At 72.1% G+C, this 57,671-nt stretch carries 43 protein-coding genes, 2 tRNA genes and 11 pseudogenes (2 of these 56 running past the window's edge); 39 read left to right on the forward strand and 17 right to left on the reverse strand.

Annotated elements, in window-relative coordinates; genetic code table 11:
- A pseudogene (gene ppdK, locus KIF24_RS06590) lies at window positions 1-519 on the forward strand (pyruvate, phosphate dikinase) (it extends 2,216 nt beyond the left edge of the window).
- A gap of 132 nt (window positions 520-651) precedes the next feature.
- Here ppdK and KIF24_RS06595 read toward each other — a convergent pair.
- Window positions 652-1,161: a roadblock/LC7 domain-containing protein gene (locus tag KIF24_RS06595; RefSeq protein WP_221083275.1), complete on the reverse strand. Its 510-nt coding sequence runs from the start codon at window positions 1,159-1,161 to the stop codon at window positions 652-654.
- A gap of 279 nt (window positions 1,162-1,440) precedes the next feature.
- On the opposite strand from KIF24_RS06595, the gene KIF24_RS06600 reads away from it, so the two are divergent.
- The 9 genes and pseudogenes from KIF24_RS06600 to KIF24_RS06640 all read left to right on the forward strand — a co-directional run bounded on the left by KIF24_RS06600 (window position 1,441) and on the right by KIF24_RS06640 (window position 11,129).
- Window positions 1,441-1,794: a VOC family protein gene (locus tag KIF24_RS06600; protein ID WP_221083276.1), complete on the forward strand. Its 354-nt coding sequence runs from the start codon at window positions 1,441-1,443 to the stop codon at window positions 1,792-1,794.
- Window positions 1,791-3,026, forward strand: coding sequence for a deoxyguanosinetriphosphate triphosphohydrolase (locus KIF24_RS06605; RefSeq protein ID WP_221083277.1), 1,236 nt, complete (start codon window positions 1,791-1,793; stop codon window positions 3,024-3,026). The genes KIF24_RS06600 and KIF24_RS06605 overlap by 4 nt, the downstream gene beginning before the upstream one ends.
- A gap of 181 nt (window positions 3,027-3,207) precedes the next feature.
- A pseudogene (locus KIF24_RS06610) lies at window positions 3,208-4,051 on the forward strand (siderophore-interacting protein).
- A gap of 131 nt (window positions 4,052-4,182) precedes the next feature.
- Window positions 4,183-5,829: a BCCT family transporter gene (locus KIF24_RS06615; protein ID WP_221083278.1), complete on the forward strand. Its 1,647-nt coding sequence runs from the start codon at window positions 4,183-4,185 to the stop codon at window positions 5,827-5,829.
- Between the two features lie 158 nt (window positions 5,830-5,987).
- Complete coding sequence (dnaG, locus tag KIF24_RS06620) at window positions 5,988-7,850, forward strand: DNA primase (protein WP_221083279.1); 1,863 nt, start codon at window positions 5,988-5,990, stop codon at window positions 7,848-7,850.
- A 2-nt stretch (window positions 7,851-7,852) separates the two neighbouring features.
- The gene (locus KIF24_RS06625) at window positions 7,853-8,392 is read left to right on the forward strand and encodes a hypothetical protein (RefSeq protein WP_221083280.1); all 540 of its coding nucleotides are present in this window, start codon (window positions 7,853-7,855) and stop codon (window positions 8,390-8,392) included.
- Between the two features lie 161 nt (window positions 8,393-8,553).
- On the forward strand, window positions 8,554-9,486 hold the full coding sequence (locus KIF24_RS06630) for an ABC transporter ATP-binding protein (protein WP_221083281.1): 933 nt from the start codon (window positions 8,554-8,556) through the stop codon (window positions 9,484-9,486).
- 29 nt (window positions 9,487-9,515) lie between these two features.
- On the forward strand, window positions 9,516-10,310 hold the full coding sequence (locus KIF24_RS06635; RefSeq protein ID WP_221083282.1) for an ABC transporter permease: 795 nt from the start codon (window positions 9,516-9,518) through the stop codon (window positions 10,308-10,310).
- A 9-nt stretch (window positions 10,311-10,319) separates the two neighbouring features.
- Window positions 10,320-11,129 carry an ABC transporter permease gene (locus KIF24_RS06640; protein WP_221083283.1) on the forward strand — a complete coding sequence of 270 codons (810 nt, stop codon included), beginning with the start codon at window positions 10,320-10,322 and terminating at the stop codon, window positions 11,127-11,129.
- A 174-nt stretch (window positions 11,130-11,303) separates the two neighbouring features.
- Here KIF24_RS06640 and KIF24_RS06645 read toward each other — a convergent pair whose 3' ends face one another.
- On the reverse strand, window positions 11,304-11,642 hold the full coding sequence (locus KIF24_RS06645) for a flavin reductase (RefSeq protein WP_230415330.1): 339 nt from the start codon (window positions 11,640-11,642) through the stop codon (window positions 11,304-11,306).
- A 515-nt stretch (window positions 11,643-12,157) separates the two neighbouring features.
- Here KIF24_RS06645 and KIF24_RS06650 point away from each other — a divergent pair.
- The 3 genes from KIF24_RS06650 (at window position 12,158) to KIF24_RS06660 (ending at window position 14,454) form a co-directional block, all read left to right on the forward strand.
- Complete coding sequence (locus KIF24_RS06650; RefSeq protein ID WP_331461023.1) at window positions 12,158-12,961, forward strand: helix-turn-helix domain-containing protein; 804 nt, start codon at window positions 12,158-12,160, stop codon at window positions 12,959-12,961.
- Window positions 12,952-13,143, forward strand: a complete 192-nt coding sequence (locus tag KIF24_RS06655; RefSeq protein WP_221083284.1) for a DUF397 domain-containing protein — start codon at window positions 12,952-12,954, stop codon at window positions 13,141-13,143. The genes KIF24_RS06650 and KIF24_RS06655 overlap by 10 nt, the downstream gene beginning before the upstream one ends.
- A gap of 351 nt (window positions 13,144-13,494) precedes the next feature.
- Window positions 13,495-14,454: an endonuclease domain-containing protein gene (locus tag KIF24_RS06660; protein WP_221083285.1), complete on the forward strand. Its 960-nt coding sequence runs from the start codon at window positions 13,495-13,497 to the stop codon at window positions 14,452-14,454.
- A gap of 161 nt (window positions 14,455-14,615) precedes the next feature.
- On the opposite strand, the gene KIF24_RS06665 is transcribed toward KIF24_RS06660, so the two are convergent.
- The 5 genes and pseudogenes from KIF24_RS06665 to KIF24_RS34950 form a co-directional block, all read right to left on the reverse strand.
- Window positions 14,616-15,566, reverse strand: coding sequence for a TAXI family TRAP transporter solute-binding subunit (locus KIF24_RS06665; protein ID WP_230415332.1), 951 nt, complete (start codon window positions 15,564-15,566; stop codon window positions 14,616-14,618).
- A 200-nt stretch (window positions 15,567-15,766) separates the two neighbouring features.
- Entirely contained in the window at window positions 15,767-16,189 is a 423-nt protein-coding gene (locus tag KIF24_RS06670) for a roadblock/LC7 domain-containing protein (RefSeq protein ID WP_230415334.1), read from the reverse strand.
- Entirely contained in the window at window positions 16,186-18,714 is a 2,529-nt protein-coding gene (locus tag KIF24_RS06675) for a sensor histidine kinase (protein ID WP_221083287.1), read from the reverse strand. The genes KIF24_RS06670 and KIF24_RS06675 overlap by 4 nt, the downstream gene beginning before the upstream one ends.
- 59 nt (window positions 18,715-18,773) lie before the next feature.
- Window positions 18,774-19,793 (reverse strand): TAXI family TRAP transporter solute-binding subunit, encoded by a 1,020-nt coding sequence (locus KIF24_RS06680; protein ID WP_221083288.1) that lies wholly within the window; start codon window positions 19,791-19,793, stop codon window positions 18,774-18,776.
- Between the two features lie 18 nt (window positions 19,794-19,811).
- Window positions 19,812-22,165 (reverse strand): annotated as a pseudogene (locus KIF24_RS34950) (TRAP transporter permease).
- A gap of 487 nt (window positions 22,166-22,652) precedes the next feature.
- On the opposite strand from KIF24_RS34950, the pseudogene KIF24_RS06695 reads away from it, so the two are divergent.
- The 15 genes and pseudogenes from KIF24_RS06695 to KIF24_RS06765 all read left to right on the forward strand — a co-directional run bounded on the left by KIF24_RS06695 (window position 22,653) and on the right by KIF24_RS06765 (window position 39,475).
- Window positions 22,653-23,698: pseudogene (locus KIF24_RS06695) on the forward strand (YihY/virulence factor BrkB family protein).
- A gap of 179 nt (window positions 23,699-23,877) precedes the next feature.
- Window positions 23,878-25,056 (forward strand): ROK family protein, encoded by a 1,179-nt coding sequence (locus KIF24_RS06700; RefSeq protein WP_221087216.1) that lies wholly within the window; start codon window positions 23,878-23,880, stop codon window positions 25,054-25,056.
- Between the two features lie 17 nt (window positions 25,057-25,073).
- On the forward strand, window positions 25,074-26,642 hold the full coding sequence (locus KIF24_RS06705) for a sugar ABC transporter ATP-binding protein (RefSeq protein ID WP_221087217.1): 1,569 nt from the start codon (window positions 25,074-25,076) through the stop codon (window positions 26,640-26,642).
- A complete protein-coding gene (locus KIF24_RS06710) occupies window positions 26,639-27,748 on the forward strand; it encodes an ABC transporter permease (RefSeq protein WP_221083289.1) in 1,110 nt (369 codons plus the stop codon). Before KIF24_RS06705 ends, KIF24_RS06710 begins: the two co-directional genes overlap by 4 nt.
- Before the next feature lie 95 nt (window positions 27,749-27,843).
- Window positions 27,844-28,896, forward strand: coding sequence for a substrate-binding domain-containing protein (locus tag KIF24_RS06715; RefSeq protein WP_221083290.1), 1,053 nt, complete (start codon window positions 27,844-27,846; stop codon window positions 28,894-28,896).
- A 53-nt stretch (window positions 28,897-28,949) separates the two neighbouring features.
- A pseudogene (locus KIF24_RS06720) lies at window positions 28,950-30,121 on the forward strand (Gfo/Idh/MocA family protein).
- A gap of 447 nt (window positions 30,122-30,568) precedes the next feature.
- Window positions 30,569-31,728: pseudogene (locus KIF24_RS06725) on the forward strand (inositol-3-phosphate synthase).
- Window positions 31,712-32,637: pseudogene (locus tag KIF24_RS34955) on the forward strand (SCO3242 family prenyltransferase). Before KIF24_RS06725 ends, KIF24_RS34955 begins: the two co-directional pseudogenes overlap by 17 nt.
- The gene (locus KIF24_RS06735) at window positions 32,634-33,659 is read left to right on the forward strand and encodes a sugar phosphate isomerase/epimerase family protein (RefSeq protein ID WP_221083291.1); all 1,026 of its coding nucleotides are present in this window, start codon (window positions 32,634-32,636) and stop codon (window positions 33,657-33,659) included. The pseudogene KIF24_RS34955 and the gene KIF24_RS06735 overlap by 4 nt, the downstream one beginning before the upstream one ends.
- Before the next feature lie 69 nt (window positions 33,660-33,728).
- Window positions 33,729-34,352 carry an EboA domain-containing protein gene (locus KIF24_RS06740; RefSeq protein ID WP_221083292.1) on the forward strand — a complete coding sequence of 208 codons (624 nt, stop codon included), beginning with the start codon at window positions 33,729-33,731 and terminating at the stop codon, window positions 34,350-34,352.
- Window positions 34,352-35,203, forward strand: coding sequence for a TatD family hydrolase (locus KIF24_RS06745; protein WP_221083293.1), 852 nt, complete (start codon window positions 34,352-34,354; stop codon window positions 35,201-35,203). Before KIF24_RS06740 ends, KIF24_RS06745 begins: the two co-directional genes overlap by 1 nt.
- Window positions 35,203-36,392: pseudogene (eboE, locus tag KIF24_RS06750) on the forward strand (metabolite traffic protein EboE). The gene KIF24_RS06745 and the pseudogene eboE overlap by 1 nt, the downstream one beginning before the upstream one ends.
- Window positions 36,389-37,780: an alkaline phosphatase family protein gene (locus tag KIF24_RS06755; protein WP_221083294.1), complete on the forward strand. Its 1,392-nt coding sequence runs from the start codon at window positions 36,389-36,391 to the stop codon at window positions 37,778-37,780. Before eboE ends, KIF24_RS06755 begins: the two are co-directional and overlap by 4 nt.
- Window positions 37,777-38,844, forward strand: a complete 1,068-nt coding sequence (locus KIF24_RS06760; protein ID WP_221083295.1) for a polyprenyl synthetase family protein — start codon at window positions 37,777-37,779, stop codon at window positions 38,842-38,844. Before KIF24_RS06755 ends, KIF24_RS06760 begins: the two co-directional genes overlap by 4 nt.
- 136 nt (window positions 38,845-38,980) lie before the next feature.
- On the forward strand, window positions 38,981-39,475 hold the full coding sequence (locus KIF24_RS06765) for a hypothetical protein (protein WP_221083296.1): 495 nt from the start codon (window positions 38,981-38,983) through the stop codon (window positions 39,473-39,475).
- Between the two features lie 77 nt (window positions 39,476-39,552).
- Here KIF24_RS06765 and KIF24_RS06770 read toward each other — a convergent pair whose 3' ends face one another.
- From KIF24_RS06770 to KIF24_RS06780, 3 genes are all read right to left on the reverse strand, one after another.
- Window positions 39,553-42,684 (reverse strand): SGNH/GDSL hydrolase family protein, encoded by a 3,132-nt coding sequence (locus KIF24_RS06770; protein WP_221083297.1) that lies wholly within the window; start codon window positions 42,682-42,684, stop codon window positions 39,553-39,555.
- Window positions 42,666-43,358 (reverse strand): hypothetical protein, encoded by a 693-nt coding sequence (locus KIF24_RS06775; protein ID WP_221083298.1) that lies wholly within the window; start codon window positions 43,356-43,358, stop codon window positions 42,666-42,668. The genes KIF24_RS06770 and KIF24_RS06775 overlap by 19 nt, the downstream gene beginning before the upstream one ends.
- Before the next feature lie 429 nt (window positions 43,359-43,787).
- Entirely contained in the window at window positions 43,788-44,411 is a 624-nt protein-coding gene (locus KIF24_RS06780) for a hypothetical protein (protein ID WP_221083299.1), read from the reverse strand.
- A 144-nt stretch (window positions 44,412-44,555) separates the two neighbouring features.
- Here KIF24_RS06780 and KIF24_RS06785 point away from each other — a divergent pair.
- Both KIF24_RS06785 and KIF24_RS06790 read left to right on the forward strand, forming a co-directional pair.
- A pseudogene (locus tag KIF24_RS06785) lies at window positions 44,556-44,777 on the forward strand (3-keto-disaccharide hydrolase); the annotation flags it as partial.
- A gap of 204 nt (window positions 44,778-44,981) precedes the next feature.
- Entirely contained in the window at window positions 44,982-45,989 is a 1,008-nt protein-coding gene (locus tag KIF24_RS06790; protein WP_221083300.1) for a sugar phosphate isomerase/epimerase family protein, read from the forward strand.
- Between the two features lie 72 nt (window positions 45,990-46,061).
- On the opposite strand, the gene KIF24_RS06795 is transcribed toward KIF24_RS06790, so the two are convergent.
- The 3 genes from KIF24_RS06795 to KIF24_RS06800 form a co-directional block, all read right to left on the reverse strand.
- Complete coding sequence (locus KIF24_RS06795) at window positions 46,062-47,000, reverse strand: ROK family protein (RefSeq protein ID WP_407939894.1); 939 nt, start codon at window positions 46,998-47,000, stop codon at window positions 46,062-46,064.
- Window positions 46,964-47,269, reverse strand: coding sequence for a MarR family transcriptional regulator (locus KIF24_RS34960; protein ID WP_407939895.1), 306 nt, complete (start codon window positions 47,267-47,269; stop codon window positions 46,964-46,966). Before KIF24_RS34960 ends, KIF24_RS06795 begins: the two co-directional genes overlap by 37 nt.
- Before the next feature lie 159 nt (window positions 47,270-47,428).
- The gene (locus KIF24_RS06800; RefSeq protein WP_221083301.1) at window positions 47,429-47,818 is read right to left on the reverse strand and encodes a hypothetical protein; all 390 of its coding nucleotides are present in this window, start codon (window positions 47,816-47,818) and stop codon (window positions 47,429-47,431) included.
- Between the two features lie 274 nt (window positions 47,819-48,092).
- On the opposite strand from KIF24_RS06800, the gene KIF24_RS06805 reads away from it, so the two are divergent.
- The 4 genes from KIF24_RS06805 (at window position 48,093) to KIF24_RS06820 (ending at window position 51,199) form a co-directional block, all read left to right on the forward strand.
- Window positions 48,093-48,165: transfer RNA gene (locus tag KIF24_RS06805), tRNA-Asn, on the forward strand.
- A gap of 162 nt (window positions 48,166-48,327) precedes the next feature.
- Window positions 48,328-49,278 (forward strand): tetratricopeptide repeat protein, encoded by a 951-nt coding sequence (locus tag KIF24_RS06810; protein WP_221083302.1) that lies wholly within the window; start codon window positions 48,328-48,330, stop codon window positions 49,276-49,278.
- Window positions 49,275-50,972, forward strand: coding sequence for an insulinase family protein (locus tag KIF24_RS06815; RefSeq protein WP_221083303.1), 1,698 nt, complete (start codon window positions 49,275-49,277; stop codon window positions 50,970-50,972). The genes KIF24_RS06810 and KIF24_RS06815 overlap by 4 nt, the downstream gene beginning before the upstream one ends.
- Before the next feature lie 150 nt (window positions 50,973-51,122).
- Window positions 51,123-51,199 (forward strand) — tRNA-Ile (locus KIF24_RS06820).
- Between the two features lie 2 nt (window positions 51,200-51,201).
- Here the strand turns inward: KIF24_RS06820 and KIF24_RS35295 are convergent.
- Window positions 51,202-51,285 (reverse strand): annotated as a pseudogene (locus KIF24_RS35295) (tyrosine-type recombinase/integrase); the annotation flags it as partial.
- Here KIF24_RS35295 and KIF24_RS34335 point away from each other — a divergent pair.
- Both KIF24_RS34335 and KIF24_RS06830 read left to right on the forward strand, forming a co-directional pair.
- Window positions 51,253-51,465 (forward strand): annotated as a pseudogene (locus tag KIF24_RS34335) (Mur ligase domain-containing protein); the annotation flags it as partial. The pseudogenes KIF24_RS35295 and KIF24_RS34335 sit on opposite strands and share 33 nt — an antisense overlap.
- 173 nt (window positions 51,466-51,638) lie before the next feature.
- On the forward strand, window positions 51,639-52,367 hold the full coding sequence (locus tag KIF24_RS06830) for a hypothetical protein (RefSeq protein WP_221083305.1): 729 nt from the start codon (window positions 51,639-51,641) through the stop codon (window positions 52,365-52,367).
- Window positions 52,368-52,392: 25 nt separating this feature from the next.
- On the opposite strand, the gene KIF24_RS06835 is transcribed toward KIF24_RS06830, so the two are convergent.
- The 3 genes from KIF24_RS06835 to KIF24_RS06845 form a co-directional block, all read right to left on the reverse strand.
- Window positions 52,393-52,980, reverse strand: a complete 588-nt coding sequence (locus KIF24_RS06835; protein WP_221083306.1) for an adenine phosphoribosyltransferase — start codon at window positions 52,978-52,980, stop codon at window positions 52,393-52,395.
- A gap of 91 nt (window positions 52,981-53,071) precedes the next feature.
- Complete coding sequence (locus tag KIF24_RS06840) at window positions 53,072-53,917, reverse strand: cyclase family protein (RefSeq protein ID WP_221083307.1); 846 nt, start codon at window positions 53,915-53,917, stop codon at window positions 53,072-53,074.
- Complete coding sequence (locus tag KIF24_RS06845) at window positions 53,914-54,699, reverse strand: YmdB family metallophosphoesterase (protein ID WP_221083308.1); 786 nt, start codon at window positions 54,697-54,699, stop codon at window positions 53,914-53,916. Before KIF24_RS06845 ends, KIF24_RS06840 begins: the two co-directional genes overlap by 4 nt.
- Before the next feature lie 299 nt (window positions 54,700-54,998).
- On the opposite strand from KIF24_RS06845, the gene KIF24_RS06850 reads away from it, so the two are divergent.
- The 3 genes from KIF24_RS06850 to ilvD all read left to right on the forward strand — a co-directional run.
- On the forward strand, window positions 54,999-55,862 hold the full coding sequence (locus KIF24_RS06850; protein ID WP_221083309.1) for an adenosyl-fluoride synthase: 864 nt from the start codon (window positions 54,999-55,001) through the stop codon (window positions 55,860-55,862).
- Window positions 55,863-55,937: 75 nt separating this feature from the next.
- Window positions 55,938-57,332, forward strand: a complete 1,395-nt coding sequence (locus tag KIF24_RS06855) for a cation:proton antiporter (protein ID WP_221083310.1) — start codon at window positions 55,938-55,940, stop codon at window positions 57,330-57,332.
- A 57-nt stretch (window positions 57,333-57,389) separates the two neighbouring features.
- Window positions 57,390-57,671, forward strand: the 5' end (the start) of a protein-coding gene (ilvD, locus tag KIF24_RS06860; protein ID WP_221083311.1) for a dihydroxy-acid dehydratase. 1,419 nt of this gene lie beyond the right edge of the window; only the first 282 of its 1,701 coding nucleotides appear in the window; the start codon lies at window positions 57,390-57,392; its stop codon lies beyond the right edge, outside the window.

Raw genomic sequence — 57,671 nt, forward strand, 5'->3', positions numbered from 1 at the left:
CTGGTCGGTGCCGTGCAGGAACTGGAGACGGTACGCGCCGAGGCCGAGAAGATCATCGCCGAGGTGGTCGGTGGCAGTGACGTCGAGGTGCTGATCGGCACGATGATCGAGGTGCCCCGGGCGGCGCTGACGGCCGGTCAGATCGCCGAGGCGGCGGAGTTCTTCTCCTTCGGCACCAACGACCTGACCCAGATGGGCTGGGGCTTCTCCCGCGACGACGTGGAGGGGGCGTTCTTCTGGCGCTATCTGGAGCTGGGCATCTTCGGTATCTCACCGTTCGAGTCCATCGACGCCGACGGGATCGGCCGGCTGGTGCGCATCGCCACCGAGGAGGGACGGGCGGCCCGTCCCGGGCTGAAGATCGGCGTCTGTGGCGAGCACGGTGGTGACCCCGACTCGGTGCACTTCTTCCACTCCGTCGGGCTGGACTACGTCTCCTGCTCGCCGTTCCGGGTGCCGGTGGCGCGGCTGGAGGCCGGCCGGGCCGCGGTGCTGACGACCGGCTCGGACAGCCGCTGAGCCTCAGATCGGTGGCCGGCATGCTGACGCGGGGCAGCAATATCGGGGATGTTGCTCGGTCAAGCCACCGGCAAGGCAGCAACATCCCCGATGTTGTCGCACGGTGCACCCCGCGCGCCCAGAGTCGGGCGATCAGATCGGGGGGCGGCGCCAGGTGGTCGACGGATCGCGGCGTGGCCGCTGGTTCGGCATCGTGGGCATCGTGGCCATCGGGGTGCGCACCGCCAGTGGCGCGTGCGGATCCGCCTGCTGGGGCAGCAGCGTGGGGCGGCGGCAGGCGGCAAGGGCCGGACCGGCGCGGCGCACGACCCCGCGAGCCTCCTCCCGCAGTGCCGTCAGATCCGCTCCCGGGTCGGCGACCAGGGTCAGCAGGGCGTCCCGGCCGGCGGGGTAGGTGACCACGCAGCCGGCCGCGGTGCGGATCACGGACTCGTGGAACTCGCCCTGCCGGACGGTGGCCGCCATCCGGTGCCCGAGACCGAAGCTGGCGGCGGCCAGGGCCGCCAGGTGGGTGGCGTCGGTCGTGGGTAGGTCGCTGGAGATCAGCAGGCCGTCCGTGCCGGCGACGACCGTGCCGGCGATCTCGGGGCGGCGTCGCCGCAACCCGCGCAACTCGGTGCCCATCATCGTTTCCGCGTTCACGAGCGTCTCTCTCTCACCGGTCGTTCGCCGCCGCAACAGGTGACGTTCCGCGATGGCGACGCTACCGGTGGGCGTCGACATGCGCGATCCCGTGACCGTCGGCGATCGGGCGACAACTCTCGTCTGATCGGGGGATGTGGACCGCCGCGCGCACATCGTCGGCGCGCCGTGCGGGGTGGCCGGGCGTAACCTGGGCTCGCCCGAGGACCGTCTTCGAAGGGGTGGCCGGATGAGATCGCGGACCGAGCTGTCGATGGAGACAGCGGCGGCGGTGCCCGCATGACAAGCGTCTGGGAGAGCCTGACCGTGGACGCCCGGGATCCCGGGCGGTTGGCCCGCTGGTGGGCGGAGGCCCTCGGCTACCAGGTGGTCGTCGAGGGACCGGACGAGGTGGAGATCCGGCAGCGCCCGGACCGGCTGCCCGGCATCGTCTTCGTGCCGGTCACCGGCACCAAGGAGGGCAAGAACCGGCTGCACCTGGACCTGCGCCCGGCCGACCGGGAGGCCGAGGTGGAACGGCTGGTCGACATGGGTGCCCGGCACGTCGACGTGGGGCAGGACGGCGACGACTGGACGGTGCTGGCCGACCCGGAGGGCAACGAGTTCTGCGTGCTGCGGCAGCGTGGCGATTGAGCGCTGCACCGCCTGAGCCGGACGCGGCCCGCCGGGTGGACGAGCCGGCCAAGGACGCCGGCCACGGCCGGTCGCCGTTCGAGCGGGATCGGGCGCGGGTGCTGCACTCGGCGGCGTTCCGCCGGCTCGCTGCGAAGACCCAGGTGCACACGGCGGGCACGGACGACTTCCTGCGTACCCGGTTGACCCACTCGCTGGAGGTGGCCCAGATCGCCCGGGAGATGGGCGCCCGGCTGGGCTGCGACCCGGACGTGGTGGACACCGCGGGGCTGGCGCACGACCTGGGGCACCCGCCGTTCGGGCACAACGGCGAGGCCGCGCTCGACGAGGTCGCCGCCGGCTGCGGCGGATTCGAGGGCAACGCGCAGACGCTGCGCGTGCTGACCCGGCTGGAGGCCAAGGTGTACGGCCCCGACGGCGCGTCCGTCGGGCTGAACCTCACCCGCGCCTCGCTCGACGCGGTCGGCAAGTATCCGTGGACCCGCCGGCCGGGCCGGCGCAAGTTCGGGGTGTACCCCGACGACCTGCCCGTCTTCGCCTGGCTGCGGCAGGGCGCCCCACCCGGCGAGCGGTGCTGCCTGGAGGCGCAGGTGATGGACTGGGCCGACGACGTGGCGTACTCGGTGCACGACGTGGAGGACGGCATCCACGGCGGGTACCTCACGCTGGAGCCGCTGCTCGCCGACGCCGACGAGCGGGCGGCGCTCTGTGCCGACGTCGCCGCCACCTACTCCACCGAGCCGCCCGGCTACCTCGGCGCGGCGTTGCGGGAGCTGCTCGCCGACCCGGTGCTCGCCCCGCTGGCCGGCTACGACGGCAGCCACCGTGCGCAGGCCGCGCTCAAGGCCACCACGAGCGTGCTGACCGGCCGGTTCGTGGCGACCGCGGTGGCCGCCACCACCGCCCGGTTCGGTCCCGGGCCGCACCGCCGGTACGCGGCCGACCTCGTCGTGCCCCGGCCGCTGCGCGCCCGCTGCGCGCTGCTCAAGGGCATCGCGTTGCGGTACGTGATGCGCCGTCCCGACGCGCAGGCACGGTACCAGCGGCAGCGGGAGATCCTCACCGAGTTGGTGAACACCCTGGCGGTACGGGCACCGGAGGCACTGGACCCGGTATTCGCCCCCCTGTGGCGGGCCGCGCCGGACGACGTCGCCCGGCAGCGGGTGGTGGTCGACCAGGTGGCCTCGCTGACCGACCCGGCGGCGCTGACCTGGCACGGCCGCCTGGTCTGAGCCGGCCCGGCCACCTGGGTCGAAGCCGGCGGCCCGCCAGGTCGAAGCCGGCGGCCCGGGTCGGAGCTGGCTCGGCCGCGTGGTCGGAGCTGGCCCGGCCGCCTGATCGCAGGCTCGCGTCGGGACCGGTGGGCGACGGGTGGGCGGGCGGCCCGCCGGCCGGTGAGGTTAGCCTAACCAAATGACGGAGCGCTCGAAGAAGGTCACCTCCGCCCGCGTGCTGCGCACCGGGCGGCCCACCGCGCACGTGATCCGGCTGGTGCTCGGCGGGGAGGAACTGGCCGGCCTGCCGGTCGGCGAGTTCACCGACCACTACATAAAGATCGTGTTTCCGGTCGCCGGGGTCGACCACCCGCGCCCGATCGACCTCGCCGCGATCCGTCGGGAACTGCCGCGCGAGCAGTGGCCCCGGCTGCGCGCGTACACGGTGCGCGCCTGGGACGCGGCGGTCGGTGAGTTGACCGTCGACGTGGTGCACCACGGCGACGAGGGGTTGGCCGGCCCGTGGGCCGCCGCGCTGCGGCCCGGCGACGAGGTGCTGTTCGTCGGCCCGGGCGGGGCGTACGCGCCGAGCCCGGCGGCCGACTGGCATCTGCTGGTCGGCGACGAGCGCCCTGCCGGCGATCGCCGCCTCGCTGACCCGGCTGCCGGCCGACGCGCCCGCGTACGTGTTCGTCGAGGTCGACGGCCCGGCCGACGAGCAACCGCTGCCCAGTCCCGGCGCGGTCCAGCTGACCTGGCTGCACCGGGGCACCGGGCCGGTGGGCACGGCGCTGGTGGCCGCGGTGCGCGGGTGGGACTTCCCGCCCGGCCGGGTGCACGCCTTCGTGCACGGCGAGGCGTCCTTCGTCCGCCAGTTGCGTCGGTTGCTGCGGGTGGAGCGGGGGGTGTCCCGGGAGTGGCTGTCCATCTCCGGCTACTGGCGCCAGGGGCTGGACGACGAGGGTTGGCGGGCCGCCAAGCCCGACTGGAACCTCCAGGTCGAGGCCGACGAACAGGCCCGGACCCCGGTGCCGCTCGGTTGACCATCGCATCGATAACCGGCAAGGTGGCACACCAACGTGCCTGCCAGCGGTCAAAAGTCGACTGGTGGGCGTGATTTGTCGGAACCTCGGGTGACGATGGCAACGGAACAGGAGGATGGTCAGGCGTGACCATGAGCGAGCAGCTTGACGAGAAACCCGGGAACGCCGGCACCGCCGGCAGGATCGACCGAGTGGTGCTCGGTCTGGGCGTCGGCGGGGTGCTCGCCGTGGTGGTCTGGGGCGTGCTGGCGCGCGGCTCGCTGGCCAGCGTCGGCGAGTCGGGCCTCGCCTGGGTGATCGACACGTTCGGCTGGTTCTTCGTGGTGGCGGCCAACGCCTTCCTGGTGCTGGCGGTGGTGCTGGCGCTGTCGCGCTTCGGCCGCATCCGGCTGGGCAGGGACGACGACGAGCCGGAGTTCACGAACCTGGCCTGGATCGCCATGATGTTCAGCGCCGGCATGGGCATCGGCCTGGTCTTCTTCGCCGTCGCCGAGCCCATCCAGCACTACGCCACGCCGCCACCGGCGACCGGCGTCGAGCCGCAGACCGGCGAGGCGGCCTCGGCGGCGATGCAGTACACCCTCTTCCACTGGACCCTGCACCCGTGGGCGATCTACGCGGTGGTGGCGCTGGCGCTGGCGTACTCGACGTTCCGCCGGGGCCGGCAGAACCGCATCTCGGCGGCGTTCCGGCCGCTCATCGGCGACCGGGCCGACGGGGCCGTCGGCCGGATCATCGACCTGCTGGCCGTCTTCGCCACCGTCTTCGGCACCGCCACCAGCCTCGGTCTCGGCGCCCTCCAGGTCGCCGCCGGGCTGGACCTGGTCGCCGGCGTACCGGACAGCACCGCGGTGGAACTGGTGGTGATCGGGGCGCTCACGCTGGCCTTCGTGATCTCCGCCTTCACCGGGCTGCACCGCGGCATCAAGTGGCTCTCCACCACCAACGTGGTGCTGGCCGTCGCTCTGATGTTCTTCGTATTCGTGATCGGGCCGACCATCTACACCCTTGAGGTGCTGCCCGCCTCGATCGGCGACTACCTGAGCAACCTGGTCAACATGTCCACCCGGACCGGAGCGTTCTCCGACCCCGCCTGGCTCGGCGGCTGGACCATCTTCTACTGGGCGTGGTGGATCTCCTGGGCGCCGTTCGTCGGCACCTTCATCGCCCGCATCTCCCGGGGGCGTACGGTCCGGCAGTTCCTGATCGGCGTGCTGCTGGTGCCCAGCGGTGCCAGCGCCGTGTGGTTCGCGATCATGGGCGGCAGCGCGCTGCGGGCGCAGGACACCGGGGTTCGTGACCTGGTCGCGGACGCCACGACCAGCAGCGAGCAGGCCCTGTTCGGATTGCTCGACACGTTGCCGCTGGCGGCGTTGACCAGCGTGCTGGCCATGGTGCTCATCGCGCTCTACTTCGTCACGAGCGCCGACTCCGCCTCGCTGGTGCTCGGCTCGCTGACCTCCCGGGGCGCGCTGCGACCGCACCGGGTCCTCGTGGTCACCTGGGGGATCCTGATCGGCGCGGTCGCCGCGGTGCTGCTGCTCGCCGGTGGACTCGGCGCGCTCCAGCAGGCCACCATCATGATCGCGTTGCCGTTCGTGGTGGTGATGCTCGGTCTGGCCGCCGCCCTGATCAAGGACATGGCCCGGGATCCACTGCTGGCCGCGCCGACGCGCAGCCGCCCGCACGGCCTGGCCGAGGCGGTGCGCGCCGCCCGGTCGTACGAGGAGGAGGAGCCGCCGCCGGTCCGGCGCTACCTGCGTCGCCGCCCTCGCTGACCGGTGCTGCCCGTACCGCGCCGGCTGCCGTGCCGGCGCGGTACGGGCAGCACCGTCCGACGACCCTCGGCGCGTCGCGGTCGCCGCCACCACCGGCCCCTCCCGGGCGCGGGCCGTCGGGCCGGCAGGGCAGGATGTAGGTGCGAGGGGGTGGCGGCATGGCGGGGCGGATTCGGGACGAGGACATCGCGCTGGTCCGCGAGCGCACGTCCATCGCCGAGGTTATCTCCGACACGGTGACGCTGAAGTCGGCCGGCGGCGGCAACCTCAAGGGGCTCTGCCCGTTCCACGACGAGAAGAGCCCGTCGTTCAACGTGTCGCCCGCCCGCAACGTCTGGTACTGCTTCGGCTGCGGTGCCGGCGGCGACGCCATCAAGTTCCTGATGGACGCCGAGCACCTCAGCTTCGTCGAGGCCGTGGAACGGCTCGCCGCCCGGGCCGGGCTGCAACTGCGGTACGTGGCGGACGACCGGTCCGCGCCGCGGGTGAACCGCCCGCAGCAGGGGCAGCGGCAGCGGCTCGTCGCCGCGCACGCCGCCGCCGTCGAGTTCTACACCGCCCAGCTGACCACGGCCGGCGCGCGTACCGCCCGGGAGTTCCTGGCCGAGCGCGGTTTCGACCGGGCCGCCGCGCAGCGGTACGACTGCGGGTTCGCCCCCGACGGCTGGGACCCGCTCACCCGGCACCTGCGCCAGCGCGGCTTCAGTCACGACGAGCTGGTCACCGCGGGGCTGTCCCGGCCGGCCCGTTCGGGCAGCCTGATCGACCGGTTCCGGCGCCGGCTGCTCTGGCCGATCCGCGACCTCGCCGGCGACGTGATCGGCTTCGGCGCGCGCAAGCTCTTCGCCGACGACGACGGCCCGAAGTACCTGAACACCCCCGAGACGCCGATCTACAAGAAGTCCCACGTGCTCTACGGCATCGACCAGGCCAAGCGCGAGATCGCCAAGCAGGGCCGGGTGGTGGTGGTCGAGGGTTACACCGACGTGATGGCCTGTCACCTGGCCGGCGTACCGACCGCCGTGGCGACCTGCGGCACCGCGTTCGGTGGCGATCACATCGGCGTGCTGCGCCGGCTGCTGCTCGACACCGACGCGGTCGCCGGTGAGATCATCTTCACCTTCGACGGCGACGCCGCCGGGCAGAAGGCCGCGCTGCGGGCCTTCGAGGACGACCAGCGTTTCGTCGGGCGTACCTTCATCGCGGTCAGCCCCGACAACATGGACCCCTGCGAGCTGCGCCTGGCAAAGGGTGACCTGGCGGTCCGTGACCTGGTCGCCCGCCGCGAGCCGTTGGTCGACTTCGCGCTGCGCCACGTGATCAGCCGGTACGACCTGGAAACCGTCGACGGCCGGGTCGAGGCGATGCGCCGCGCCGCCCCGCTGGTGGCCAAGCTCAAGGATCGGGAGAAACGCCCGGAGTACGTCCGCAAGCTCGCCGGTGACCTCGGCATGGAGATCGAGCCGGTGCAGCGGGCGGTGCTGGCCGCCGCGTCGGGCCGACCGGCGGACGGGCCGGCGCGTCCCGCCCGCGGCGAACCGGCGGTGGACAGCCCGCAGTCGATGGTCGAGCGGGAGGCGCTCAAGCTGGCGTTGCAGGAGCCGGTGCTGGCCGGGCCGATGTTCGACGCGGTCGAGGAGGCCGACTACCGGCACCCCGTGCACGCGGCCGTCCGCGCCGCGCTCGCGGCGGCCGGCGGTGCCGCCACGGCGGCCGGTGGCGCGGTGTGGATCGAGTCGGTCCGGGACGCCTGTGCGGATCTCGCGGCCCGGGCGCTGGTCGGCGAGCTGGCCGTGGAACCATTGCGGATCGACGGCGAGCCCGACCCGAGGTACGTCTCGGTCACCATGGCCCAGTTGCAGTGGGGGTCGGTCACCGCGCGGGTCCGGGAGTTGAAGTCGCGGATCCAGCGGATCAACCCGGTCAGCAACAAGGACGAGTACTTCGCCGCCTTCGGTGAGCTGCTCTCGCTGGAGCAGCACGCCCGCGCGTTGCGCGAGCAGGCGGCGGGAGGGCTGTAGAGATGAACCTTTTCCGCCGCCGGCCGAAGCTGCCACCGGCAGACCGGCCGCCGATGGCGCCCGACGAACGGGTGCTGGCCTGGGCCGCCGCCGGCAACGGCGAGGGCGACGGGGTGGTGGTCGCCACCAGCCTCGGGCTCTGGCTGCCGGGCCGGGGCCACCGGATCGGCTGGCACGACATCGTCAAGGCCGTCTGGTCGGGCCGGGAGCTGACCGTGACCCCGGGCGAGCAGGTCGCCGAGCGGGACGGCTACCTGGTGGTGGCCGACCTGCCGGCCGAGCGGTACCTCCTGCTGGACCCGGCCGACCTGCCGCACCAGGTACGCACCCGGGTCACCCGCTCCGTCGCGTACACCCAGCACCACGCGCTGCCCGGCGGATCCGGCCGGATCGTCGGCCGCCGGGTGCCCGGTCGCGACGGTCTGACCTGGACGGTCCACTACACCCCCGGCACCCCCACCGACACCCCCGACGTCCTCACCGAGACCAACCGCCTAGTCGCCACAGCCCGCACCACCACCACCACCCCTCAGAACCTCTGACCTCCCCCATTCGCCCGCCCATTCGCCCGCCCATTCGCCGGCGATCATGGAGTTGTGGCGCCGGAAATCAGGCGTATTGCCCTCTTTGTCAGGCGCCACAACTCCATGATCGGCGCGGTAATCCGGTGGGAAGTGTCGGGGCGGGTGTTTAGGGTCCGGGGGTGACTACGGGGCGATCGCTCATTCGGGCACGGGGGTTGGTGAAGCGGTTCGGCGACTTCATTGCCGTCGACGGCATCGACGTGGAGGTCTGCGCGGGTGAGGCGTTCGGTTTCCTGGGGCCCAACGGTGCCGGCAAGTCGTCCACCATGCGGATGGTCGGCTGCACCTCGCCGCCCAGCGGCGGAGAGCTGCGCATCCTGGGCATGGATCCGGTGCGGGACGGGCCCGCCATCCGGGCCCGTCTCGGCGTGTGTCCGCAGCTCGACAACCTCGACCCGGAGCTGACCGTCCGGGACAACCTGACGACGTACGCCCGCTACTTCGGCATCCCACGCCGGGTGGCCCGGGCGCGGGCCGCCGAGTTGCTCGACTTCGTGCAGCTCAGCGACCGGGCGGACAGCAAGGTCGAGCCGCTCTCCGGTGGCATGAAGCGCCGGCTCACCATCGCCCGCGCACTGGTCAACGAGCCGGACATCGTGCTGCTCGACGAGCCGACCACCGGCCTCGACCCGCAGGCCCGGCACCTGGTTTGGGAACGGTTGTTCCGGCTCAAGCAGCAGGGCGTCACGCTGGTGCTCACCACGCACTACATGGACGAGGCCGAGCAGCTCTGCGACCGGTTGGTCGTGATGGACGGCGGCCGGATCGTCGCCGAGGGGTCACCGCGCGCGCTCATCGAGCGGCATGCCACCCGCGAGGTGGTCGAACTGCGGTTCGCCGCCGAGTCGCAGGAGGCGTTCGCCGGCAAGCTGGACGCCCTGGGGGAGCGCATCGAGGTGCTGCCCGACCGGATCCTGGTCTACGTCCCCGACGGTGACGCGACGGTGGCCGAGGTCGCCGCGCTCGGCCTGCACCCGACAAACGTGCTGGTCCGGCGCAGCAGCCTGGAGGACGTCTTCCTGCACCTCACCGGCCGCACCCTGGTCGACTGAGCCACGCAGCGCAACGGGGGAAGATCACGATGACACAACCGACGCGGGACCGACCCGCCCTGCCGCGGGTGCCGGCGCTGGCGGTGCTCGAATACCGCCTGGTGGGCTATCGGCGCACCTGGCGGGCCGGCGCCTTCTCGTCCTTCCTGCTGCCCACGTTGACCGTGCTCGGGTTCGGGGTGGGCGTCGGGGCGTACATCGGCGAGGGTGTCGGTGGCGTCTCCTACCTGGAGTGGGTCGTCGGAGGGCTGCTCGCCTCGACGGCGTTGCAGGTGGCGATCGGCGAGTCGACGTGGCCGGTCTTCGGCAACCTCCAGTGGAGCAAGATCTACTTCGGGCAGCGCTCGGCTCCGCTGCGGGTGGGCGACATCCTCGCCGGCCACCTGGCGTTCGTGCTGTTCCGGGTGCTGACCTCCATCATCGCGTTCCTTCTGGTGACCGGCGTGCTGGGGGCGCTGCGGTCGCCGTGGGCGGTGCTGGCGGTGCCGGTGGTCGCGCTGCTCGCGCTGGCCGTCGCCGCACCGACCTTCGCGTACGCGGCGTCGGTCGACTCGGACAGTTGGCTCGCCATGCTGTTCCGCTTCGCGGTGATCCCGATGACCCTGTTCGCCGGGGTGTTCTTCCCGGTCGAGTCGCTGCCGCTGGCGCTGCGCTGGCTCGCGTACGCCACGCCGCTCTGGCACGCCGTGGACCTGTGCCGGGCGGCGGTGCTCGGCGTCGCCCCGCAGTGGTCGGTCGCGGGCCACCTGTGCTACCTGGCCGCCTGGGCGGCCGGGGGATGGTTGCTCGCCCGCCGCGTCTTCGCCCGCCGGCTCGTCGTCTAGGAGAGGGTCATGGTCACTCTGGTGCTGCCCCGGCTGGTCGACGTCTCGGCCGCGTCGCGGCGATCCGCGTCGGTCACCGAGCGGAACGTCGCCGCCCTGAAGTCCGTCTACTGGCTGCTGCTCATCTCCGGCTTCGTCGAGCCGCTGCTCTACCTGCTGTCCATCGGCGTCGGGGTGGGCGCGCTGATCGGCGACCTGACGCTGCCCGGCGGTGCGGTCGTCACGTACGCGGCCTTCGTCGCCCCGGCCATGCTCGCCTCGTCCGCGATGACCGGCGCGCTGGCGGAGACCACCTTCAACTTCTTCGGGAAGATGAAGTACATGAAGCTGTACGACGGGGTGATCGCCACCCCGGTGCAGCCGTTCGAGATCGCCCTCGGCGAGCTGGCCTGGGCGATGTTGCGGGGGAGTGCCTACTCGGCCGCGTTCCTCGTGGTGATGGTCGTGATGGAGCTGACCACCCCGGCCCGCGCGCTCGCCGCGTTCCCGGCGGCGGTGCTGGTCGGCTTCGCGTTCGGCGCGCTCGGCATGGCGGCCTCCACGTTCATGCGCAGCTGGCAGGACTTCGACCTGATGAGTTCGGCGCAGTTCGTCCTCTTCCTCTTCTCCGGCACCTTCGTGCCCGCCGAGACGTACCCGGCGGTGCTTCGCTGGCTGGTCGAGGTGACACCGCTCTACCGGGCGGTGCACCTGATCCGGGCGCTGACCGTCGACGTCGGCGGCTGGAGCTGGACGCTCGACGTGCTCTATCTGCTCGCGATGCTGGCAGCCGGCCTGCTGGTCGCGTCCCGCCGGATGGGCCGGCTGCTCTACCAGTAGCCCAGGCCCGCCAGCGCCCGACGGAGGCGTCTCGCGCACGGTGCCCCCGGGTGGGGCGTCTCGCGCACGGTGCCCCCGGGTGGGGCGTCTCGGGCAGCGGGCGATTCGTGGCACTCCAGGTGTCCTCGGGCCGGCGTGTCGAGCAGCAGGAGTGCCACCGTTCAGCGTGGCGCCTCAGCGGGCTCGGGCCCAGGTGAGGAAGCGGTCGGCCAGGACGCCCGGCGGGTGCTGGCCGCTGAGGTCGCCCGCCGCGTCGTACATCATCGTGCCGAGGTGAATCAGCAGGCCGGTCCGGTTCTCCCGGTACTCACCGAGCAACGCCAGCCGGGCCGGCGAGCACGGCCACGCGGCCCCGCACACCCGGCACCGCCAGGACGGCCGCGCCGCGAGATGCGGCCGGTAGCGGGGCATCAGCGCCACCCCGGCTCGCCGTCCCGAGGCGACGGGTTGCCCCCGGGCGACGGCGACCAGCGGCCTCCGTTCGCCCGCCACTCCTGCGCCCGGGTGAGCCATCCCGGTCGCCCCGGACCGTTGAGCGGGAACACCTGGGTCGGAGCCGTAGCCCAGTTCGGGCGACCCGGGGTGCGCTGCGACGGCATCGGGTGCGCGGGGTGGCTTGCGGCCGATGCGGGTCGCGCCCCTGGTCCTGGCCCGTTCCGTTGCGGCGGCTGGCCGGAGCTGTCCGGTGCCGGGCTGGTTGAGGTGGCCTGGTCGGTCAGGTCCTGCCACGGGGCCGGTGGCAGCGGGCGGGTGTTCCGCGTGCGCCGGGGCAGCGGTGCGGGTGTCGCCGGGGGCCGGCACCGCCAGAATCTGATTCGCATGAAGCCTCCGTCGAGTGGAAGGGGCGCCGGCCGAATGTCGGGTGTGCCGGCGCCCCGGCCTGGTTCCGCCCGCCGTCCGTTCCCGTGAGCGGTTCCGCTGCGTGACAGTCTGCTGAGGACGCGACTACGGTGGGAGGCCCGGCACGGTGACGACCAGCGCGTCCACGGCCGGTCCCGATGCGGTACGAGGATGTACGGAGGGTGTCCGTGGAACGCTCGTCCATGCTGGAGCACTTCGCCGAGGAGTTACGGCTCGCGCGGGCCGACGGTGACCTGTCGCAGAGCGCGCTGGCCGAGGCGCTGAGCTACTCGGCCGCGCTGGTGGCCAAGGTGGAGACCTGCGAACGCAAGCCCAGCCGGGACTTCGCCCGCCGCTGCGACACGGTGTTCGGTGCGGGCGGGCGGTTCGAGCGCATCCAGCGACGAATCAGCCGGGAGGTGGTGGTGCCGTGGTTCCGCGACTGGCCCGGCATCGAGGAGGAGACCACCGCGCTGCGCTCGTTCGAGCCGCTCTGCGTGCCGGGCCTGTTGCAGACCGAGGGATACGCCCGCGCGCTGCTGTCCGGCGGCGGGTTGTTCGGGCCGGACGAGATCGAGCAGCAGGTGACCACCCGACTGGATCGCCAGGCGGTGCTGACCCGCGACCGGCCGCCGCTGCTCAGCGTGGTCATCGACGAGTACGTGCTGCGCCGCCGGATCGGCGGCCCGGCGGTGATGGGCGAGCAGTTGCGACACCTGGTGAAGCTCGGCACGACGCTGCCCCGGGTCCGGATCCAGGTCGTGCCGCTCTCCGCCGGGGCCTACCCTGGCATGAACGGCCCCTTCGTGATCGCCACCCCACCGCACGGGGAGGACGTCGTCTACCAGGAGGGACAGTTGCACGGGCAGGTGACCGACCGCGCCGACTACGTCCGGCAGATGGTCGAGGTTTGGGAGTCGATCCGTGGTGAGGCACTATCGCAGCAGCAGTCCCTCGACCTGATCATGGAAGTGGCGGAATCATGGAGCTGACCGGCGCCCGGTGGCGCAAGAGCACCCGCAGCAACGGGCAGGGTGGCAACTGCGTGGAGGTGGCCGACAACCTGCCCGGCGTGGTGGCCGTCCGCGATTCCAAGGATCCGGCCGGGCCGGCGCTGGCCTTCCCACCCGGCGCGTGGCGTACGTTCCTCACCCGCCTCCCCATACGCCCGTAGCCACCGCCCGACCCGCCCACGGTCCCCTGACCGCTGGTCGCCCCGGCCCCACGGCTCGGCCCCCGGCCCCACCGGCGGCGCCCCGGCCCCACGGCTCGGCCCCACGGGCGGCGCCCCGGCCCCACGGCTCGGCCCCACGGGCGGCGCCCCGGCCCCACGGCTCGGCCCCACCGGCGGCGCCCCGGCCCCACGGCTCGGCCCCACCGGCGGCGCCCCCGGCCTCGGCCGTCGCTGCGCGACACCCCGAAACCGCCGCTATCAACGCCGATCTTGGACATTTTCTGTTAGGTCCTAACGGGAACTGTCCAAGATCTGGTGGTGTGATGCCGACGGGGCGATCACGGTCGGTGGATGGTTCCCGATGATGCGGCTGGGGCGCTGGAGTGGTTGGCCTTCGAGCAGGCCGGCGTGGTCACCGGCGCGCAGGCCCGCACCGTGCTGACCGACGGCACCGTACGCGGGCTGGTGCGCTCCGGGCGGTGGCGCTCGATCGGTCGCGGCCTGCTGCTGACCGGCAACGGCCGGTTGACCCGGGATCAGCAGTTGTGGGTCGCGGTCCTCACCGCCGGGTCCGGTGCGGTCCTCGCGGGAGCCACGGCCGCCACCGAGGCCGGGGTACGCGGCCTGCGACCCGAGCCCCTGCACGTGCTCGTGCCGGCGCCCCGTCGGGCCGGGCGGACCATCCTGCGCCAGTTGCCGATCGACATGGTCGCCGTCGTGGTGCACCGGACATCGGTCCTGCCTGCCGCGCATCTCCAGGTCGGCCGCCCGCCTCGGACGACCACCGCGCGGGCACTTGTCGACGCCGCCGGGTGGGCGCCCTCGCCGCGCGTGGCGCAGGAGGCGCTCGCTGCCGGCTGCCAGCAGCGGCGGGTGTTGCCGGAGGAACTGGCCGCCGTGCTGGACGTGCTGCCCCGCGCACCCCGACGGCTGTTGATCCGGCAGACCATCGACGACATCGCCGGTGGCGCTCAGGCGTTGAGTGAGATCGATTTCGTCCGGCTCTGCCGTCGGGCCGGTCTGCCCCGGCCCGACCTGCAACAGCGGCGGACCGACGCGGCTGGCCGGACACGCTGGTTGGACGCGTACTGGCGGGAGTGGGGCGTGCACGCGGAGATCGACGGAGCGCATCACATGGAGGTGCGCCAGTGGACGGCGGACATGCGACGGCAGAACGACGTCTGGACCGCAGGGGAACGCATCCTCCGGTTCCCCGCGTGGCTGGTCCGGGCGCACCCCGAGCAGGTCGCCGACACGGTCCGCCGCGCTCTCCTGGCCGCCGGCTGGCAACCCGACGCCACGAACCACTGAGATCTTGGACATTTTCCGTTAGGTACTAACGGAAAATGTCCAAGATCTCGCGACGGCCAGCGGTGCGTGGGTCAGCGGTGGGTGGGTCAGCGGTGGGTGGGTCAGCGGTGGGTGGGTCAGCGGTGGGTGGGTCTGCGGTGCGTGGGTCAGCGGTGCGTGGGTCAGCCGCCCTGGTAGTAGCGGGCGGCGCCGGGGTGCAGCGGGATGGGGTCCGTGGTGGCGGCCGACTCGCGGTCGAAGTTGCGCGCCTCAGGATGTGCCACGGCCAGGTCGGCCTGGTAGGTGAAGAGCAGGCGGGTCAGGCCGTACGCCAGCTCGTCGGGCATCTCCGCGCTGACCAGGATCACGTTGGCGACCGTCACGGTGGGGGTGCCCGACGGGGTGTCGTAGGCGTCGCGGGGCAGCTCGGCGGTGGTGTAGACCGAGCCGTGCGTGGCGCTCAGCGGCTCGATCAGGTCGGCGACCGGCAGCAGCCGGAACCGGTCCGGCGCGCTGGTGAGCAGGTCGGCGATGCCGGGCGTGGGCAGCCCGCCGGAGAAGAACATCGCGTCGAGCGTGCCGCTGCGCATCCGGGCCACCGTCTCCGGCAGCGACAGCCGGGCTCGGCGTACGTCCCGGTCCGGGTCCAGCCCCGCGGCGCTGAGCAGGCGGCCGGCGATGACGTCGGTGCCGGACTTCGGTGAGCCGGTGGAGACCCGTTTGCCGCGCAGCCCCGCGAGGCCGGCGATCTGCGCCTCGGCCCGGACGATCACGTGGGTGTAGTTGCTGTAGACCCGAGCCAGCGCCCGGACCGGTTGCGGGCGTCCGTTGAAGGCGCCACGGCCGGCGGCGGCGTCCGCCGCCGTGTCGGCGAGACTGAAACCGATCTCCATGTCGCCGTCGACCAGCCGGGTGATGTTCTCACCCGAGGCCCCGGTCGGTTCGGCCCGAGCCTCGTAACCGGGCAGGTGGCGGCTGATGACGTCGGCGTAGCCGCCGCCGAGCTGGTAGTAGACCCCGGTGGTGTTCCCGGTGGCCAGGAAGATGCGCCCGTCGTGCCACGGCCGAGCCTCCGGGGCGCGCTCGGCACCGCAGCCGGTGACAAGCGCGACCGCCACCAGCGCCGCCAGCAACCGCGGACCCCGACCTCCGCTGACCTTGTCGTGCCGCCCGGGCCGGGTCGCGTCGGTCCGCGTGACGGGCCGGGTCGCGTCGGTTCGCGTGACGGGCCGGGTCGCGTCGGTTCGCGTGACGGGTCGGGTCGCGTCGGTTCGCGTGACGGGTCGGGTCGGGTCGGCTCCCCCGACGCGGTCAGGTGCCAGCTGCGGGCCGTTCATGCCGGCACTCCGCCGGGGTGGTCCGCCCACGTCCGGGCCGCCGGTTCGAGCGCCTCGGCGACCCGCTGGACCAGCGTGGCCGTCTCGTAGCCGATCTGGCCGAGGTCGCAGCCGGCGGCGGCCAGCACGCCGAGCAGGGCGCGGTCACCGACTGCCATCACCAGCAGCACGCCGCCGTCCATGTCGACGATCTGCTGCCGGACCCGGCCGGCGGACATCAGCCGGGCGGCGCCGACGGTCAGGCTGGCCAGGCCGCTGATCACGGCGGCGAGCTGGTCCGCCTGGTCGGTCGAGAGGTGTGGCGAGGCCGCCAGCCGCAGTCCGTCGCCGGAGACGGCGAGGGCGTGCGAGACGTCCGGGATCTGCTCGGCGAAGTTCGCCAGGAGCCAGTCGAGGCCGGGTCTGCCGTTGGGCATCATCTAGGGTCTCCCGTTCGTCTGCTGGTTACGTCGCATCGCGTGGGCCACCCCGGCGGAGAGGGCGGACAGCCGGGCGCGTACCACCTCGGGATCGAGCAGGTCGGTGGTGGGCTGCGGCGGAGGTGCGTCGTGCAGTTCGGCCGGCAACCGGCCACCGTGTACCCGCCGGGGCAGACCGGCGGTGGTGGCCTCCGCCGGGTGGCCGGTGCCGGGCCGCCGGGCCGAGTGGCCCTCGGCCGGCCCTGGCCAGGTCGGCGGGGTCCGCCGGGCTGGGCCGGCGGCCAGCTCGCCGCACCGGCCGGCACCACCGGCAGCGCCATCGTCGGTGCCAGGTGGACGTTGAAGGGGTCCGACCCGGCGCCCACCGCCACCCGCGACGGGACGCCGGATCCGGCGGCGCCGTTCCGGGTCCGGAACCAGGCGCCGGCCGCTGCCGGAGCCGGGCGGGCACCCGCTGCCGGAGCCGGGCGGGCACCTGCCGCCGGAGCCGGGCGGGCACCCGCTGCCGGAGCCGGGCGGGCACCTGCCGCCGGAGCCGGGCGGGCACCTGCCGCCGGAGCCGGGCGGGCACCTGCCGCCGGGCGGCCGGTGACCTCCTCCGCCCGGGTGAGGATCGCCTCCGGCACCTCCACCTGGGCCACGGTGCCGGCGCCGGCGCTGTGCAGCCGCACCCGGATGCCGTGCCGGGCGGCCAGGTGGGCCACCACGTGCAGGCCCATGCTGCCGGCCGCCGCGCTGGACAGGACGGCCGGCGCGCGCAGCCGCTCGTTGATCTCGGCCAGCCGGGTCTCGCCGATGCCGATGCCCTGGTCGTGAACGCGCAGGGTGACCCCGTCGACCGTACGACGGCCGTCCACGTGCACCGGCGTCTGCGGCGATGAGTAGGAGGTCGCGTTCTCCAGCAACTCGGCCAGCAGGTGCACCAGGTTGCCCACCGCCGAGCCGTGCACCGCGGCGGCGGGCACGTCGATCTCGACCCGGGTGTACTCCTCGATCTCCGAGGCGGCGCCGCGTGCCACGTCGGCCAGCAGGTGCGGCCCGTCGTGCGCCCGGCCGGGTTCACCGCCGGCGAGGACCAGCAGGTTCTCTCCGTTGCGTCGCATCCGGGCGGCGAGGTGGTCGAGCGCGAAGAGCCGGGCCAGGGCGTCCGGATCGGTCTCCTCCTGCTCGAAGTCGTCGAGCAGGCGCAGTTGCCGGGTGATCAGCGTGCGGATCCGGCGGGCCAGCGCCTCGACCATCCGGGTGACGTCCATCCGCAGCTCGGCCTGCTCGCCGGCGAGCCGCAGCGCGGCCCGGTTGACCGTGTCGAAGGCCTCGGCCACCTGGGCGATCTCGTCGCGCCCACGGCTGATTCCCGCGGTGAGCCGCGACGCCGGCCCATCGACGTGGCCACTGTCACCGGCCGAGATCGCGGTGATCCGCTCGGGTAGCTCCCGGTGCGCCATGGTGAGCGCGGCCACCCGCAGCCGGCGTAGCCGGCGGCTGGTGCGTACCGCCAGCAACGCGGCGGCGGTCAGCGAGGCCAGCGCCAGCGCGCCGGTGGAACCGCCGGTGAGCAGGGCCCGTTGCCGCGCGTCGGCGGCCAGCTCGACGGCGCGCCGGTCGAGTTCGTCGGAGAGTTCCCGGCCGAGCAGGTTGAACCGGCGGATGGCGCCGCTCTGGGCGACGTACCAGGCGTCGCCGTCGGTGGCGAGTGCGGCCGGCTCGGTGTCGGCGTTCAACGCGCTGTCGCGCATCCGCCGGGCGGTGGAGACGTCGCTGCCGGCGATCAGGCGGGTGTACGCGCCGGTGGCGCGTTCCCCGGCGATCCGGGAGAACTCGGCCTGCCGCTGTTCCTGCGCGCCGCGCAGCTGGCCGAGTTGGGCGAGTTCGCCCGGGGCCAGCGTGCCCCGGAGGAACACGGCCCGCAGCAGGTCGCGTTCCAGCGACGACAGGTGCTCCTGAGCGGCGACGGCGGCGACCTCCCGGGCCCGGTTGGCCAGCTCGGGGTCGCGCAGCTGGGCGGGCAGCGCGTCGGCGACGGCGAGCAGCGACTCCACCAGGGCCACGTAGAGCGGATCGCCGGTCCCGGCGCCGAGCGCGGCGACGCGGGCCTCGTCGAGCTGGCCGAGGTGCTCGGTCACGGCGTCGAGGCCACGGCCGAGGCCCGGCGCGGCCCGGCGGGCCTCGGTGCTGGCGGACCGGTAGCGTTCGGTGGCCTCGTCGACCCGCTGCCGTTGGGCGTCGACGAGTTGCCGGCCGGAGGTCCCGCCGCGCTGACGCAGCGCCGCCGTCTCGCCGAGTTCCCGCTCCAGTTCGTGCACCAGCGAGACGGTGGCGGTGGCGGTGCCGGCCAGGACTCTGGCGCGTTCGGCGTCGGTCGAGTCGGCCAGGGCGTTACCGGTCTGGATGGCACCGAGCACGAGCAGGCCGACGGTGGCGACCAGGATCGGCGCGAGCAGTTGGGTACGCACGGACCACAGCCGGCCGGTGTGACCGGCTGGACGGTTGTGCCGGCGCACGCGGGCCAGGGAGGACAGCGGCACGGGGGTCTCCCGAGGTCGGGGCGACCGGGCCGGGTGAGGCCCGGCCCGGTCGCCGTCGGTCAGCTCGCGCCCAGGTCCTGCAACGCCTTGGCCGCACCCCGGTGCAGGCCGACCGGGTCGGTCCGGCGGGCGGTCTCCAGGGCGATGCCCTTCGCGGCGGGGTTGGCCTGGGCCAGCGCGTCCTTCTTCTCGAAGACGGTCCGGGTGATGGCGCAGGCCACGTCGGCGTCGAGATCCTTGCGGACGAGCAGCACGTTGGGGACCACGATGGTCGGGGTGTCCGCCACCGTGGAGTACACGTCCCGGCCGATCGTGCCGGCCTGGTACGCGGGGTTCAGTTCGCTCATCTTGGGCAGCAACGGCGTGATGTCGATGAATTTCACCTTGTCACCGGCGGTGGTGAACAGGTCCGTGACGCCGCCGGTGGGCAGGCCGCCGGACCAGAAGAAGCCGTCGACGGTGCCGTCCTTGATGCCCTCGACCGTCTTGGTGAGGTCCAGCCGCTGGGCTTGGACGTCCGTGGCCGGGTTGAGGCCGGCCGCCTCCAGCAGGCGCTGCGCGATGACCTCGGTGCCGGACTTGGGGGAGCCGGTGGAGATCTTCTTGCCCTTCATGTCGGACACCGAGTCGATGCCCGCGTCGGCCCGGACGATGACCTGGGTGTAGTTGTCGTAGATCCGGGCCAGCGCCTCGACCGGCTGCGGGGCGGTGAAGCTGCCCTTGCCCTCCACCGCGTTGACGGCGGTGTCGAACAGCGAGAAGGCCACGTCGTACTGGCCGCCGACGAGCTGTTCGATGTTCTGGACCGACGCTCCGGTCTCGGCCGCGGTGCCGGTGAGCCGGCCGCCGGTGCTCCCCGAGAGCTGCCCGGCCAGGGCGTTACCGACGACGTAGTAGACGCCGGTGGCGTTGCCGGTGGCGATGCCGACCCGGGTGTTCTCGGCCACCTCGCAGGTGACGGCGCTCGCCGCGTCGTCCGTGGCCGCGACGCCCTGACGGCCGCCGCAACCGGCGGCGCCGGCCGCGACGAGAGCGAGCGCCCCCATCCCTGCCACGAGCCGCACGTTGATCCGTCCCACACTGACTCCCTTCTCAGGTCATGCCGGTGAACCGGCCCGCGTTCCGCCGGAGGGGCCGGCGGATCCGCGTCGTACGAGCACGCCCACCGCCATGACGCCGGCCAGCACGGCGCCGATCGCGACGGGCACGGGTTGCAGCCAGAGCAGCGTCAGCCCGGCGGTCGCACCGAGCAGGCGTTCCGGCAGGCCCGCCGGGCCGACGCCGGGCAGCCAGCCGCCGGCCGCGACGGCCAGCACCGCGACGCCGAGCGCGGTGACCGCGGTGGCGACGAGGATGCGCAGCGGGCCGCCGATGCCGAGCAGACCGAGCCCGGTCGGGGTGATCACGAACGCCAGCGGGATCAGGTACGCCGGCAGCGCGTAGCGCAGGGTGTGCCACATGGTCGGCACCAGCCGGCCGCCGGTGACCGCGGCGGCGGCGACCGCGGCGAGCGCGGTCGGCGGTGACACCTCGGACAGCACCGCGAAGTAGAAGACGAACATCGCCGCGGCGGGAGCGGCGACGCCGAGGTCGAGCAGGGCCGGGCCGATGATCACCCAGCCGATCACGAAGGACGCGGTGACCGGGACGGCCAGCCCGAGCAGGCTGAGCGCGACGGCGGCGAGCAGCGCGGTCAGCGCGAGCACCACGGCCGGCTCGGAGCTGACCGTGCTCGCGGCGTCGACCAGCAGCGCCGCGGCCTGTGGGCCGAGGCCGGTCTTGGTGGTGGTGGCGGTGATGACGCCGGCCGACGCGCAGACCACGGTGACCGCCAGGACTCCGCGTACGCCGCCGGAGAGGGCGGCGACCAGCCGGGACGGGGTCAGCCGGTGCTGCCGGTCCAGGAAGGACAGCGCGATCGCGAGCAGGGTGGCCAGCACCACGGCGCGGGTCGCCGACAGGCCGGCGGCGAGCAGGCCGACGATGGCGAACAGGGAGGCGAAGTGGTATCCGGAGCGGGCCAGCAGCCGCCCCGCGGAACCGGCCGCAAGGGTCGCCGGTCGTACTCCGGACCGCCGCGCGTCGATCTCCACCGAGAGCACGATGCCGAGGTAGTAGAGCACCGTCGGCACCATCGCCCAGCCGAGCACCCGCAGGTAGGACACGCCCAGGTACTCGGCGATGATGAAGGCCGCCGCGCCGAGCGTCGGTGGGGAGAGGATGGCGCCCACGCCGGCCGCGGCCAGCATCCCACCCGCCCGCTCCGCGGGTAGCCGGCGCGGCGCAGGATCGGCCAGGTGACCGCGCCGATGCTGACGGTCGTCGCCGCGCCGGAGCCGGAGACGGTGCCGAGCAGGAAGCCGGAGGCGACCGCCGTGCGGCCCGCGGCGGTACGTGAACGCCGGAACGCGGCGGCGGACAGGTCCACGAAGAACCGGCCCGCGCCGGAGAGGTCGAGCACCGCTCCGTAGATGGTGAACAGCACGATGTACGTGGCCGCCACGTCCAGGGGAGTGCCGTAGAAGCCGCTGTCGGAGTTGTAGAAGGCATCGACCAGTTGCCCGAAGTCCAGGCCGGCGTGGGCCACCGCCCAGGTCTGCGGCAGCAGCCCGCCGTAGTAGCCGTAACCGAGGAACACCAGGCACACCGCGGGCAGGATCCAGCCGGTGGTGCGCCGGCACGCCTCCAGCAGCAGGAGCAGCAGCACGGTGCCCAGTGCCACGTCGATGCCGGCCAGCAGGCCCTGCCGGTCGAGGAAGGCGTCGTAGCCGCCACCACCGCCGCCCAGCGGGATCGGCAGCACCGGGTACAGGCAGGCGACCAGTGCGGCGGTGGCCAGCGCCCGGTCGACCCGGCTCGGACCGCGGCGGCGGGCCGCCGCGCTGTCGGGCGCGTCCGGCGTCGTGGCCCGTCGGGCCGCACTGGGCGTCGTGGCCCGTCGGGCCGCACTGGGCGTCGTGGCCCGTCGGGCCGCACTGGGCGTCGTGGCCCGGCGGGCCGCACTGGGCGTCGTGGCCCGGCCGGTGGCGATCTTGCCCAGCCGGCCGGGCAACCGCAGGTCGGCCGGGTAGGCGAGGAAGACCAGCGGGAGCACACCGGCCAGGAAGAAGATCAGGTAGTACTTGCTGCCCTGGGCCAGCGGCCGGAACACCTGCCAGAGCGCGAACAGGGCGATCGCCAACGTCGCGGCGGTCAGGACGAGGGCGACCGGCCCGCTGAGCGCCCGGCCGGGCTTCTCCTCCTCGAACCGCCCGGCGAGTGCGGCCGGGTCGACCTCCGCGGCGGGCGACGTCGCCGCCGGCTCGGCCTCCGCGGCGGGCGACGTCGCCGCCGGCTCGGCCTCCGCCACCCGGGCGGATGCGCCGTGACGCTCGGTTCCGGAATCATCGGTGAATCGGATAGCCGACACGAGGGGGGACAATACGCGAATCGACTCCGCGTCGGGGGACATTGTCGGCCGTCACTTCGCTGAGTGACTTTCAATTCGTTCGAGTCGTTCCCCGGAGTGAATGTTTCAGAATAGCTCTCACGATTGGCGCGGACGTGCCGATCGGGTACCGGCGGGGTGATCACGAACGCGGCAACCTATGCCCGCTTTCGGGCGATATAGGGCAGGTTCGATGTCACATCTGGGGGCGATAATCTGGATTTGAGACATCACTCTACGTATACATTGCTGCCGAGGGTCGGGTGGTGATGCGGCTCGGTCGACGCCCTCGTTCCGTGGTCGGGGCGCGAACTTCATTCGATCGGGGATCCGATCCCATTTGGCGCCGCAACCGCCCGATGGGAAATCCACTCGCACAATTTCCGGCCCGTCGGCGGGGCGGGATCGGGTGGCCGGCGCCGGACGGAGCGGGATCCCGGTGGGGGGTTACCCGACACCGGCGGCAGGGCATGTGTCGAGGGCGATCACCGCGAGTTTGAGAGGAGGGGCGATGGCCTCAGAGGAGTCTTCCCGGCCGGACCGGCACGACCCGGGGCGGGGCACCCCGTACGCCGGTGGCGACCGGCCGGGTGCCGACCCGGACGCCCCGGCGCGCCCGACCGGGCTGTCGCGTGGCGACTGGACGGCGGCGATGCGCCGGACGCTGCGCGAGTTCGGCGACGACAGCCTGGCCGACTGGGCCGCCGCCCTCACCTACTACGGCGTGCTCTCCATCTTTCCCGGCCTGCTGGTCCTGGTCTCGCTGCTCGGCCTGCTCGGCCCGTCGGCCACCCGGGGGTCCGGGACACCGTCGCGGAGGCGGTACCCGAGCAGAACATCCGGCAGATCATCGACGCCGCCATCACCCAGGCCCAGCAGAACGGGGGACTGGCCGGCATCGCCGCGATCGTCGGTCTGCTGGCCGCCTTCTGGTCGGCCTCCGGCTACATCGGCGCCTTCATGCGTGCCGCCAACGCGATCTACGACGTGCCGGAGGGGCGGCCGATCTGGAAGACGCTGCCGATCCGGGTCGGGGTGACCGCGGTGATCGGCGTACTGCTGCTGGCCAGCGCGGTGATCGTGGTCTTCACCGGCCGACTCGCCGAGCAGGTCGGCGCCGCGCTCGGGGTCGGTCAGACCGCCGTGACGGTGTGGGACATCGCCAAGTGGCCGGTGCTGCTGGTCCTGGTCAGCCTGATGTTCGCGATCCTCTACTGGGCGTCGCCGAACGCCCGGCTGGGCGGCTTCCACTGGGTGAGTCCGGGCGGCGTGCTGGCCGTGGTCATCTGGTTGCTGGTCTCCGGCCTGTTCGCGTTCTACGTCGGCAACTTCGGCTCGTACAACAAGACCTACGGCGCCCTCGCCGGTGTGATCGTCTTCCTGGTCTGGCTCTGGCTCAGTAACATCGCGATCCTGTTCGGCGCCGAGTTCGACGCCGAACTGGCGCGCGGCCGGGCCATCGCGGGCGGCCTGCGCCCGGCCGACAAGGAGCCGTACGTCGAACTGCGCGACGACCGCAAGCTGCGCGCGAAGGGTGATGATCCGGGCCGTCCCTGACCTCCCGAACAGGAGAACCGCAGGAAAGGCCCAGACCTCCGCATAACTTTTGCTAGTTCGGGCAAAAGTTGCCGTCAAATCGTTCTAAGGTCTGGACAGCACACGCCGAAGCCTCCTACTGTGTCGGGCACCACACGTCGTTATTTCATCGGCGTGAACGAGCCCCGTGGGAGGTGAGCGTGCACACCGCCGACCCCCTGCACGTCCGGCTGCTGCGGTTGCTCCGCGACGAGGGAGCGCTGTCGCGGGCCGAACTCGCGGACCGGCTGGAGATGCCCCGGCCACGCCTGCTCGCCGAGCTGGACCGGCTGGTCGGTCTCGGCTACGCGGCGGAGGCCGGCAAGGCCGCCTCGCGGGGCGGGCGCCGCTCCACCCTGGTCGAGCTGAGCCCGCACCTGCGCTTCGCGGCCGTCGACCTCGGCGCCAGCTCCATCGACGTCGAGGTCGTCAACGGCCGGCTGGAACCGGTGGTGGCGTACGCGGAGCCGGCCGACATCCGGTCCGGGCCGAAGGCCATCCTCCAGCGCGTCAACGAACTGCTGCACAAGGCCCGGGTGGACGGAGTCTACGAGCGGCTCGACTCGATCGGCATCGGCGTGCCCGGCCCGGTCAGCTTCCGCGACGGGGTGCCCGTCTCCCCGCCGATCATGCCCGGGTGGGATCGCTTCCCCGTCCGCGAGCTGCTGACCCGCGAGCACGGCTGCCCGGCGGTGGTCGACAACGACGTCAACATCATGGCGATCGGTGAGCGGCACGGCGGCGTGGCGCACTCGGTCGACGACTTCCTCTTCGTCAAGATCGGCACCGGCATCGGGTGCGGGATCTACCTCAGCGGCGAGGTCTACCGCGGCATCGACGGGTGCGCGGGGGACATCGGCCACATCCAGGTCGACCCGCAGGGGCCGGCCTGCTCCTGCGGCAACGCCGGTTGCCTGGAGGCACTCTTCAGCGGCGCCGCGCTGGCCAAGGACGCCAGCGCCGCGGCGCGGGCCGGCACCTCGCCCGCCCTGGTCGAACGCCTGGAAGCCAACGGCGTTGTCACCGCCCTCGACGTCGCCGCCGGTGCCGTCGAGGGGGACGTGACCTGCATCCAGCTCATCCGCGAGGGCGGGCGGCGGGTCGGCGGCGTCCTCGCCGGGCTGGTCAGCTTCACCAATCCATCGATGATTGTGATCGGCGGCGGGCTCGCCCAACTCGGGCACATCCTGCTCGCCGAGATCCGCAGTGTGGTGTACCGCCGCTCGCTGCCACTGGCAACCGGCAACCTCCCGGTCGTGCTGTCGGAGTTGGGCGCGCGCGCCGGGGTCGCCGGCGCCGCCGTGCTCGCCAGCGATCTGGCCTTCGGGGAGGCGGCATGAGTGAGAACGGAGAGGGCATGAGCGGGAACGGCGCTCCGCCGGTCCAGGCGTCCGGGGACACCGCCGCGGGTGAGGTGGTCCTGCGCCTGACCGACGTGGTCAAGACCTTCCCGGGCGTCCGGGCGCTGGACGGCGTGCAACTGGAGGTACGCGCGGGCGAGGTGCACTGCCTGCTCGGGCAGAACGGCGCCGGCAAGTCCACCCTGATCAAGGTGCTCGCCGGGGTGCACCGGCCGGATTCCGGGCGCGTCGAGTGGCAGGGCGAGCCGGTCACCTTCGCCGACCCGCAGGCCGCGATGCGCTCCGGGATCGCCACCATCTACCAGGAACTCGACCTGGTCGAGGACCTCTCGGTGGCGGAGAACGCCTTTCTCGGGCACGAGCCACGCCGCTTCGGGTTCATCCGCCGGGCCCACATGGCCAGCCGGACCCGCGAGATCCTCGGCCGGCTCGGCCACGCCGAGATCCCGCCGGGCCGGATGGTGCGGGCACTGCCGGCGGCCGGCAAGCAGGTGGTCAGCATGGCCCGCGCACTCTCCCACGAGGCCCGGCTGATCATCATGGACGAGCCGAGTGCCGTGCTCGCCCACGACGAGGTGGACAACCTCTTCCGGATCGTCCGCGAGCTGACCGCGCAGGGCATCGCGGTCATCTACATCTCGCACCGGTTGGACGAGATCCGCGAGGTCGGCGACCGGGTCACCGTGCTCAAGGACGGCCGGACCACCGCGGCGAACCTGCCGGCCCGCGAGACACCGACCGGCGACCTGGTCTCCCGGATGACCGGCCGGAACATCGAGTACGTCTTCCCGGACCGGGTCGCCGGTGCCACGGTCGGCGACGAGCTGCTCCAGGTGGACGGATTGACCCGGGCCGGCGAGTTCGCGGACGTCTCGCTCACCGTCCGGGCCGGGGAGATCGTCGGCATCGCCGGGCTGGTCGGCTCCGGGCGCTCCGAGCTGCTGGAAACCATCTACGGTGCCCGCCAGGCCGAGGCCGGCTCGGTGCGGATGTCGGGCCGGCGACTGCGGCCGGGCAGCGTCGGCGCGGCCGTGCGGGCCGGCGTGGGCATGGCCCCCGAGGAGCGCAAGAGCCAGGCGCTGCTGCTCGGCGAACCGATCTACCGCAACGTCACGCTGGCCACCTTCAGCCGGTACGCCCGACTCGGCTTCACCGACGTCGGGCGGGAGCGGGCCGAGGCGGAGCGGATCGCCGAGAGCCTGGAGATGCGCCCACGCGACGTGGGCCGGGCGGTGCGCACCCTCTCCGGCGGCAACCAGCAGAAGGTGGTGGTCGGGCGCTGGCTGCTCGGTGACACGAAGCTGCTGCTGCTCGACGAACCCACCCGGGGGGTGGACGTGGGTGCCCGCGCCGAGCTCTACCAGGTGATCCGGCAACTCGCCGCCGAGGGCGTCGGGGTGCTGCTGGTCTCCAGCGAGGTGCCCGAGGTGCTCGGCCTGGCCGACCGGGTGCTGGTGATGCGGGAGGGGCGGGTCGTCCGTACGGCGCCGGCCGGCGAACTCGACGAAGACAGCGTGCTCGACCTCGTGATGGCGGGGTCTCTGATGGAAGGCGCACCGGCATGAGCGACAGTCCGCCCACCACGACTCAGCTCCCGGCGCAGTCGCCGCCGGTGGACCCGGCCGAGACCGAGGCGGCCGGGCACCACCGGCCGGCCACCGGCCGGCTCTCCTGGTGGCACGGGGACGGCGGTGAGGGTGCCAAGCGGAACCTCGCCCTGATCGGGGTGCTGCTGGCGCTCTTCGTGATCGGCGCGGCGACCCGCTCCGACCTGTACTCCAACCCGGACTGGGTCTGGGCCAACATGCTCAGCATCCTCAAGCTCGCCTCGGTGGTCGGCGTGGTCACCGTCGGGATGACCTTCGTGATCATCGGCGGCGGCATCGACCTGTCGGTCGGCGCGATCGTCGCGCTGGCCGGGGTCTGGTGCACCACCGTCGCCACCCAGAACTTCGGTGCCGGCGGCATGATCTTCACGGCGGTCGTCGTGGGCGTGGCGGTCGGCCTGGTCAACGGGGCACTGATCGCGTACGGGCGGCTGGTGCCGTTCATCGCCACGCTGGCCATGCTGGTGGCGGCTCGTGGACTGGCCGCCGAGATCTCCCAGAAGCAGACCCAGATCTCGGAGAACAGCACCATCAACGGCATCGCCAGCACCGACCTGCTCGGCATCCCGCTGCTGGTCTACATCCTGGCCGCCGTGGTCGCCGCCGGGTGGGTGCTGCTCAACCGCACCACCTTCGGCCGGCGTACGGTCGCCGTCGGCGGCAACCCGGAGGCCGCCCGGCTGGCCGGCATCGACGTCAAGCGGCACACCGTGCTGCTCTACGCGCTCTCCGGCCTCTGCTGCGGCATCGCCGCGATCATGCTCACCGCCCAGGCCACCTCGGCCCAGGCGGCGATGGCAAACCTCTACGAGCTGGACGCGATCGCCGCCGTGATCATCGGTGGCACGCTGCTCAGCGGCGGGCGGGGCACCATCATCGGCTCCCTGCTCGGGGTGATCATCTTCGCCACCATCACCAACCTCTTCGCGATCAACGGTCTCTCCACCGAGGCACAGAACATGGTCAAGGGCGGCATCATCGTCGCCGCCGTCCTGATCCAGCAGGTGCAGTTCCGCAGCATCACCCAGTTCCTCCGGCGTAACCGGCTGACCACCACCACCTGATCCTGCGCCGCACCACCCGGGTCACCGAGCGCGCGACGGTGGCCGGACCTGGCACACCCGAATTCCCTCTCCACACTGATAACCAGGAGGTCGTCATGACCCAGCACAGTCGCGACATGTCGCGGCGCCGGCTGCTCTTCGGCGGTGCCGCCGTCGGCGCCGGTGTTCTCCTCGCCGGCTGCACCAGCAACGAGCAGACGCCGACCGAGGCGCAGACCAACGCCGCCGGCGGCAACGCCAACACCGAGCCCGGCAAGCAGGTGACGATCGGCTTCTCCGCGCCGGCCGCCGACCACGGCTGGATCGCCGCGATCACCAACAACGCCAAGGCCCAGGCCGCGGCGTACTCCGACGTCGAGTTCAACATCGTCGAAGCCGGCGCGGACGCGGCGGCCCAGCGGGCGGTGCTGTCCACCCTGATCTCCCAGACGCCGGACGTGATCGTGCTGCTGCCGCACGACGGCAAGGAGCTCAACTCGTTCGGCCTGGAGGCGATGCAGGCCGGCATCCCGGTGGTCAACCTGGACCGCGCCTTCCCGGACGCCAAGGCGTACCGGTTGCAGATCAAGGGCGACAACTACGGCATGGGCGTCTCCGCCGCCACCTTCATCGTCGAGCAGCTCAAGGCCAAGGGGGTCAGCAACCCGGTGATCGCCGAGATCGCCGGGATGGACGAGCTGGAGCTGACCCAGGAACGAACGCAGGGCTTCAACGACACCCTGGCCCAGAACGGCCTGCGGGTCGCGAACCGCCGGGCGGCCCGGTTCACCGCCGACTCCGGCCAGCAGGAGGCGGCGCAGCTGCTCCAGGCCCTGCCGAAGATCGACGCGATCTGGAACCACGACGACGACCAGGGCATCGGCGTGCTGGCCGCGATCAGCCAGGCCAGCCGCAACGAGTTCTTCATGGTCGGCGGCGCCGGCTCGAAGAAGGCGATGGAGGACATCCAGGCCGACAACACGGTGCTCAAGGCCACGGTGACCTACAGCCCGTCGATGGCCTCCTCGGCGATCTCGCTGGCCCGCCTGATCGCCCAGGGCCGGGGCATGTCCGACCTGGTGGAACTCCAGGTGCCCAAGGAGATCGTCCTCGCCTCCGAAACGATCACCAAGGAGAACGCGGGCGACTACCTCAAGCTCGGGTTCTGATTCACGGGGGGAGACCCACCTTGTCCACGACAGACAACCAACTGCGGGTCGGCATGGTCGGCTACGCGTTCATGGGCGCCGCGCACTCGCAGGCGTGGCGCACCGTGAACCGGGTGTACGACCTGCCGGCGCGGGCCCGGATGACGCTCATCTGTGGCCGGGATCCGGGGAAGGTGGCCGAGGCCGCCGACCGGCTCGGCTGGGCGGAGCACACCACGGACTGGCGGGAGCTGGTGGCCCGGCCGGACATCGACGTGGTCGACATCTGCACGCCGGGAGACAGCCACGCCGAGATCGCGCTGGCCGCGCTGGCCGCCGGCAAGCACGTGCTGTGCGAGAAGCCGCTGGCCAACACCGTCGCCGAGGCACGGGAGATGACCGCCGCGGCGGCCACCGCCCGGCCGGCGGCGCCCGGTCGATGTGCGGCTTCAACTACCGGCGGGTGCCCGCGGTGGCGTTGATGCGCCAGATGATCGCCGACGGACGGCTCGGCGAGATCCGGCACGTCCGGGCCAGCTACCTGCAGGACTGGATCGTGGACCCGCAGTTCCCGCTGGTCTGGCGGTTGCGGAAGGAACTGGCGGGCTCCGGCGCGCTGGGCGACATCGGTGCGCACATCATCGACCTCACCCAGCACGTCACCGGTCAGCGGATCGCCGGCGTCAGCGCGGTGACCGAGACCTTCGTCAAGGAGCGGCCGGTGCCGGCCGGATCGAGCGGGCTGGCGGCGCAGACCGACGGCGCCGCCGCGACCGGCCCGGTCACCGTCGACGACGCCGCGATCTTCGTGGCCCGGCTCGACGGCGGGGCGCTGGCGACGTACGAGGCGACCCGGTTCGCCACCGGCCGCAAGAACGCTCTCCGCGTGGAGATCAACGGGTCGCTGGGCAGCGTCGCCTTCGACCTGGAACGCCTCAATGAGCTGGAGTTCTACGACGCGACGCGTCCCGCCGCCGAGCAGGGCTTCAGCCGGATCCTGGTGACCGAGGGCGAGCACCCGTACCTGTCGGCCTGGTGGCCGCCGGGCCACCTCATCGGGTACGAGCACTCCTTCACCCACCAGATGCGCGACTTCATCGAGGCGGTGGCGACCGGCGTCGACCCGACGCCCTCCTTCGCCGAGGCGTTGCAGGTGCAACTGGTGCTGGACGCGGTGGCCCGGTCGGCCGACCTCGGGTCCTCGTGGACCGAGGTGGAGCCGACGCTGGCGGCGGTCACCGCCTGAGCCACCTCCGGTACCGACCGGCGAGGGCCGGCCGCGGTTGCGCCCCGCGGCCGGTACGGGTCGGGACCGGAGGTCGTGTCCACGGGCCATCCGGCCCGGTGGCACGAGCAGTGCGGTTCCTCCGGTGCGGCCGGACCGGGATTCCCCGGTCGCACCGGAGGGCCGCCGCCCGAACGATCCGTCCACCGAAGACCTGCACCTGAGACCCTCCCGCCTCCGGGCGGACCGCGTCCGACGAGTCGTCGCTCGGGCCACCGTCGTCCCGAACGGCCGGATGCGGGGGAGGCAGGGGCGAGACGCCGACCGCCCCTGCCTACCAGCCCCGTCCGTCCGTCTCCGCCCCGGCATGCCGGTCCGGTGCCGTCGCCGCCGACCTCGGCGCCGGCCGGTGAGCTCCATTCGGGGCGGGCGGCGGGCGGGGCGCATCCACACACAGGAAGGAGCGCCATGCGTACGGGTGTCTGGCTGGTGGGGGTGCGTGGCTCGGTCGCGACCACCAGCATCGTGGGTGCACTCGCCCTGCGGGCCGGGCTGACCGGGCCGACCGGGTGCGTCACCGAACTGCCCGGGGTGTCCGGTCCGGCCCTGCCGGCCTTCGCCGACCTGGTCTTCGGCGGGCACGACGTGGTCGTCACCCCGGTCGCCAAGCGCGCCGAGGCGCTCGCCGCCGCCGGCGTCCTGCCGGCCCGCCTGGTCGCCGCGCTGCCGGAGGAACTGGCCGCCGTCGAGCGGGACCTGCGTCCCGCACCCAGCGCCGGAACCCAGGCCGACCGGGTCGCGGCGATGGTCCGTGACCTCACCGCGTTCCGCGAGCGGCACGGGCTGGACCGGGTGGTGGTGGTCAACGTCGCGGCCACCGAGCCGGCCCCCGCCCGCACCCGGCACACGCCGACCCGGCCGCGCTGCGGGCCGCCCTGGCCGGCCCCGACGAGGTGCTGCCGCCCAGCTCGCTGTACGGCTACGCGGCGGTGACGGCGGGCTGCCCGTACGTCGACTTCACCCCGTCGACCGGCCTGCGGCTGCCGGCGCTGACCGCGGTGGCCGACGAGCACGGGCTGCCGTACGCGGGTCACGACGGCAAGACGGGGGAAACCCTGCTCAAGTCGGTGCTCGCCCCGATGTTCGCGATGCGCCACCTCACCGTCCGGTCGTGGTCCGGGCTCAACCTGCTCGGCGGGGGCGACGGCGCCACGCTGGCCCAGCCGGACGCCAACGCCGCCAAGGTGCGCAGCAAGCAGCGGGTGCTCGGCGAGACGCTCGGCTACCTGCCGCAGGGCGACACCCGGATCGAGTACGTCGAGGAACTGGGTGACTTCAAGACCGCCTGGGATCTGGTCACCTTCGCCGGCTTCCTCGGCACCGGGATGCGACTGGAGTTCACCTGGCACGGCTGTGACTCGGCGCTGGCCGCACCGCTCGTGCTCGACCTGGCCCGGCTCACCTCGGCGGCGCACGCCGCCGGCCGCTCCGGGCCGCTGTCCGACCTCGCCTTCTTCTTCAAGGATCCGCTCGGTACCGCGCCCGCGTCGCTGGCCGACCAGTGGACCCGGCTGTGCGCGTTCGCCGGCCGGCTGCACACCGGAGACGCCGATGCCCCGCGTGGCTGACCTGGTCGAGCTGGTCCGGGCGCCGGCCGCGCTCTCGGTGCCCGGGGACGTGGTGGCCGGCGCCGCGGCGGCGGGCGCCCTCGGTCCCCGTACCCCGGCCCTCGCCGCCGCGTCGGTGCTGCTCTACTGGGGCGGCATGGCCGCCAACGACTGGGCCGACCGTGACCTGGACGCCGTCGAACGGCCGGAACGGCCCATCCCCAGCGGCCGGGTCACCCCCGGCTTCGCGGTCGGTCTCGCCGCCGGCCTCACCGCCGCCGGTGTCGGTCTCGCCGCCGTCGCCGGGGCCGCCGGGCCGCCGCCGTCGCGCTGCCGCTCGCCGCCGCCGTCTGGGGCTACGATCTCGCGGCCAAGAACACCGCCGTCGGTCCCGCCGCGATGGCCACCTGCCGCGGGCTGGACGTGCTGCTCGGTGCGGCTGCCGGCGGCCGGCCGGTGCGGGCGCTGCCCGCGGCGCTCACCGTCGCCGCGCACACCTGGACCGTCACCACCCTGTCCCGCCGCGAGGTCGACGGCGCCGACCGCGCACTGCCGCTGCGTACCCTGGCCGGCACCGCCCTGGTCGCCGCGAGCGCCGCGATCCCGCCGGGTGCGCTTCGTCGATGGCGCCCGGTAACCCGGTCCGTGGGCCGGCCCGGCGCTGGCCGAGATGCCGCCGGCGCGGTGGCGGCGGCGCTGCCGGCCGTCCTCGCCGGCTGGTACGTCGCCCGCTACGGCACCGCGCAGGCGCGGGTGGCCGCCCGGCCCGACGCCGCCCGGGTCCGGGCCGCGGTCGGTGCCGGCATCACCGGACTGCCCGCCCTACAGGGCGCGTTGACCGCGCGGGCCGGTGCCGGTCTGCTCGGGCTGGCGGTGGCGGCCGCCGCGCCGCTGGGCCGGCGCCTGGCCCGGAAGGTCTCCCCGACATGACCGCCGACCGTCCCGTCCAGGACGGGATCCGCTTCGGCTACGGCACCAACGGTTTCGCCAACCATCGCCTCGACGACGCGCTGGCGGTCATCGCCGACCTCGGCTACCACGGTGTGGCGCTCACCCTGGACCACGACCACCTCGACCCGTTCGCGCCGGAACTGGCCCGGCGGGTCGACGCGGTCGCCGCCCGGCTGGCGGCGCTCGGACTCGCCGTGGTGATCGAGACCGGGGCCCGCTACCTCCTCGACCCCTGGCACAAGCACGCACCGACGCTGCTGCACGACAACCCGGCCCGGCGGGTCGAGTTCCTGCGCCGCGCGGTGGCGATCGGCGCGGATCTCGGCGCCGAGGCAGTCTCCTTCTGGGCGGGTGTGCGACCCGACGCGGTTGAGCCGGCGGTGGCCTGGGATCGCCTGGTGGCCGGCTGCGCCACGGTGGTCGCGGCGGCGGAGGGCGCGGGCGTGACCCTGGGCTTCGAGCCGGAGCCGGGAATGCTGGTCGAGGACATCGCCGGCTGGCGCCGGCTGCACGCGGCCCTGGGCTTCCCGGCACGGCTGGGCATCACCCTCGACATCGGACACTGCCGCTGCCTGGAACCGCAGCCGGTGCCCGACTGCGTCCGCGAGGTCGCCGCGCATCTGGTCAACGTGCAGATCGACGACATGCGGCGAGGCGTGCACGAGCACCTGGAGTTCGGCACCGGCGAGATCGACTTCCCGCCGGTGCTGGCCGCCCTGCGCGAGGTCGGCTACCGGGGCCTGGTCGCCGTGGAACTGCCGCGCCACTCGCACGCCGCCCCCACCGTGGCCGCCCGCTCGCTGGAGTTCCTGCACGCCGCCGCCGCGGGGCCGGCGGATGCCCTGGGGCCGGCGGATGCCGCGATTCCCGCGGACGCCGTCGGGTCGAGTTCCGCCCTGCACGCCCTTTGCTCTGCTTCAACGGGCGCACCGGCCGGGCGTCCGGTATCCGGACAACGACCGTCGCGTGGGGTGAAGCAGAGCAAAGGACGTCCGGGGTAGCACCCCGACCGGCAGCGGCCGGAGCACGAGATGGCATTGATCGGCAGCAGAGGGAGGGCGGAGACGGCGATGACACCGAACGACCTGCGAGCGGCCCTGCGGGGCGTACCCGACCCGGAATGGCTGGCGACCGCCCTGTCCCGCGTCGCGGCCGAGCCGACGACGATCGCGCTGTTCTTTCCGGCGGCCGGCCGGCGCTGCGGCCGGGCGGAACTGCCCGACCTGCCCGGCTGGACGGCCGACGAGGCGGTCCGAGTGCTGCTGCTCACCGCCCTGCCCGCCGACCACGCCGGGCAGGCCGAGGCGCTCTACCGCATCGGGGACGCCGCCGAGAAACGCGCCGTGCTGAAGGCGCTGCCACTGCTGCCGGTCGGCGTGACCGGGCTGCCGCTGCTGCACGACGCGATCCGCACCAACGACACCCGGCTGGTCGCCGCCGCCCTCGGGCCGTACGCCCGCCATCTCGACCAGCCGGCCTGGCGGCAGGCCGTGCTCAAGTGCGTCTTCACCGGCGTACCGCTGGCCGCGGTGGCCGACCTGGACGCCCGGGCGGACGGGGAACTGGCGGCCATGCTCGCCGCGCTCGCCGACGAGCGGGCCGCCGCCGGCCGGGACCTGCCGGCCGACGCCACCGAGCTGCTGACCCGGCTGATCGCCCGGGCCGGCGGCCGACCGCACCACAGGGAGGCGTGATGCGCATCTTCGACCCGCACATCCACATGACGTCCCGGACCACCGACGACTACGAGCGGATGGCGGCGGCCGGCGTCCGTGCCGTGGTGGAGCCGGCGTTCTGGCTGGGCCAGCCGCGCACCGGCGTCGGCTCGTTCACTGACTACTTCGACTCGCTGATCGGGTGGGAGCCGTTCCGGGCCGGGCAGTTCGGGGTGCGTCACCACGCCACGATCGCGCTGAACCCCAAGGAGGCCAACGACCCGCGCTGCCGGCCGGTGCTCGACGTGCTGCCCCGCTATCTGGACAAGGACGGCGTGGTGGCGGTCGGCGAGATCGGGTACGACTCGATGACGCCCGAGGAGGACGAGGCCTTCGCCGCCCAACTCGCCCTGGCCGTGGCGCACGACCTGCCGGCGCTGGTGCACACGCCGCACCGGGACAAGGCCCGTGGCGTCGAGCGCAGCCTGGCCGTGGTCGGCGAGTCCGGTGTCGAGCCGGGCCGGGTGGTGCTCGACCACCTCAACGAGGTGACCGTGAAGCTGGTCCGGGACACCGGCTGCTGGCTCGGCTTCTCCATCTACCCGGACACCAAGATGTCGCCGCCGCGAATGGTCGAGCTGCTCAAGGCGTACGGGACCGAGCGGATGCTGGTCAACTCGGCGGCCGACTGGGGGCGGTCCGATCCGCTGCTCACCCGGGCCACCGGCGAGGCGATGCGGCTGGCCGGCTTCACCGACGACGACGTCGACCGGGTGCTCTGGCGCAACCCGGTGGAGTTCTACGGCCAGTCCGGGCGGCTCGACCTGACCGACGTGGACGCGCCGGAGCCGACCTTCGCCGGCAACTCGATCCTGCGCGGCGGCAGCTGATGCGGCTGCGGCACGCCGGTGGGCGCACCGTCCATCTCGGGTACTGCACCAACGTGCACCCCGCGGAGGATCTCGCCGGCATCCTCGGCCAACTCGACACCTACGCGGTGCCGGTCCGCGACACGCTCGGCACCGACCTGCTCGGCCTGGGCCTGTGGTTGGCCGCCCCGGTCGCCGCCGAGCTGGCCGCCGATCCGGCGGCCCGGCGCCGGCTGCGCACCGAGCTGACCGTACGCGGCCTGGAGGTGGTCACCCTCAACGGCTTCCCGTACGCGGCCTTCCAGGCACCCGTGGTCAAGGGCGCGGTGTACCTGCCGGACTGGACCACGCCCGAGCGGCTCGGCTACACCCTCGACCTGGCCCGGGTGCTGGCCGACCTGCTGCCCGACGACGCCGAGCGGGGCTCGGTGTCGACCCTGCCGCTGGCCTGGCGGGCGCCCTGGGACACCGCCCGCGCCGACACCGCCCGCCGCCGGCTCGATGAACTCGCCGCCGGACTCGCCGCCGTCGAGCGGGACACCGGCCGGCCGGTGCGGGTCGGTTTCGAGCCGGAGCCCGGCTGCGTCGTGGAGGGCACCGGGCAGGCGGCCACGGCGCTGTCCGGCGTGGACCCCGACCGGCTCGGGATCTGCCTGGACCTCGCCCACCTCGCCTGCGCCTGGGAGGAGCCCGCCGCCGCGCTGGACCGGCTGGCCCGCGCCGGGCTGCCGGTGGTGAAGGTGCAGGTGTCCGCCGCGCTGGAGGCGACCGACCCGGTCGGCGACGCCGCCGCGCTGCGTCGCTGGGTGGAGCCGCGCTTCCTGCACCAGACCCGCACCGCCGGCTGTGCCGGCGCGGCCGATCCGGCCGATCCGGCCTGGGCGGCCGACGACCTGGACGCCGCGCTCGACGCGGCCCTGCCCGGTCCCTGGCGGGTGCACTACCACGTGCCGCTGCACGCCCCGCCGGAGCCGCCGCTGGGTTCGACCCTGCCGGTGCTGCGCGCCGCGCTGGCCGCGCTCTTCGCCGGCACCGACGCCGGCTGCGATCACCTGGACGTCGAGACGTACACCTGGGGGTCCTGCCGGCGGCCCGGCGCCCGCGCACCGACCCGGAGCTGGCCGCCGGCATCGCCGCGGAACTGGCCTTCGCGCGCGACGAACTGGTCACCATCGGGTTGACCCCGACCGAGACGGGAGTGCCGGCATGAGCGAGCGTCAGCTGGTGGTGCTGGACGTGGTGGGGTTGACCCCGCGCCTGCTGGCGCACATGCCCCGGCTGCGCGCGGTGGCCGAGGGCGGCTTCCGCGCCGAACTGGGCACGGTGCTGCCGGCGGTGACCTGCTCGGCGCAGTCGACCTTCCTCACCGGCGCGCTGCCGGCGCAGCACGGCATCGTCGGCAACGGGTGGTACTTCCGGGAACTCGGCGAGGTGCTGCTCTGGCGGCAGCACAACGCCCTGGTCGGCGGCGAGAAGCTGTGGCAGGCCGCGCGCCGGGCCCGACCCGACTACACGGTGGCGAACGTCTGCTGGTGGTACGCGATGGGCGCCGACGTGGACTGGACGGTCACCCCGCGACCGGTCTATCGCGCCGACGGCCGCAAGGAGCCGGACTGCTACACCGATCCGCCGCAGCTGCACGACGCGCTGACCGACTCGCTGGGCACCTTTCCGCTCTTCACCTACTGGGGGCCCGGTGCCGGGCTGCCGTCGTCGCGGTGGATCTGCCGGGCCGCCGAGCAGATCCTCGCCGAGCAGTCGCCCGACCTGACCCTGGTCTACGTTCCGCACCTGGATTACGACCTGCAACGCTTCGGCCCGTCCTCGCCCCGGGCGGCGGCCGCGGCGGCCGAGTTGGACGGCGTCCTCACGCCGCTGCTGGACGCCGCCCAGGCCCGCGACGCGACGGTGGTGGTGCTGTCGGAGTACGGCATCACCGAGGTGTCCCGGCCGGTCGACGTGAACCGCCTGCTGCGCGCCGAGGGACTGCTGCGGGTGCACAGCCAGGCCGGCATGGAATACCTCGACCCGTGGACCTCGCGGGCCTTCGCGGTCGCCGACCACCAGGTCGCCCACGTCTACGTGCGCGACCCGGCGGAGGTGCCGGCGGTGGCGAAGCTCTGCGCCGGGCTGCCCGGGGTGGCCGACGTGCTCGACGCGGCGGGGAAGGCGGCGCACGGGCTGGACCATCCACGCGCCGGTGAGCTGGTGCTGGTGGCCGAGCCGGACGCCTGGTTCACGTACTACTACTGGTTGGACGACGCCCGCGCGCCGGACTTCGCCCGGCTGGTCGAGATCCACCGCAAGCCCGGGTACGACCCGGCGGAGCTGCTCTTCGACCCCGCCGACCCGGGTGCGGCGAAGCGGCGGGCCGCGATCGCGCTGGCCCGCAAGAAGCTCGGGATGCGGTATCTGATGAGCGTCGTCGGGTTGGACGCCGGTGCGCGGGCGGTCCGGGGTTCGCACGGGCGGCTGCCCAGCGATCCCGCCGACGGGCCGGTGCTGCTCTGCTCGGATCCGTCGTCGGCGCGGGACCGGATCGAGGCCACGGAGGTGAAGGGGCTGCTGCTGGAGCTGGCCGGGGTGGCGGGGCGGTGACCGTCACGGTGGCACCGACGGACACCGCCGGACTGCGCGCCCGGTTCGACGCCGAGCTGACCGCCTTCCTCGACCGGCAGGACCCGGACTGGCCGGACGGCGCGCCACGGGGCGTCTTCACCACGCTGCACCGGTTCGTCCTGGCCGGCGGCAAGCGACTGCGCCCACTGTTCTGCTACTGGGGTTGGCGGGGTGCGGGCGGGCCGGACTGCGCCCCGATCGTGATCGCCGCCGCCGCGCTGGAGCTGTTCCACGCCTTCGCGCTGATCCACGACGACATCCTGGACGGCAGCGACCGCCGCCGGGGGGAACCCTCGGTGCACCGGATCTTCGCCGACCTGCACACCCGTTCGTCGTGGCGGGGTGATCCCGAGGCGTACGGGCGCAACACCGCCCTGCTCTGCGGTGATCTCTGTGCCGCCTGGTCGGACCAGATGTTCCACGAGTGCGGGCTCAGCCCCGAGGTGGTGCACCGGGGGTACGCCGTCTTCGCGCTGATGCGTACCGAGGTGATCGCGGGGGAGTACCTCGACCTGGTGTCCGGGGTGGGGGACGGCTCGGTGGCCAGCGCGCTCAGCGTGATCCGGATGAAGGCAGCCCGTTACACCGTCACCCGGCCGTTGCAGATCGGCGCGACGCTGGCGGGCGCGCCGCCCGAACTGGTCGACGCGCTGATCGAGTTCGGCGATCCGCTGGGCGACGCGTTCCAGCTCCGCGACGACGTGCTGGGCGTCTTCGGCGATCCGGCGGTCACCGGCAAGTCCATCCTGGACGACCTGCGGGAGGGCAAGCCGACGGTGATGATGGCGCTTGCCCGCGACGCCGCCGACCGGGGCCAGGGCGCGCGGCTCCGGGAGCTGTTCGGCAACCCCGACCTGGACGCCGACGGCGCCGCCGAGCTTCGGGAGATCATCGAGAGCACGGGCGCCCGCCGGAAGATCGAGCAGATGATCCAGGTCCGCGCCGAGGCCGGGCTGGCCGCCCTGGAGCACACCGCGCTGACCGCGGAGAGCCGGGCGGCGCTGACCGCGCTGGCCGTCCAGGCGATCGATCGCCAGCGATGAGCTGACATCTTCGGCAATTCCTGCGCCGCGACCGGGGATCGGCATTTTCCCGGGGGTGAGAGGCATTGATTGAAGTAGCTTGAATCGCTAGGATCAAGAAAGTCCAGATCACCTGGAACACTGATAGCACGGGGAGATGGTGTTCATGGTCCGAGCGAATTCAATGGTCGTGCGGCTGCTGGCGGCAATGGTTCTGGCGATCGGTGCCGGGGTCGTTGTTATGTCGCCTGCGGTGCAGGCGGCGCAGCCGCAGGTTACCGACCGGGCGGCGAGCGAATCGGGGATTGCTGCCTGCTATGAAGGGCGGATTCCGAACAGCAGCCGGTGGGACGGAGATATCAGCGTCCACGTGCACGGCTCAGCGTGCACGACCCGGTGGGCCCAACTGGTGTGGGACGACAACAACAGCTGCTGTGTCCCGCTGTGGGTGAAGATCGAGCGGCAGGTGAACGGCAGCTACGGATGGCTCCCGACGCACACCAAGACGAAGAAGGTCCTGTTCGGCAACTTCGGCACCCACAACACGGCAACCGTCCCGTGGGTCCAGTACAGCAACCAGCGTTTCCGCGCCTGCTGGAGTGCTAGCACCAGCACGCCCAGCACCTGGAACTGCGGCCCCTTCGTCAACTGACCAACCTACGTTCACAGGCACGACGGGTGGGCCCGCTGGCAGCGGGCCCACCCTTCTGGTCGAATGACCACCGGGCATCAAAGACCGATGTTGCGGAACTCGCGGTTCAGTGCCCGAGCGAAGTTGGTCGCTCCACTGATCTTCGGGTGGAAGGATTGCTGAGACGGATTCTGGAGCTTCGAATGGTCTTCGCCCGCCGTTTTGGCGGCGACGATCCCATGGATGGTCTCGGGGTCACCGCAGACCCCCTGCCCGGCGAAGTCGCCATTGATGATCGGATCGACGAAGCGAACGCGGCCGATGCTGTTGTGTGCCGCGATGGCCACTTCGCGTAGGACGTCGGACAACTCGACCGCCAACTGGTTGGTCCAGGCTGCCTCCGAGTCGCTGATCCCGTAACCGAGCCACTCGACGCAATTCGCGTCGTTGGAGAACAGTTGTGGGTAACCCATGAGCATGATCTGGGCGTTCGGGGCCATCACGCGGATCGCGCGGAGCGCGGTGGCGACCGACTGGCGGCCTTCCTGGTCCATGAGCCGAGGCAGATAGTCGGCTGCCCGGTGACCGTTGATGTCCGACTCCTGGCACGGAATGGGTGACAGGATGCAGTTCTCTATCGCCGCCGACCATTCCACGTCGTTGCCGCCGATCGAGACGGTGACCAGCGTGGTGTTCTCGTCCAGGAACCCCTTGTCCAGCTGGGACACCTCACGGTCGTGGGGTCTGGCCGTGGTGCCCCAGGCGTTTTGGAAGGGGGCGCCGGTCAAGGGGTCGGACACCTGCACCCCGCTGATCGGATTCGACCCGCTGGGCAGCAGGTTGTGCGTCCGGGCCCCCGAGCACGCGACGAGGTGATAGTCCATCGTGGGGTCGAAGGCGTCCGATCTGGTGCCGATCGAGCGCTGTTGCGGGTCGTCCCGCAACCACGCCTGGCGTGACCAGGCATGCTGCGAGCGATGACAGCCGTTCCGGTTCTCCGGGATCCCACCCCCGTTGTGGTTGGAGTCGTGGTAGTAGTCGGTCGACGCGTCGGTGGCCGCTCCCTCGCCGGAGGAGTACGACTCCCCCAGCGCGACCACGAAGTTGCGTGGCTTCTGCGCCAGCGGCACGATCGCGATGGCGTCCCACGCCACGTTCTCGACACCGATGCTGGGGTCCCGGGTGATGTTGCTCAGTGACACCTGGGGGACGCCGTTGAACTGGAACGTGCCCAGCGGCACCCACCGGTTCAGGCCCTGGCGCTGGCCCACCACCCGGGTTTTGTGGCGGTTGCTGGTGATGTTCGCCCCGCGGTCGACCGTGTAGTGCGCCTGCTGACTGTGCGCGCCGTGAGTCGGCATGTGCACGAACACCCGTGCCCACTGGTTGAGGCTGCGGCCGAGACGCCAGGTGCCCGTCACCTTGAGGCGGTCGGTTAGCTCGGACGCGGCGTTCTGCTCGTGGGCGAACCAGAAGTGCCCGTTGAGGCCGCTGCCGATCTGGTGGAAGTCGACCTTGGACGGGTACAGGCCGGCGGCGTTGCCACTGAACTGTAGGTTGAAGGTGCCGTTGTTGGTCACCGGCGTGGGGCATGTGTCGGAGCGGACGATCCCGACCGAGCTGGGCTGGTCGTCGACGATCAGCGCCCCGGCGGGCAGACCGCTGATCGCGCATCTCGGCGGATAGTGCGTTCCCCGCGCGGGCTCGGCCGCGCCGGGGCCGAACCGGAGGTTCTCGTAGCCGCACGCCACCTGGCAGCCGGCCTTCCAGTCAACCGGCCAGTGCCACCAGCAGTGGTAGTCGCTGTAGCCGCACGACGTCGAGGTGGGCGTCACCGAGCAGTTGTTGGCGCTGGTGCAGAAGGTGCCCAGCGGTGGCTTGATCGACTGCGAGCGGTGCAGCGGGTCGACCCACCAGGCCTGGAGGTAGCCGGCGTGGTACTCGCTGGGCGTCCGGAAGTCGTACTTGACGATCGGGTACGCGGCCCAGCCCAGCACCTTCTCCGGGTACGACCAGTCGCTGGGGTGGGCGGCGTCACCCGGTGAACCACCCCCGGCATGGCCGTCGAGGAACGGTGTGCGGGTGAAGGGGTACTCCGGGTTGGCGATGTTCTGTGACCAGCCGAGGCCCCAGTTGCCCCGGTCGTCGGTGCAGTTGGGCCCCGGTGAGCAGCCCGTCCCTCCGGTGCTGGCCTGCGGGTTGAGCCCGGTGTTGTAGGCCCAGATGGCCGCCCACCAGTTCTCCGGGTTGGCCGGATCGGCGTCGTTCATGCGGATGCCCAGGTTGTAGGTCTGGTTCCACTTCTCCTGCAGGATGCGCAGACCCGCGGCGATGTTGGTGGCGTAGTCGACGGCGATCGCCCGCTGCTCGGTGGCCGGGCGGATCACCTCGCCCGGTTTGCCCCGGCCGGCCATCCGCATCCCGTCGGTGACCTGACCGACGCCGTAGCCGCAGTCCGCGTCGGTCCAGTCGATGTTCCAGCCCTTCTCCCCCTCGATGCCGTAGTAGTTGCCGATCAGCGGGTTACCAGGCACCCCTTCGAGGGCGTGCCAACTCGCCTGCCACAGATTCGACTCCTGGGCCAGGATGCCGAGCATGACCTGCGCGGGCACCCGGCCACCGCCGGCGAGCGGGATCGGTGGCAGCATTCCCTGCGGTGACCAGGCCGGCAGGCCCGACTGCCGCCAGTTCGCCGGGCGCTGGACGGTCAGCGCTCCCTGCACCGCCAGGTTCGCCGCCCACTCCACCTGTCGCCAGTGCGGCTGCTCCACCTGCGTGCGCACGTCGTTGCGCGGCACGGAGCAGTAGCGTTCGGCCTCGACGGGCTCGGTCGGTGAGCCGCTGGCCTGGGCACGCATGTCGCCGTCCGTCCGGTACGCCCGTTTCATCTGCGGGTCGCTGCGCTGACCGGTGTCCACCAGCCGGCCTGCCCGAGCGCCGAGGGCCACCCGGAAGTCGACCTGCTCGCCGGTGGCCAACACCTCCGCGCGGAGGGCGACCGGAAGGCCCGACGCCTCTCCGGTCGGCGGCACCGCAGCCGCGGTCCCGTTGGTCACGGGGGCGCGGCGCAGGGCGAGCTGGCCGAGCGTGGACAGCTCGGTCGACTTCGGCACGGCCACCCGCTGGACCACCGCGGGCAGTGCGCCGGTCGACGTGGGATGCCCGGTCAGGAAGACCCGGCCACCCGTGCCCCGGGCGAGGCCGACCCGGGTCAACGGTCCGCGGGCCAACTCGCGCACCTGACCCCGTGCACCCGGCGGGCCACGGTGGTCTCGTCGTCCGCCGCCTCCAACCAGGTGAGCCCACCGGCGGAGTCCGGGCGCAGGTAGGCGCCGACACCGCGGGTGCGGGCGAGGGTGTGTCGGGAACCGTCACGGTCCAGTCGGAAGATCCGGCCGCCCTCCGCCGCGGCCATGTTCTCGCCGTACGGGATCGCGGAGGTCACCTGGCCGGGGAGCTGCTGCCGCCGGACGACGGTGCCCCGTTCGGTGTCCACGAGGTGCACCCGGGTCCGGCCGAGGTCGGTCGCGCCGCCCTGCGTCAGGGTGGCGGTCTCACCGTTGCCGCAGCCCGGGTTGTAGTACGCGATGCTGACGTTCAGGCCGAGCTTTGTCACCTCGCCGGTGGCGATGTCGACCACGGCGGAGAACGCACCCCGGTCGAACAGGTGGGTCCGGTTGGTGAAGTGCCGGGGTTGGTACACGACCACCGCCCGCCGGCCGGACGCGGTCAGGCAGGCGTGCCCGATCCACTGTTCGCTGCTGATCGTCGGTTCGCTCAGCGTGGCGACGGTCCGCCACGTGTAGCCGGTCCGGGCTTCGGCCACCAGCAGGTGGAATCCCCTGCTGTCACCGGACGTGGTGAAGGCCAGGTCCGTCGACGACCGCCAGCCGTCCGGCAGCACGTCGTCCCGGTCTTCGGCGGGAACCTGGGCGATCTCCGGCGCGGGCTGCGGGGCTGGTTCGGCGGCGCCCGGCGCGGGGGTCGGCGTGGCGGGGGTGTAGCCGGTGCGGCCTGGGCGGGGCCGGTGGTCACCACGCTGAGTCCGGCCGCGACCAGCAAGGCCGCGGTCGTCGTGGCCAGCCTGCGGCGGGGGGTTCCGCCGAAGGCCGGACCGGCCCATTGGGGCTTTCGGGTGCGCATTCGCTCCTCTTTCCTACTTGGGGTACCGCGCCGGAGCTGGCGCGGAGCAAGGGGGCAGGACGAACCTGCGGTGGGCGCGCGGACGACACCCGTGGGCGGTGACCGCGTGCGGACGCGCCGAATCGGGCAGGGTCGATCGGCCGGCGCGCCGGGGAAACGGCGTGACGGTGAGCGGTAGGTCAGCTACCGGTCAGGAGGGTGTGGTGGCGGGGGTGGCCGGTCCCGTCGGATTCCATCCGGACGGAACGGCGCCCGGTGGGCAGTCGACGATTTCTGCCGACACCTTCCGTGGCTGGCCCGGCGATCGGGTCACCTCGAAGCGGGCGCAGAAGACGTAGCGGGCCTGATCCTGGGACCAGAGCCAGCCCGAACCGGTGCCTTCCAGTGCCACCTGCACCTCGCCGAGCGAACCGGTGCCCTCGACGTCGGAATTCCGCACGTCCGCACCCAGCTCGCGGGCGTTGGCGTCGAGGGTGGCGACGATGTGGTCCAGGATGTCCCGGATACCGGGTGGGTCGCCGCTCGCCCGGTCGCTCTGGGCCCATTCGGTCGTGTCGGCCGCGACCTGGTCGATGTGCGCGGTGATCTCTTCCCGGGCGTTCTCGGCGGCCGAGTCGACGCAGCCACCGCTCGACAGCAGGACCGCCCCACTCAGCAGCGCTGCCGTGGGCCGCCGCAGGCGGCGCCGGGCGGCGCGGGCGGCATGTGGTCCGTCCCGTCCTCGCCCCGCCGGGCCGTCCGCGATGTCGCGTCGCGGCGGCGCCGGCCTCTCGGCGTCAGGCGCCCGTCTGATTCTTCTGGTGTGGATTCTCAATGTTGCCCCCGTGTGGTCGCGTACTCGGTACTCGACTGACAGTGATCTTACTGGCGTGGATGGGCTTGTCAATCGACCGAGTTCGCTGCGGCCGGGGCACTGTGATCACCCCACTTTTGACCGAAGAGGTGAAGGTCGATGCCAGTCTTCCTCGGCTTCCCACCGTCGAGTGACCCGAACTCGGCGGTGAGCAACGGCTACGAGGTGCAGATCGACGCCACCGACGCGGCGGACCGGACCACCGGCGCGGTCTACGGATTCAAGTCCGCCGACCTCACCGCCCGGGACGCCGCGCTGAACCCGCCCGGCGAGTGGAACACCTACGAGCTGCTGGTCGAGGGGGAGCGGTTGCAGGTCTTCCTGAACCCTTTTTAACCGCGCGCCGCCCGCCTAGAGTGAAGGCGGCGACCGCGAGGTGGCCGGTGAACCGGCGGGAGGCGCAACCCGTCGGTCCCAGGCGCGACAGCGCCCACCGGCACACCTTCTCCGGCCGCCGGCATCCGGTCATCCTCGCCCCGGTCACGCAGGTACGGAATCCCCAACACACGCACGTACAGGGGAGAAGGACACATGGCGCGACCGATCACGCTGTTCACCGGCCAATGGGCCGACCTTCCGTTCGACGAGGTGTGCCGGCTCGCCGCCGAGTGGGGCTACGACGGCCTGGAGATCGCCTGCTGGGGTGACCACTTCGAGGTCGACAAGGCCCTGGCCGACGAGGCGTACGTCGAACGCAAGCGGGAGACGCTCGCCAAGCACAACCTCCAGGTCTTCACGATCTCCAACCACCTGGTCGGCCAGGCGGTCTGTGACCACCCGATCGACGAGCGGCACCAGGGCATCCTGCCCGCCCGGATCTGGGGGGACGGCGAGCCCGAGGGGGTACGCCAGCGGGCCGCCGAGGAGATCAAGGACACCGCCCGGGCCGCGGCGAAGCTCGGCGTCGACACCGTCGTCGGCTTCACCGGCTCGTCGATCTGGCACACCCTGGCGATGTTCCCGCCGGTGCCGCCGTCGATGATCGAACGCGGATACCAGGACTTCGCCGACCGGTGGAACCCGATCCTGGACGTCTTCGACGAGGTGGGGGTGCGCTTCGCCCACGAGGTGCACCCGAGCGAGATCGCCTACGACTACTGGACGACGAAGCGGACCCTCGACGCGATCGGGCACCGCCCCGCGTTCGGGCTGAACTGGGATCCGTCCCACTTCGTCTGGCAGGAACTCGACCCGGTGAACTTCATCTTCGACTTCGCCGACCGGATCTACCACGTCGACTGCAAGGACGCCAAGGTGCGTACCGGCGACGGGCGACGCGGCCGGCTCGCCTCGCACCTGCCCTGGGCGGACCTGCGGCGCGGCTGGGACTTCGTCTCGACCGGTCACGGCGACGTGCCCTGGGAGGACTGCTTCCGGGCGCTGAACGCGATCGGGTACTCCGGGCCGATCTCGGTCGAGTGGGAGGATGCCGGGATGGACCGGCTGGTCGGCGCACCGGAGGCACTCCAGTTCGTCCGCCGGCTCGCCTTCGACGCCCCGGACGCGGCCTTCGACGCGGCGTTCAGCAGCAAGGACTGAGCCGACCTGGAGCGCGGGGTCCGGCGACCGCCGGACCCCGCGACCCGCTGCCCGGCCGACGCCCGGGGCGGGTCAGCCGGCGGTGAAGACGTGATCGCTGACCAGACGGGCCCCGCCGATCACCGCGGCCCGGCCCGCCAGGTCGGAGAGGACGATCGGCATGGTGCCGGTGGCCACGGGCGCCGACCGGCGGTAGACCACGCCCCGGACCTCGGCGAGCAGGATGTGCCCCAGCCCGTCCGGTGCGCCGCCGATCACCACGATGCCCGGGTTGAAGAAGCTGACCAGGCCGACGAGCACCTGGCCGAGGCGACGGGCGGTGTCCCGGACCAGCGTCTGCGCGGCCGGGTCGCCGGCGATCGCGGCCGCCGCGACGTCCGGCACGGTGAGCGTGCCGGCCGCCCCGAGCCGGTCGGCCAGCGGGCCGGACCGGCCCGAGCGTGCCGCCGCCAGCGCCGACCTGACCAACCCGGCGTCGCCGCAGTACGCCTCGAGGCAGCCGACCTCCCCGCAGACGCAGGTGGGGCCGTCGTCGCCGAGCGGCAGGTGGGCGATGTCTCCCGCGCTGCTGGTGGCGCCCCGGTAGAGCGACCCGCCGAGCACCAGACCGCAGCCGATCGCCGTGCCGAGCTTCAGGTAGAGGAAGTCGTCGAAGGTGCGGCCGATCCCGGCGTGCTGCTCGCCGAGGGCGAGCACGTTCGCGTCGTTGTCGACAAGTGCCGGGCAGCCCAGCTCGGCGGCGAACGCGTCGCGGACCGGGAAGCGTTGCCAACCGGGGAGTATGGCCGGCGCGATGGAGGTGCCGCCGTCGACCGGCCCGGGCAGGGCGATGCCGGCCCCGGTGAGCTCGGCCATGCCCAACTCGGCGCGGAGTTTCCCGAGCAGTTCCACGGCCCGGGCGATCACCGGCTCCGGCCCGCCACGGACGTCCGCCGGCTCACCGGTCTCGGCGAGCACGTTCAGCTCACCGTCGGTCACCGCCACGGTGATCCGGTCCGCCGCGAGGACCACGCTGGCGAAGCGGACCCCGCCGGCGAGGCGCAGCAACGACGAGCGGCGCCCGCCGCGGAGGCCGCCGGCCCGGCGGTCTCGACCAGTCCTCGCGCGACGAGCCGGTCCAGTTCCGCGGTGAGGGTCGTCCGGGACAGGCCGAGCACGTCGCCCAACTCCACCCGGGAGCGGGGACCGTCGTCGCGCAGCAACCGGACCAGCCGTGCCTGCTGCGGGTTCTCCGGCCGGACGAGGGCCATCACCACCACCTCCCGACCGGAGTCTTCCACCAGGGTGTTTCGAGCCTGTGCCGGCCAGGGCCACATCCCGTCAACGGACCGCCGGTGGGGACGGGGGCGCGGGTTCGACCGGCCGCACCCGCCTGCCGCCCGCGGAGCACGCAGACGACGGGCCCGACCACGACTGCGGTCGGGCCCGTCGACGTGTGACTAGACGGTGCTGCCGGCGGTGCCGGAGCTGGAGGGCTTGCTGCGGGGGGTGGTGGACGTCGAGCTGGCGGCCGTGCCCGACGAGCCGGAGCCCGACTTCGCGCCGGCCGTCGCCGGCGTGCCGGCGAGGGTGTCGTCGGTGGGGGTGAGCGCCGGCTTGTCGTTCTGGTTCAGCTTCTCGCCCAACTTGGAGTGGCCGAGCTTGTCCTTGCCCTCGTGGTAGAGCCGGGTCGCCTGGGCCTGCGCGACGCCGGCCGCCTCCTGGACGGTCGGGTGGTCGAGCACCTTGCGGCCCTGGACCACCAACTCCTCGTACTTCTCCCGGCCGGCTCGGGCGCCCAGGACGAACCCTGCAGCCAGCCCGCCAAGGAACATGATCTTTCCGCGCATGGCGGCTCCTTTCGTACCTGACGCGCCGTCGTCCCGCTCCGGGGATCCGGTGGCGGGACCGACCAATTCGCGCCTGCGTCCTGTCTTCGGCAGCTAACTACCCATCCTGCTCTCCGCTCATACCTCCTGGTGTCGTGATGGCGATTTATCCCTTCAGTCCGGATGCCGCGGGCCCGGCGCGGCTGGACAACCCCCTGGACCAAGACGCCCCGGAATCCTGTAGTCTAGTGCCCGGCGCGCAGCGCGGAGAGATCCGTTCCCGGCGGCCTTGCAGTCCCCCGTAGCTCAATTGGCAGAGCAGCCGGCTGTTAACCGGCAGGTTTTTGGTTCGAGTCCAAACGGGGGAGCCTTTCTCTCTTGGCACCCACCGGCCCGTTCCGGTGGGCGTTCGCCATCTCCAGGGAGCCCTGGCCAGCGGATGGCGCACCGCCGCAGCGGTCCTGCGGCACCTGCGACAGACCTGAAATCCGGGGCCACGGTCCCGAAGATGATCACCTATGATCCTCGCCATGCCCGCACCCCTCCCGCCGCCGGACCTCGACGCCGCCGCGGCGTACCCCGAGGTCGGCCAGGCCCGCGCGGCGCTCGCCGCCCGCGACTGGCCGGCCCTGCGCGCGCTCGTGGACGGGCAGGAACCGCACGGCCGGACGTTCCTCGTCGGCCAGGTCGGCGACGCACCGGACGCCGAGGACTTCCTGCGCAAGGTGCTGGCCGACGAGCCGGAGGATCCGTTGGCCGGTGCGATGCTGGGTGCGCACCTGATCCGCGCCGGCTGGCGGATCCGGTCGGCCGAGCGGGCGCAGCACGTCAGCCGGGAACAGTTCGACCAGTTCTTCGACCACCTGCGCCGCGCCGAGCAGGTGCTGATCGACGTCACCGCCCGCCACCCCGAGGACGCGGCGGCCTGGACGCAGCGGGTCACCAGCGCCCGCGGGTTGCAACTCGGCCAGGCCGAGGCCCGCCGCCGCTACGACCGGCTCGCCGCCGGGCACCCGCACCACCTGCCGGCACAGAGTTCACTGCTGCAGCAGTTCTGTCCCAAGTGGAGCGGCAGCTGGGAGAAGACCCACGCGTTGGCCCGCGAGTGCGCCGAAGCGGCACCCCCCGGCGCCCCCAACGCGGTACTCGTCGTCGAGGCGCACCTGGAACAGGCCCTCGACCACGGCAACCTGCGCGCCGCGAGTCAGTTCCTGCGCGGCCAGCAGGTACGCGCCGAGATCCACGAGGCGGCGCAGCGCTCGATCTGGCATCCCGAGCACCGCAACGGCTGGGGCTGGGTGTGGGTGCGCAGCACCTTCGCCTTCGCGTTCTGCCTGATGGAGGAGTGGACCCCGGCGGCACAGCAGTTCGCCGCGCTCGGCCACCTCGGCGACGAGTCGATGTTCGGCTACCTCGGCGACGAGGTGGCGCAGTTCCAGCGGTTCCGCGAGAAGGCGTACGCGAAGGGTGGCCGGCCGTGATCCAGCACCTGGAGACCGACGGGGTGCCGACCGTGCTCGCCGCCACCGGCGGGCCGATGCGCGCCGGGCTGACCTTCCGGGTCGGCACCGCCGACGAGACCCTGTCCCGGCACGGCATCACCCACCTGCTCGAACATCTCGCCCTCGCGCCGCTGGGCACCGCCGACTACCACTTCAACGGTGCTACCGGGCCGGTCTTCACCACCTTCCACATGCAGGGCTCCGCGCCGGACATCGCCACGTTCCTGACCGCCGTCTGCGCCAACCTCACCGACCTGCCCACCGGGCGACTGGAGGTCGAGAAGGACATCCTGCGCACCGAGTGGAGCAGCCGGGGCGGCGGACCCACCGACGACCTCCCGCTGTGGCGGCACGGCGCCCGCGACCACGGGCTGAGCAGCTACCCCGAGTGGGGGCTGGGCACGCTCACCGCCGAGGACCTGCGCCAGTGGGCCGCCCGCTGGTTCACCCGGGAGAACGCGGTGCTCTGGATCGCCGGCGACCGGGTGCCCGAGGGACTGCGCCTCACGCTGCCCGCCGGCGCCCGGCAACCCGTACCGGCCGCCTCCTCGGCGCTACCCAGCACCCCGGCGTACTTCGTGCACGGCGCGCAGGCCGTGGTGCTCGACGCGGTCGTGCGGCGCCGGGCCGCCGCGAGCATCTTCGCCGACGTGCTGGAGCGCGAGTTGTTCCGGGCGCTGCGTCAGGACGCCGGGCTCTCCTACACGACCACCACCGGGTACGAGCCGCGCGGCGACGGCCAGGCCCACCTGCGCGCGCTCGTCGACGCGCTCGCCGAGAAGCAGGACGCCGTGCTCGGCGGGTTCATCGACGTGCTGGCCAAGCTGCGGGTGGGCCGGATCGAGCAGAGCGACCTCGACGCCGCGGTGGCCAAGCGGGTCGACATGTACTCCACCGTCGAGGCCGACGCCGCGCGGCTGCCCGCGTACGCGTTCAACCTGCTCACCGGCGAGCCGAACCGCACCGTCGACGAGCACCGGGCCGACCTGAAGGCGATCACCCTGGCGGACCTGGACGAGGTGGCCCGGGAGGTGTCCGCCTCGGCGCTGCTGATGGTGCCGGACGGCACCCGCGCCGACTGGGCCGGCTTCACCGCGGCACCCACCACCTCGGAGTCGGTCGCGGCGGGCACCACCTACCACTCACGGGACGACGACAACCGGCTGCGGATCGGCCCCGAAGGGGTCAGCCATCTCGGCGCCGGGGGCACGCTCACCGTCGCGTACGCCGACTGCGCCGTCATGCTCGCCTGGCCGGACGGCGCCCGGCAGCTGATCGGCGCCGACGCCATCGTGCTGCACATCGAGCCGACCCTGTTCGACGTGCGCCCGGCGGCGATGACCGTCATCGACAACGGCGTGCCGCCCGACCGGCAGGTCAGGATGCCACCCCGCGACCCGGAGCGAATCCCGCAACCACGCGCCCTGCGCGAGGCCCGCGAGCACCAGGCCCGGACCAGGCGCGCCTGGTGGGAGGTGCCGCTGATGGTGCTCAGTGGTCTCGCCACCCTGACGGTCGGCGGGTTCGCCCTGCTGCTCACCATCGGCATGTTCATCAGCCCCACCGCGGAGGAGGACAAGGCCCTGCTCTGGGGCGTGAGCGTGGTCGGCTGGCTGCTCGCTGTTATCCTCGCGGTGCCCGTCGTGCTGCTGGCGCGGGGGCGACGCCGGTGACGAGAGACCGTCGACACCGACTCCTTCCGACCGGAACAGCGCGACGCTCGCCCACGGCGTCCGACCTCGCCAACCGTCGGACCGCACGGGGAGGTCGAAGGGTTCGTTGACCGGTGATCGACTGGGCGGTATAAGATCCGGCCCGGTACCGGGGCGGTAGCTCAGCCGGTTAGAGCAGGGGACTCATAATCCCTCGGTCGCGGGTTCGAGCCCCGCCCGCCCCACCATTCATCTCGGTGCCGGCCGCGAGAGCGATCGTGGCAGCGCCGTGGCGTAGATCATGCAGGCGGATCGGCGGCAAGCCCGCCTTGCGTACCAATCGATCGAAGTAGTCCGACGGCCAGTTGGGCTCGACCCACTCAGACGCCCCCAGGACGTCACCGTGACCGCTCCGGTGGTGTTCGACAGCCGGCGCGTGGAGCCCGGCGGGATGTTCGTGGCGCTGCCCGGTGAGCGCGTCGACGGGCACGACTACGCCACCCAAGCCGCGGATGACGTCCGTTCCTGGTGATCGATCTACTCTTTTGGATGGCGATTCTTTATTTGAGGTCGTCTGGCGTCTATTTGCTCGTGATGCTGGAAACCGTGGTGGACACCTCGCACGAGGGCGACATACAGTGAGTTGGAAGATAAAGTTTGACCGATCGCCTGAATTGAGGTGCTACTATGGCCGGCACCGTTTACCACGTTCCGGTGCTGATGCGTGGAAGCCATATCCACCCGGCCAAGGGCGGATGTCTTGTCGAACTCTCCAGCACTCTGCCCGGCGGGCCGTGGACTGCCTGTCCAGCACACCTGGACCGGGCCCTGGTAACCCTGGCCCAGGTGGTCAACGACGCGACTAGCGACGAACGCCGCCTGAACCTGATCGGGCTCGTGCCGTGGCTGGTCGGACTGCGACTCGAAAACAGCGATCGGACTGGCCCGCTCATTGCAATTCTCGCCGCGCGGGAAAGCCTACGGCATGCGGATCGTGCCACCGGCGAACGCCTCAAAAGCGCTGTGGCCATGCTCTCTGAGAAAGGCGCCGGTGGCGTCGGCAGGTGGAAAGGGTTGTGGCGGAGGCGTCTTGTCCACCGCACCATCAGGCTGGCGGTCTCCGCCTACAGCGAATCTCAGGAGTCGGACGAAGCGCTACGGGGACTGTTGGTCGACGCGATCAATTTCGTTCGTGAACTGGACGGACTGCCCGACCTGACCGACGTGCCGGTGATCGCCGCCGGTCACCCGCTGACCCTCCCGGTCCACGTCACGCTTCACGTGGCCGGGGAGGACACCCACTACCGGTGCGTCGCGCTGCGGGGTGAGTGGCCCGAGCAGCTCAACGAGGCATGGCAGGCGCGGATGATCGAGCTTTCCCGACGCCGGGTGGCTGGACACGGAGACCAGGTCTGATACGCCCCGCGTCCGGCAGCGCAGGTCAGGCGTCCACCGGAGGCACCGTCCCCACGGTGAGGCCGCTCACCAGGCGTCTCGGTGCCAGTCGGGACCGCCCGTCGAGCATCGCCAGTTCGAGCACGACCGCAAAGCCGGTTACCTGGGCGTCGACCCGCTCCACCAGGGAGGCCGCTGCGGTCAGGGTGCCACCGGTGGCCAGGACATCGTCGACGATCAGTACACGTTGACCTCGCGCGAGAGTTCCGCGCTGGATCTGCAACGTGGCGAGGCCGTACTCCAGCTGATAGTCGGCATCGTGGGTCGCACCCGGTAGCTTTCCCGCCTTGCGTGCCAGCAGCAGGGGACGGTCGGCGGCCAGCGCGACGGCGGTGCCCACGACGAAACCGCGGGCCTCGACCGCGAGAATCGCGTCAACCTTCCCGGCGAAGGCGTCTGCCAGGTGTGCGCCGGTGGCACGCATGAGCTGCGGGGCGGCGTACACCCCGGCGAGGTCCTGGAACAGCACCCCGGCGCTGGGAAAGTCGGGGAATACCCGGATGACCCCCGCCAACTGCTCGGCCAGTGAGGTGCCGGGGACCTCCGACGATTCGACCTGCGCGTGTGATGCCATGACAACCTCCGATGTCGGACGCGGTGCTTCAGCGGACAGATGGCGGTTCGAGCGGACGACGGACATGGTGCCGGTGGGCCGAGGACGCAAGTCAGCCCGAGGGAGGCAGGAAGCCCACCGCCCGGCCGGGAGCACCGGTGCCGCCCTCGACGTTGAGCGGTAGGAAACAGAACCAGGCACCGCGTGCCGGCAACTTCGACAGGCCGGTGAGGCACTCCACGAACACCGCACCGGTACGCAGGGCGGCCACATGGGTCGGTCGTCCGTCGTGGGCTGGCCCCATCGAAGGGGCGTCGATGCCGACGCAGCGGACGCCCCGGTCCAGGAGCAGCTCGATCGCGGCGACCGATGGTGCCGGCCAGCCCGGCTGCCGGGCGGTGACGATCACGTCGTGCACGTAGCGCTGCCCCTCCTCGCCGCGGACGTAGTGCCGGTCCCAGCCGGTGTGCAGCAGGACGATCTCCCCGGGGCGCAACCGGCCGTGCTGGCCCTCCCACGCCTCGATGACCTCAGGGTTGATCAGAGGGCTCATCCCCGCCCGGGTACCGTGCGGTTCCGACGCGGTCGCGCCGGCCCCGATCACCGCACATCCGCCCATGAGCTGACTCAGCTCGACGCGCTCGACGGAGACCGATCCCGCCGGACCGGCGTCGGGCAACCCCGAGCCCTCGGGCGGGATGAAGTGGCACGGCGCGTCCAGGTGGGTGCCGGTGTGTTCGTCGATGGCCATCCAGCGGGTCGCGTACGGCCCGTTTCGCGCCAACGCCGTCGCGGCCGGATGCCGGTGGTCGGTGAACCAGTTCCAGGTCTTCACCTGGAACGGTTGATGGGTCGCCCAATGACACGGCAGATCCTCGGCGATCGGCAACGTCAGATCGACGACGGCCCAGTTCGGCAGCCCGATCGGTGCGAGTGGGTTCGGCTGCGGGCTGCTCACGACAGCCTCGCCAACTTCCGGGTGAGGCCATCCTCGATCTCCAACACCACGCCACCCAACGTGATCGGCTGACCGGACAGCGGGGAGGGCAGGGGCAGGGTCATCGGGTCCCCGGCGGTCTTGAGTCCGGTCACGAAGCTGTCGTAGGCAAAGCCTTGGACACCTCCCTCCGGTCCGGTCATGCCGACGTCGGTGACGAGCGCGGTACCGCCGGGCAGGATGTGCAGGGGCAGGGTCGGCTCGTGGGTGTGTGTGCCCAGTACCGCGGCGGCTTCGCCGTCGACGGCGCGAGCGAAGATCTTCTTTTCGATCACGTGGTCACCGTGATAGTCCACGATGACTGTTCCGTTCCGCGGCGCTTTCAGCCAACCTCCGTGGTACGCGGGCTCGACCTGACCGGCGGTGGCGACCACCGATCGCATGGCGCAGCGGTCGGCGAGGTTGAGCACGGTCACCTCCTCGCCAGCCACCTCCAGATGGGTGCTCCCCCGGCCGGGCACCACGGTGCCGACGTTGAAGGGGCGGATAACCCTCGGGTGTTCGAGCAGCTTGACCGACTCGCCGCTGTCCCAGGAGTGATTGCCTCCGGTGACGACGTCGACGCCGCTGGCGAACAGCAGCTCCACCTGCTTGCTGGCCATCCCGAGGCCGTTGGGCGCGCAGTTCTCGGCGTTGGCGATCACCAGGTCGGCGTGATGGTCGGCGCGTAGCTCGGGTAGTCGCTTCGCCAGGTGGGCGGTTGCCTCCTCGCCCACGATGTCGCCAAAAAAGAGCACGATCATCGATTCAGCCTCCGTCGTGTGTCGGCGCGTGGCCCAGGCGGCCCCAGGTTCATTGTCGGCATTCTCCGGCAATCTGGAATCGGCTTACGGGGGTAGTGATAATGCGTCAATGGTGGTGTCGCCGCTACACCCTTTTGCGACGCCGTGAACAGCGCCCGAGATACGCCCTTGTTCGATGAAGCACGTCGTGGTTAGCTTCGTTCCACGGTCGCCGGAATGGCCGCACCCGCATCCTGGGATCAGCGCAACGGGAAGGAACCAGGTCCATGTCCACAAACGGTAGGCCAATTATCGCCTTTATGAGCGACCTCGGCACGACCGACGATTCCGTCGCACAGTGCAAGGGGCTCATGCTGAGCATCTGCCCGAGCGTGACCGTCGTCGACGTATGTCATTCGATGACTCCGTGGGACGTAGAGGAGGGCGCCCGCTACATCGTCGACCTGCCGCGCTTCTTCCCTGAGGGCACCGTCTTCGCCACGACGACGTACCCGGCCACCGGCACCGGCACCCGGTCGGTGGCGATCCGCATCAAGCAGGCGGCCCGTGGCGGCGCACGGGGACAGTGGGCCGGCTCGGGCGAGGGCTTCGTCCGGTCCGAGGGCTCCTACATCTACATCGCGCCCAACAACGGCCTGCTCACCAGCGTGATCGACGAGCACGGTTACCTTGAGGCGTACGAGGTGAGCAACACGAAGGTCATTCCCACCAACCCGGAGCCGACGTTCTACAGCCGCGAGATGGTGGCGATTCCGGCGGGACACCTGGCCGCGGGGTTCCCGCTCAACGAAGTCGGTCGGCCGTTGGCCGACCACGAAATCGTCCGATTCTCGCGGCCGCGCCCGAGCACCGAGTCGAACGGCGTGCTCAGTGGCGAGGTGACCGCGATCGACCATCCGTTCGGAAACGTCTGGACCAACGTCCACCGTACCGATCTGGAGAAGGCCGGTATCCGTTACTCGACCCAGCTCAAGGTCGTGCTGGACAACACGCTCACCTTCGACCTGCCGCTTTCCCCGACCTTCGCCGACGCCGGCTCGGTGGGTGAGCCGGTCATCTACATCAACAGCCGGGGTTACCTCTCGTTGGCGCGTAACGCCGCGTCGCTGGCGTACCCCTACAACTTCAAGGCCGGAATGGCGGTCTCCGTGCGCAAGGCCTGAACAGGTCCGGCGCATCTCACCGGGCGTGGTCGTCGGCGAGGCCGGCGGCTACGCCCGTCACCCTGAGGGGGGGGCATGACGCTCACCACGTTCGAAGTCGCGATGCTGATGGCCACCATCGCGATCGTCGTCTTCACCGCGCAGGCTGTCGGCAACCTCTTCGCCCGGTTCCGGCAGCCGGCGGTCATCGGCGAGATCCTTGCCGGACTGGTGTGCGGCCCCACTGTTCTCGGTCTGCTGGCACCGGAGGTGAAACAGGCGCTGTTCCCACAGAGCGGCGCCGTCGCGGCGATCCTCGCCGGGCTGGGGCAGCTCGGCCTGCTGCTGTTGATGTTCGTCACCGGCAGCGAGATCCGGGTCCACTCCAAACCCGGGGACCGACGCACGATTGGCCTGGTCTCGACCAGCGGACTGGTGCTGCCCTTCGTCTTCGGACTGGCCATCGTCATGGCCATCGACCACCAGAACCTCACCGGCCCGGCCGGCTCGCGGCTGACGACGGCCCTGGTTTTCGCCATCGCCGTCGCGGTGACCAGCATTCCGGTGATCTCCCGCATCATGCTCGATCTGGGCCTGCTGCGGGAATCCTTCGCCCGGATCGTGCTGAGTGTCGCGGCGATCGAGGACGTCGTGCTCTACATCGTTCTCGCCGTGGTGCTCAGCCTGGCGAATTCGCCCTCCACCGAGTTCGGGCTCTGGGTGCTGACCGGGATCGAGGACACCGCCTGGTCGGTCGGGTACCACGTCACGGTCACGATCCTCCTCCTCAGCGCGTTTCTGATCTGGGGGACGGCGCTGTTCCGCTGGCTCCTTCATGGCCCGTTCGGCATGGTCTCGCGCCGCGGCTCGGCGGCGTACCGGCTGGTGTTGTTGCTGGTCGCGGTCCTGATCTGCACCTTGTTGGGTATCAACGCGATCTTCGGCGCGCTGCTGACCGGCTTGTGTGCGCGCCGAGCCGACCAGCAGGCGTTGGCGCGGTCGGCCGAGGGTGCCGCAGACGGTGCGCGGGCCGACGCCCGGCAGCGGATCGACGAGGGCGACCGATCCTGGGAAGCGATCCGCCAGTTCTCGACAGCCTTCTTCATCCCAATCTACTTCTTTACGGTCGGGCTCAACCTGGACCTTGCCCGGAACCTCGACCTGATCTTCTTCGCCTGGTTCTTCCTGGTGTGCTGCGTGTTGAAGGCCATCAGTGTTTTCGTTGGCGCACTGCTGGCCGGGCAGCCGATGGGGCGCTCCGTAGACCTCTCGGTGGCGCTCAACGCCCGCGGTGGTCCGGGAATCGTGCTGGCCACAGTGACTCTGAGTGCCGGGGTGGTCAACGAGTCCTTCTTCACCTCGATGGTGCTGCTCTCCGTGCTGACCTCCCTGATGGCCGGGTTCTGGCTGGAACGCCGGCTGTCGGCCCTACGCGACCGGGAGCGGGTCTCGGAAACAGCCGACGCGTCGAGTGCGCACCTGGCCAGGTGATCCGATGGCGGCCATCGGTCGGTGCGCGTACCACCAATCCCATCATGGAGGGCAACCATGTCGAACCGTTCACCCGCGTACTCCCTGTTCGAGGGGCGCGATCGCGCACCGATGCGGGCCTTCGCCAGGTCGATCGGATACACCGAGGACGATCTACGTCGGCCGATGGTCGCGGTGGTGCACTCGTGGATCGGCACCATGCCGTGCAACTTCACCCACCGGGAACTGGCCGGGCACGTCATGCGCGGGGTACGCGCCGCGGGAGGTACGCCGGTCGAGGTGAACACGATCGCGATATCAGACGTGATCACGATGGGTACGGAGGGAATGAAGACCTCG

Origin of the sequence: Micromonospora tarapacensis (assembly GCF_019697375.1) — a bacterium.
GTDB lineage: Bacteria > Actinomycetota > Actinomycetes > Mycobacteriales > Micromonosporaceae > Micromonospora > Micromonospora tarapacensis.

Bases quoted from the DNA above. Each gene is read 5' to 3' on its own strand.
- dnaG (WP_221083279.1), top strand. From the start codon at position 5,988: ATGGCGGGGCGGATTCGGGACGAGGACATCGCGCTGGTCCGCGAGCGC.
- KIF24_RS06645 (WP_230415330.1), bottom strand. From the start codon at position 11,642: ATGGCTCACCCGGGCGCAGGAGTGGCGGGCGAACGGAGGCCGCTGGTC.
- KIF24_RS06835 (WP_221083306.1), bottom strand. From the start codon at position 52,980: ATGGCATCACACGCGCAGGTCGAATCGTCGGAGGTCCCCGGCACCTCA.
- KIF24_RS06615 (WP_221083278.1), top strand. From the start codon at position 4,183: ATGAGCGAGCAGCTTGACGAGAAACCCGGGAACGCCGGCACCGCCGGC.
- KIF24_RS06830 (WP_221083305.1), top strand. From the start codon at position 51,639: ATGGCCGGCACCGTTTACCACGTTCCGGTGCTGATGCGTGGAAGCCAT.
- KIF24_RS06740 (WP_221083292.1), top strand. From the start codon at position 33,729: ATGACACCGAACGACCTGCGAGCGGCCCTGCGGGGCGTACCCGACCCG.
- KIF24_RS06710 (WP_221083289.1), top strand. From the start codon at position 26,639: ATGAGCGACAGTCCGCCCACCACGACTCAGCTCCCGGCGCAGTCGCCG.
- KIF24_RS06745 (WP_221083293.1), top strand. From the start codon at position 34,352: ATGCGCATCTTCGACCCGCACATCCACATGACGTCCCGGACCACCGAC.
- KIF24_RS06800 (WP_221083301.1), bottom strand. From the start codon at position 47,818: ATGCGCGGAAAGATCATGTTCCTTGGCGGGCTGGCTGCAGGGTTCGTC.
- KIF24_RS06715 (WP_221083290.1), top strand. From the start codon at position 27,844: ATGACCCAGCACAGTCGCGACATGTCGCGGCGCCGGCTGCTCTTCGGC.
- KIF24_RS06670 (WP_230415334.1), bottom strand. From the start codon at position 16,189: ATGATGCCCAACGGCAGACCCGGCCTCGACTGGCTCCTGGCGAACTTC.
- KIF24_RS06845 (WP_221083308.1), bottom strand. From the start codon at position 54,699: ATGATCGTGCTCTTTTTTGGCGACATCGTGGGCGAGGAGGCAACCGCC.
- KIF24_RS06855 (WP_221083310.1), top strand. From the start codon at position 55,938: ATGACGCTCACCACGTTCGAAGTCGCGATGCTGATGGCCACCATCGCG.
- KIF24_RS06655 (WP_221083284.1), top strand. From the start codon at position 12,952: ATGGAGCTGACCGGCGCCCGGTGGCGCAAGAGCACCCGCAGCAACGGG.
- KIF24_RS06660 (WP_221083285.1), top strand. From the start codon at position 13,495: ATGGTTCCCGATGATGCGGCTGGGGCGCTGGAGTGGTTGGCCTTCGAG.
- KIF24_RS06640 (WP_221083283.1), top strand. From the start codon at position 10,320: ATGGTCACTCTGGTGCTGCCCCGGCTGGTCGACGTCTCGGCCGCGTCG.
- KIF24_RS06735 (WP_221083291.1), top strand. From the start codon at position 32,634: ATGACCGCCGACCGTCCCGTCCAGGACGGGATCCGCTTCGGCTACGGC.
- KIF24_RS06765 (WP_221083296.1), top strand. From the start codon at position 38,981: ATGGTGTTCATGGTCCGAGCGAATTCAATGGTCGTGCGGCTGCTGGCG.
- KIF24_RS06790 (WP_221083300.1), top strand. From the start codon at position 44,982: ATGGCGCGACCGATCACGCTGTTCACCGGCCAATGGGCCGACCTTCCG.
- KIF24_RS06625 (WP_221083280.1), top strand. From the start codon at position 7,853: ATGAACCTTTTCCGCCGCCGGCCGAAGCTGCCACCGGCAGACCGGCCG.
- KIF24_RS06705 (WP_221087217.1), top strand. From the start codon at position 25,074: ATGAGCGGGAACGGCGCTCCGCCGGTCCAGGCGTCCGGGGACACCGCC.
- KIF24_RS06810 (WP_221083302.1), top strand. From the start codon at position 48,328: ATGCCCGCACCCCTCCCGCCGCCGGACCTCGACGCCGCCGCGGCGTAC.
- KIF24_RS06600 (WP_221083276.1), top strand. From the start codon at position 1,441: ATGACAAGCGTCTGGGAGAGCCTGACCGTGGACGCCCGGGATCCCGGG.
- KIF24_RS06635 (WP_221083282.1), top strand. From the start codon at position 9,516: ATGACACAACCGACGCGGGACCGACCCGCCCTGCCGCGGGTGCCGGCG.
- KIF24_RS06755 (WP_221083294.1), top strand. From the start codon at position 36,389: ATGAGCGAGCGTCAGCTGGTGGTGCTGGACGTGGTGGGGTTGACCCCG.
- KIF24_RS06850 (WP_221083309.1), top strand. From the start codon at position 54,999: ATGAGCGACCTCGGCACGACCGACGATTCCGTCGCACAGTGCAAGGGG.